Here is a 57,671-nt window from a genome sequence, read left to right as displayed (position 1 = left end):
TGGACAGAAAACGATAAAGTCGCGTTTTTAAAAATTGAAGGGATTGCAAATCATTCTGAAATTATTGAGGAACGCATCATTATTAAATCTGAAAATAAAAATCTCTTGGCGACCTTAAAAGGTGTGGATGAAAACTACCTAAACGTTACCAATATTGATACCATGGTTACCAAAGGGAATTGGATTACTCCTGAAAGTAATGAGGTCGTTTCCGGTTGGGGAATTTCCAATAATCTGTCTTTCGGGATTCTTGATTATCTAAAACCTTTGTCGCTTTATGTTCCTAAAGTTGGAAAAGGACAAGCGAGTTCTCCTAAAGGTTATTATAATTCGGTTTATGTAAATAATGTGGGATTGTTTGAAATCAACGAGGAGCTGAACAACAACTACATCTTTTCAGATATTGAACTCGCCAAACGCTTATTGGGTTATAATACTGAACAATTAAGTGCTTTAGAACTCAAATTGACACCTGATGCCGATGAAGAAAATATAAGAACGCAACTTGAAGCGGCCTTCGGAAATAAATTCAATCTAAAAAATAGAGCTGAGCTCAATGATGCTCTTTTTAAAATGTTGAATACCGAAAATCTGGCCATTTACCTCATCTTTACTTTGGTTATTATTATTGCACTTTTCAACGTCATTGGCGCCATTATTATGATGATTTTAGACAAAAAGAAATCATTGAATACCTTATTCAACTTAGGAACAGAAACTAAAACCATTAAATCCATTTTCTTTTTACAAGGGAGTTTAATGACTGTTGTTAGCGGAATTATTGGTGTTTCTATTGGATTATTGGTGGTGTTTTTACAGCAAACTTTTGAACTGGTAATGTTAACACCAGATTTGGCTTATCCAGTCCGAATTAATTTTTTAAATGTTCTTATTGTGTTAGCAACGATTTTTGCTTTAGGGATTTTGGCTTCTAAGATTGCTTCTCAACGGATAACACATGGATTGATACAGAGTTAGATTTTTAACCACCGATTTTTACGGATTAAAAAGACAAAGCAGACACGAATTTCACTAATTGGCACTAATCTGCTTGCATAGCTCTGTTCTTAAAATATTACGCTGAGATTCACGGAGCTCACACAGAGACTCTCAGAAAAAAGCTAAAGAATTACTGACATTGCTTTTTGGAATTTGATTTTTGTGGTTTGGCGCTTTATTCTCTACACAAACTGATAATCCGAAAACTTGTCCAAAACCTCATCAAAAGCAGCAAATACATCTTTAGAGTCGTCACTAGTTACCATTTTCATGCGGTATTCCTTAAAGTGAGGAATGCCTTTAAAGTAGTTGGTATAATGTCTTCGGGTTTCAAAAACGCCTAACGTTTCCCCTTTCCAATCAATGGCCATCTGTAAGTGGCGTCTTGCGGCTTCCACACGTTCGGCTAAAGAAATTGGTGCCAAGTGTTCCCCTGTCTCAAAAAAGTGTTTTACCTGTTTAAAAAACCATGGGTTTCCGATGGTGGCTCGTCCTATCATTGCGCCATCCAACCCGTAAGCATCGCGCATTTCTGCCGCACGTTCTGGTGTATCGATATCGCCATTTCCAAAAACCGGAATATGCATTCTTGGGTTATTTTTCACTTCGGCAATTGGTTTCCAATCCGCATCCCCTTTATACATTTGTGCTCTGGTTCTGCCATGAATTGCAATAGACTTACAGCCCACATCTTGCAAGCGTTCTGCCACCTCAACAATTTTTATGGAATCGTGATCCCAACCTAATCTGGTTTTTACCGTTACTGGCAAATTGGTGCGCTTAACCATCTCGGCAGTGAGCTGTTCCATGAGACAAATATCTTTCAGAATTCCTGCTCCTGCGCCTTTGGATACTACTTTTTTAACAGGACAACCAAAATTAATATCTATAATATCTGGATTTGACTTTTCGACAATGTCAATGGTCTGCAGCATGCTTTCCATATTGGCACCAAAAATCTGAATCCCAACAGGTCGTTCCTTTTCATAAATATCCAGTTTCATAACGCTTTTTGCCGCATTACGAATTAAACCTTCGCTAGAGACAAACTCCGTATAAACGACGTCTGCACCTTGTTCCTTGCATAACGCACGGAAAGGTGGATCGCTAACGTCCTCCATAGGAGCCAAAAGCAATGGAAAGTCTGGTAATTCTATGTCGCCTATTTTAACCAAGTGTTTTAATTTTGATGCAAAGCTAATATATTTTTAAGTAATGTATGTATATTCAATGCTTACTAAAATGAAAGTTAATTTGCAAATTCCTTTTGAACCTACAGTTTTTGGTTACCACCTGAATATTCATCTTATTCTAGAATATTTGGCATTTTTCATTGCCTTTAGGTATTACGTGGTTCTGAGGAGAAAAGGCAATGATATAATTACCTCAAATAACCGATTATCCATTATTCTTGGTGCTGCATTAGGCGCTTTAATTGGTTCACGATTAGTTGGTCTTTTAGAAAATCCCCTTATTGAATTTTCACAACAAGGCGTGCTACAATTGCTCAACACCAAAACTATAATGGGAGGATTATTCGGCGGTTTGCTTGGTGTCGAATCCGCAAAGAAAATTATTGGAGAAAAACAGTCTTCTGGCGATTTGTTTGTGTTTCCTATTATCGTTGGTATTATTATCGGTAGAATTGGTTGTTTCTTATCTGGAATAAACGAATTTACCTATGGAAAAGCAACAACATCAATTTTTGGAATGGACTTGGGCGATGGTTTGATTCGTCATCCGACATCGCTTTACGAACTGATTTTTTTATTTGTTTTATTCTTTTGTTTGAAATGGATTCGTAAGTATTCAGCCTTAAAAAATGGAGACCTTTTCAAACTATTTATGTTGTTTTATTTCGGTTTTCGGTTTTTTATGGAGTTTTTAAAACCAAATGTGTTTTTTGTCTTTGGGTTGAGCACCATTCAACTTTTATGTGTAATTTGTTGGATATACTATTATAAATTCATCTTTCAGAAGTTAAAATATGCCAGTTAGAAACTATACCTATTACGATTTTACCTTGAGTTTATGTCCTGAGTGCTTAAGGCGTGTTGATGCGAAAATCGTATTTGAAAACGATAACGTTTACATGCTAAAACGTTGCAACGAACATGGCAATTCCAAAGTGCTTATTGCGGATGATATTGAATATTACAAAAACATAAGAAACTATAACAAACCTAGTGAAACACCTTACACCTTCAATACAAAAACGCATTATGGCTGTCCTTATGATTGTGGGTTGTGTCCAGATCATGAGCAACACAGCTGCTTAACCGTTATCGAAGTGACCGATCGCTGCAATTTAACCTGCCCTACCTGTTATGCTGGTTCGTCTCCAACCTACGGTAGACATAGAACTTTGGCGGAAGTTAAGGCCATGCTGGACACTATTGTGAAAAATGAAAAAGAGCCAGATGTGGTGCAGATTTCAGGTGGCGAACCCACAATCCATCCTCAGTTTTGGGAGATTATGGACTATGCAAAATCCTTACCTATTAGACATTTAATGTTGAATACTAATGGTATTAAAATCGCAAAGGATTTTGAATTCACAAAGCGTTTAAAAACCTATGCCCCAGATTTTGAAATTTACCTTCAGTTTGATTCTTTTAAAAATAGCGTTCTACGGGAACTTCGTGGCGCTGATTTAAATGATATAAGAAAACAAGCTATAGAAAATTTAAACACATTAAACCTGTCAACCACATTGGTGGTAACGCTTCAAAAAGGTTTGAATGATAATGAAATTGGAGAGATTATAGAATATGCCCTAAAACAAAAATGCGTAAGAGGAGTAACCTTACAACCCACTCAAATTGTAGGACGTTTAGATAATTTTAATCCTGAAACAGATCGCATGACGTTGACCGAAGTACGACGTAAAATCATGGAACAAACCGATATTTTTAATCCAGACGATTTATTGCCTGTACCTTGCAATCCTGATGCATTAGTTATGGGTTATGCTTTAAAATTAGGAGCGGAGGTTTTTCCATTAACGCGATATATAAATCCAAACGATTTACTCGACAATAGCAAAAACACCATTATATACGAACAGGATAATCAAATTCAAGAAAAAATGATTGAATTGTTCAGCACAGGAAATTCAGTTGAAGTTGCCGAAGAAAATTTGAAATCTATTATGTGCTGTCTGCCTAATATTGATGCGCCAAGTTTGGGTTATGATAATTTGTTTAGGGTCATCATTATGCAGTTCATTGATGCCTATAATTTTGATGTTAGAGCTATTAAAAAATCTTGTGTGCATATCGTAGATAAGGATAATAAAATTATACCTTTTGAAACGATGAACTTGTTTTATCGTGATGACAAAAAAGCGCGATTGGTAGAACTTAGAAACGAAATCGTATGATCACTTTATTTAATCAAGGAAGTGGTTGGGAATTTGGTATTTTTATAATAGTCTTTCTAATGATTATTATGCCTATATTACTATTTATATATGGGTTTGTTGTTTATTCTAAAAATGAAATTAAAGGTAAAAAGATTTTGATTGCCGCAACAGTTTACGCCTTAATCAGTGCGGGTATTTGTGGCGGTACAATGCTTTAAAATGAAATTTATGATACTTTTAGAAGGAAATATGAATTTAGATGGCTTAATTATTTTAATCATTGCCATAATGTTTGGCCCAGCTATTTTAATGACGATTATTGGATTCGCGGTTCTAAAGAAACGTAAAAAAGCAGCAAAAATTTTGTTTATTCTGGCGGCTGTTTATGTGATAATTAGCTTAGGAATTTGTGGTAGCATGATGATTTAATCTTAACGCCCAAATTCCATAAACCCCTAAAAACAATTCTGCAAATACTCCAAATTGATAACCAAAAGTTGGTGTGCCATCAATAATCCAACTCAACCCTCTTCCTAAACCCAAACCTAACATAAAAATGATATTGGAAATTAAAGCCATCTTTAAAAAATTGGCTTTAAAAATTCCTAAAATCCATAAGATGGAAAAACCTAAATACAAACCCATTATAGCTTTGAAGAAATTATGCTCGTCAACGGTATTTAAATCAATATCAAATTCAGAACTTGGATTGAAACCATAAACTAAAGAAACAGGAATTACTATCAATACAGAAATAATCAAGTGTATTTTAGTAATAATTGCTGTTTGGGATATTTTCATAATGAACGCTTTTAATCCTTTTTGGATTTAGCACAATGAAAAAGCTCTATTGCGTTCAACCAGAGCATCGATAACCTTATAAAATCTACTTTAGGAGTATCTCAGAATCGAAAAGGACTATTGTTTAGCCCAAATTGAAGTTGAATTCGTGGTGCTAGTTGTTACAGTTCCCGTTGTAGGATCTGTTTGAGACGTTGTTTCATCTTGTGTAAATGTCAGTGTTTGTCCATCTGCAGAAACTGAGAATGTGACAGTTTGCTCACCGCTTAGTGACGTTTCTTCCGCGCCTTCAAATTCAAATTCAAAAAACGAACCATCAATTGTCATTTCATTTCCATTAACAGAATAGGATCCACTTCCGCTAACATTTTCTAGCGTATAAGGTTCAGATGAAAAGGTTTCTCCATTGACCACAATATTGGTATCGTATGAATAACTACCATTAGTCGTAAAATTACTCGGCGTTAAGTTTAAGACATAATTTTCTTCTGTACTTTCAATATCGATATCAGTGATAAAAGATTCTCCACTGAAGCTTGTTGTACTGCCAAGGGTCACATCAAAATCAGTTAAATCCCAAGTACCAACCAATGCATTATTATTGCTTGAATCCGTTAGGTCTATGCCGTTATCCAAAGGTTCGTTTTCACAAGTAAAAGCAGTTAACAATGTAAAGAGGCAGAAAAGCGATACGATTTTTTTCATTTTAAAAGGGAAATTGAGTTTTATTGAACGGCAAATTTACGTTAATTTTTTGAGTCGACTTTTTTAGATTAAAACTTAACCTTTGTTTCAATGTTTTTTTCGCCTCGCTTTACCGTGATATCGGCTTCATCGCCATTATCAAAAACAGATAAGGCGCGCATATAGCTCATCATATCTGTAATAGTACTATCTCCTAATTTTAGGACAATATCACCTTTTTGCAAACCTGTATTAAACGCTGGAGTGTCTTCACGTGTTCCATCGATTCGCATCCCTTTTCCGTCGTATAGATAATCTGGTACTACGCCTAAGCCCACTTTAAATCGTGGCGTTTCTTCACTTTCGTTCTTTGTTTTTCTGAACGCTAATTCGCCATTATCATCTAAATCCCTAATAATATTGTATATGTAGTCTGAAATGAGATTCATGCCTTCATAATTCAACTTTTCAGAATCATCACTTGGTTTGTGGTAATCTTCATGCTGACCAGTAAAAAAATGCAACACCGGAATATCAATCAAATAAAAAGACGTGTGATCGCTTGGTCCTACACCACTTTCGTTTTCAACTATTTTGAATTTTTCATTATTTGCTTTTATAGTTTGTTTAAACATCGGCGACGTTCCTGTGCCATAAACAGCCAATGTGCTATCGGTTTTCATTCTGCCAACCATATCCATGTTTATCATATAGTTTATGGATTCGGCTTCAATCGTTGGATTTTTTGAAAAATAGTTAGATCCTAAAAGTCCCATCTCCTCTCCAGAAAATGCCATGAACAAATAGTTGTTGTTGTCTTTTATTTCAGAGTTATTGTTTTGCATTACTAATCGGCTTGCTAAATTTAAAAGCACTGCAACACCACTTGCATTGTCATCTGCTCCGTTGTGAATGGCTTTTTCCTTTTCTCTAAAAAGTGAACCTTCACCTCCAAACCCTAAATGGTCGTAATGTGCGCCAATAACGATGGTATTTTTAGCCTTATTGTCAATAAAACCTATGACGTTATGACCTGTAATCGTACTGTCTGCATTCGTTGTAAATTCCACTTCGCTATGCGGATCTGTCTTGGGTTTAAACGAAAAGGATTGTAAAAACCCTTCTGTTCCTTTGGGCTGAAGTCCAATGGCTTCAAAGCGTTTTACCAAATATTCTGAAGCCAAAACTTCACCTTGTGTTCCCGTTTGACGGCCTTCAAGCTTATCATCAGCTAAAAAGGCAACATCCTCTTTAATTTTGTTTTCGGCAACTTTAGGTTCATTTTTACACGATAATAATCCTACTAAAACCAATAAAAAGACTAATTTCTTCATTTCAAAATGTGCATTTAATTAATTCGGTAAATTGTAATTCGCCATTAAAACTCAATTTAATTTAGACTGTAGAATATGGCTCATTTCATCACTAAATCTTATTTTTGGGCAAAATTAGGCATTAATTGCCACTTATTATAATACATCCTTATGAACAGAATCATTGTTATTTTAATTCTATTAGTTACGTTTTCGTCTTGTAAAAATGAAAACATTTCCAAAATTTCTTCTGAAACTAAAATAGATGCGAAGGAAACAAAAAACCCATTAATCTATCCAGAGGAAACCCATTTTAAATCGATACGGCAAGTGACATTTGGAGGCGATAATGCGGAAGCATACTGGAGTTTTAATGATAAGCAATTGGTGTTTCAATCCAATAATGCGAAATGGAATGTCGGTTGTGACCAAATGTTTCTAATGGATGCCAATGACACCTTTACAGATAGCATTGCTCCTCCAATGATTAGTACAGGAAAAGGCAGAACCACATGTGCTTATTTTCTTCCTGATAACAAACATATAATTTACGCTTCTACACATCTTGGCGGCGATGATTGCCCTGACACTCCACTTAGAAAAAACGGCAAATACATTTGGCCCATCTATGATAGCTATGATATTTTTGTCGCTGATTTAGAGGGGAATATTGTGAACCAACTTACCAATGAAGTCGGTTATGATGCGGAACCAACCGTATCTCCAAAAGGCGATAAAATTGTGTTTACGTCAACTAGAAGTGGCGATTTGGAATTGTACACCATGAATATTGATGGCTCTGACGTCAAACAAATTACTCACGAATTGGGTTATGATGGAGGCGCTTTCTTTTCGCCAGATGGCACTAAATTAATTTTCCGTTCATCACGACCTAAAACCAAACAAGACATAAAAGACTACAAGGAGTTATTGGCTGAAGGTTTGGTGGAACCAACAGATATGGAACTTTACATTTGTAATGCTGATGGTTCCGAATTAAGACAATTAACAGATTTAGGAAATGCCAATTGGAGTCCGTTTTTTCATCCTTCTGGCGAAAAGATTTTATTCTCTTCTAATTTTGAAGCGGAACGTGGTTTTCCTTTTAATTTGTATTTAATTGATATTGATGGGAAGAATTTAACGCGTGTAACGCATGGTGAAACTTTTGATGCGTTTCCTGTATTTTCAAATGACGGGAAATATTTGGCGTTTTCTTCTAACCGAAATAATGGTGGTGGACGCGATACAAATTTGTTTATTGCAGAGTGGCAAGACTAGTTTAAATCTTTAAGTCGCTCACGTTCTTCTGCACTTGTAGTACGCTCGTTAGTGTTGAGTTTGGTATTACCAAAATTGTAGCGGAAACCTAGTTTGATATAACGGTTATCTGAATCTATAGAACTAGAGCTTGATTGGTTTAAATAATTCGTATTGGTATCATAGTCTTGAAGGTTAAAAATATCCTCAACTGATAATGAAACAATTCCTTTTTTCTTAAAAATTGATTTTGAAATACTAAATTCTGAAATTAAGCGATCTTCAACAGTTTGAAATTGTTGTAAATTTTTACCAGCCCAAGTCAATGTGAGATTTATATTTAAACTTTGATCTTTTAAAAAGGATATACTATTCATCAATACGCTATAATTAGACCATTGCTCTTGTTCTACAAATCCTTCTCCAAAATTTGATTCTTCAGAAATATTGTAAAATGAAGTTACAAAATAGAGATTCCAAGTGTTCGTTGGGTAATAATCAAATATAAAGTCGAAACCGTATTCTACTTTTTTATCTAGATTGGTTGGTGTAAAAGCAATCACATTAGTCTCATTATTTTGCCTAGGCAACTCCACAATATCGCCATCATAGTTCATATAATAGGCTTCAACCACAAAATGCTCTAAAAAACTTGTTCCTAGTTTATAGTGATCTCGGTAAGATGGCACTAAATTTGGATTTCCTAAAACTACTGTGTTTTCATTTAAAAAAAATGTAAATGGATTTAAGTCTGTATAACTTGGCCTATAAATGCTTCGCTTATAGTTTCCATAAATATTTAGGTCTTCTAATATTTGATAGGACAAACTTGCATTTGGAAACCAATTAAAATAAGCTTGAGTATTCGTTTCGTTCAATGTTACTGATTTACCTTCAATATTGGTCTGCTCAACTCTGAGGCCCAAACTCAATCCCCATTTATCCCAAGTATTTATATAATTAGAATATGCCGCAAATACTTTTTCATCATATTTAAAAGCATCTGTATTAGCTGTGTTTACAACTTCTGAACCACCTATTATATCTAATCTGGTAATGTCGCTATCCGTGGTTATGTTCGAATATTTTACGCCAGCATCAAAATTAGAAGTATCACTTATTGGCAGATTATAATCCATTTTCCCAGTTATGATATTGGTGTTTTGATTAGAAACAGTGTTGAATTCCGAACTATTCACAAACATATTATTAATATCAAAATTATTTGTGATCACATTTTGGTCACGGTCATAATCGTAAATTGTATAATGAGCATTAAACGTTAGGTTTGCACTATTCTCAAAATCATGTCTAAAGATTAAATCGGTTCCAATATTATACTTGTTATCTCTGGACAGATTATCGGCAGTAAATCGGGATTGAAACACTAAGTTTTCGTCTGTAATATTGGTATTATTTCTAATCTGATATTTAAAATAAGGCGAGTATAAACCTGTACTAGTAAGGCTTAACGTATTTTTATCATCTAAATAATAATCGAAATTAAGATTGAGGTTGTGGGTCTCAGACCACGTGTTTCTATTCACGTTAGATTTATAAATTTCATCTATTTCATAAATACTTTCTTCTTCTGGATTAGGATTTATATTTTCTAAATAGTTAACCGTGTCATCTTGGTCTCTATTAATCTTACTATTTGTATAACTATAGTTAATGTTTAGATTGACTTTATTGTTTTTAAAATAATGGCTTGTTCCTGCATTATATCTCGGAAAAACCCCTTGTGTATAATTGGTAAACACACTCCCTCTGTAACCTGTTGCCAAGTTTTTACTCATAATAATATTAATGACGGAACCAGAATCAGCATCATAACTTGCTGGTGGATTTGTAATGACTTCAACCGATTTTATGCTATTGGCTGGTGCACTTTCCAACAACGTAATGAGTTCTTCAGAAGTTAATTGTACACGTCTATTATTAATAAAAACCGTAGCTGGCGAACTTTTAATAGTAATACCGCCTTCTGAAACTATAATGCCTGGCGTACTTTTAAGAACACTAAGCGTTGAACCCTCTGTTAAAGCTGTGCCTTCTACATTGAATATCAAACGGTCTGGTTTACGCGTTATGGTTGGTTTTTTGGCAATAACGGTAACTTCATCTAAACTTTCAGGAATTTCGTTAAGTTGAATTTTTTTGAGATCCAAATTTCCTCTTAAAATGATTTTTTGTGTAAATGCTTCAAATCCAACATAGGTGATTTTGATAAAATAGGTAGCTGAAGCCAAATTATTGATCTCAAAATAGCCAGCTTCCTCGGTTGAGGTGCCTTTTATAAAAGCGCTACCATCTTCAGCTAATAGAATAACATTAGCTAATGTAATAGGTTCATTGTTGGCGTCTAAAACCTGTCCTGAAACTGAAAAATCTTGCGCAAAAGCCATAAAACATAGTGTACAAAGACATACACTTAAATAATACCGTAGGCGAACAATCATGAATTTGGTTTGTCTCGCAAGATAATGATTGTTTTTTACTTTTTATTACGGTTTTTCCGTAATTGCTTGTGTTTTTATTGTTGTAATTAGATACGCAAATGCACAAGAAATCGATTATATTTGCAAATTACTTATTGAACTATTTTAAACGAGTTCATTGCTTTAGAAAGAGACATGAAGAACATACGTAACTTTTGCATTATTGCACATATAGACCACGGAAAAAGTACCTTAGCCGATCGCTTACTCGATGTAACCGGTTCTGTAACGGCTCGCGAACAACAAGCGCAACTTTTAGACAGTATGGACTTGGAGCGCGAACGTGGCATTACCATAAAATCGCACGCCATACAGATGGATTATGAATTAGATGGCGAAAAATATGTGCTTAACCTTATCGATACACCTGGTCATGTTGATTTTTCTTATGAGGTTTCCCGTTCTATTGCAGCTTGTGAAGGTGCGTTGTTAATTGTGGATGCTGCACAGAGTATTCAAGCACAAACCATTTCTAACCTTTACTTGGCTTTAGAGAATGATTTGGAAATCATTCCAGTGTTGAACAAAGTGGATCTCCCAAGTGCAAATCCAGAAGAAGTTACCGATGATATTGTTGATCTTTTAGGCTGCGACCCAGAAGAAGTAATTCACGCCAGTGGAAAAACGGGCTTTGGTGTCGAAAATATTTTAAAAGCTATTATCGAACGCATTCCTGCGCCAAAGGGAAATGTTGATGCCCCGTTACAAGCTTTGATTTTCGATTCTGTTTACAATACATTTAGAGGTATTGAAACTTATTTTAGGGTTTTTGATGGAGAAATTAAAAAAGGACAAAAAATAAAATTCGTTGCGACGGATAAAGAATATTATGCAGATGAAGTTGGGACTTTAAAACTAACTCAGGTTGCAAAACAAAGTGTGAAAGCTGGTGATGTTGGGTATTTAATTACTGGAATCAAAACAGCCAAAGAGGTTAAAGTTGGAGATACCATTACCGATTTCGCCAACCCAACCACCAATATTGTTGAAGGGTTTGAAGATGTTAAACCAATGGTTTTTGCAGGAATTTATCCTGTGGATACCGAAGACTACGAAGAGTTGAGAAACTCTATGGAAAAATTACAATTAAACGATGCTTCCTTAGTGTTTCAACCCGAAAGCTCTGCGGCCTTAGGCTTTGGTTTCCGTTGTGGATTTTTAGGTATGTTACATATGGAAATCATCCAAGAACGTTTAGAGCGCGAGTTTGATATGACCGTAATTACAACGGTTCCAAACGTTTCGTATCACGCCTACACCAATAAAAATCCGGACGAACCTTTTATAGTTAACAATCCGAGTGATTTACCAGAACCAACAACGGTTAACCGTGTTGAAGAACCTTACATTAAAGCGACCATTATTACCAAGTCTGATTTTGTTGGCAACGTTATGAGTCTTTGTATAGAAAAACGTGGTATGATTGTAAATCAAACCTATTTGACCACCGAACGTGTAGAGTTGATTTTTGAAATGCCATTAGCAGAAATTGTTTTCGATTTTTACGACCGTTTAAAAACAGTGTCTAAAGGTTATGCGTCTTTCGATTATTCGCCAATAGGTATGAAGGTTTCGAAATTAGTAAGATTAGATGTCCTATTAAATGCACAACCTGTAGATGCGCTCTCTGCGTTGATTCATGCCGATAATGCACATCATATTGGCAAAAAGATGTGTGAAAAGTTGAAGGAATTGATTCCGCGTCAGCAATTTGATATTCCTATTCAAGCTGCCATAGGAGCAAAAATCATTGCACGTGAAACCGTAAAAGCATTACGAAAAGATGTAACTGCTAAATGTTATGGTGGTGATATTTCACGTAAACGCAAATTATTGGAGAAGCAGAAAAAAGGTAAGAAACGTATGAGACAGGTTGGTAATGTAGAAATACCTCAGCAGGCGTTTATGGCGGTTTTGAAGTTAAACGACTAACAAATTCCTGCGAAAGCAGGAATCTCAAACTTCAGAAAACAGTTCCAAAATAAGGCTAAAAAAATAGTATCCTTTATCCTATATACGTCTCTATATTGGAAAAGCTTTAATTCTATATGGCATTAAATATAAAGGTCAGTAGCTCAAAAACAGGGGGTCGCTTATTGAGATTCCTGCCTTCGCAGGAATTTATGCGTCAAGTAGGTAATGTGGAAATACCTCAGCGGGCTTTTATGGCGGTTTTGCAACTTAACGATTAATAACACTTATTCTTTTTTTAGTATCTTTCTTGGTAGGTTATAAAACCATGAATAACCCAACAAAAAAAATACTCATTTGCGAAGATCATCAAATTGTTATTGATGGACTCATTTCCATTTTCAAAAACCAGCCTGATTACACCATTTTAGATTACGTTAAAAACGGTAACGAAGTTTTGCCAGCAGTAAAACTTAAAAATCCCGATGTGCTTTTACTGGACCTAAATCTTCCCAATAAAAACGGTTTAGATATTCTTAATGAAGTAAAGGAATATGATCCTGAAATAAAAGTTATAATCCTTACCATGTACAATAAGGATAGTATTGTAAAAAAAGTAAAACAGAATAATGGTAATGGCTTTTTATTGAAGAATTGTTCTTCTGAAGATTTACTTAGAGCTTTAGACAGTGTCTTTGAAAGTAAAATGTTTTATCTTGGAAAAGGTGTAAAAAACAATGTTGTTGAAAACGATGGTTTTCTCGAAAAAATAAAAATTACACGGCGAGAAAAAGAAATTATCATAGAATTAATGAAGGGCAATAACGTACCTCAAATTGCGACTAACCTTTTTATAAGTACCTACACTGTTGAAACCCACAAAAAAAATATTTTTAAAAAACTAGATGTTCATAACTCCATAGATTTGATAAAGCTTGTGAATGAAAAACAACTACTTTCATAGACGTATTTTAATCCTTTTGATTTTGAATTTCGGATACCATTTGAGTTCAATAGCTCAACAAGTAGACACTCTTAATGTAAATTCAAATTTTCAAAACGTAAATCTCAAAACATTTGCGAAAATAAATGGAGAACAATCAGTCGATGAGCGCTCCTATTTCTATTTCGGTTTTAACAATGAGTTAAACACAATTGAGTTTACAATAAGAAATACTGAGAACAAGCCTAAAAATTTGATTCTAGAGTTGTCTAATGCTCTTATAAATGAGATAATTTTATTTAAACATTTTGATGAAACTTTAATTCAACAATATAAAACAGGTATTGATTTTAACGTTTCTAATAAGTCGCTTGAGCATCGCCTTTTTGCTTTCCCTATTCATTTAAAGCCTTTAGAAATTGCATCCTTTCAATTGCAATTGAAGAAGGAACGAGGCAAACCCTTAGTTACATCTGCCTATTTAAAAAGAGAGTCTAGGTTTATTAAACAAAGCTCTATTCAGTTAATTCTAATTGGGTTGTATTATGGTATTAGTATACTATCCGTATTTTTTAGTTTGTTCGTTTTCTATATTTTAAGAAGGTGGCGTTATCTTATTTACGCTTTTTATATTATTTTTCTTGGACTCTTTATAAGTTCTTATACTGGTTTATTTTCACAATTATTTCTTAGTGAATCAGATGTATTTAGCAAATACAAGCATTATGTTTTATTTAGTGAAATTTCGTTATTGTTGTTTGTTATTTTTTCTCAAAAAATCCTAGAAGCTAAAGTCTATATGCCGCAATTAAAAAAGGCTATAGATATTCTATTAATTGCACTTGTCTCCATTAGAATTTTAATTCATTTCGTTTTTACAAACTTATTTGAGCAATACGTTACAGTATTAATGAACCTTTGGTACGCTATTTTTTTAATAATGACAATACTCATTACCATAGAAATTATCTTGTACTTTAAAACCAATTTTAAACGCTCATCATTTTTTGCTATAGCTTATGTGTTTATGATTTCGGGAGTTTGTATAACTATTCTCTATCATAGCTATGGTTTAGTTAATACAATGCTATATGGTTTGCCAATTGTTTTTTACTCCTCATTTTTAGAAATACTATTTTTAACATTTACTGTAATTTTAATGGTGAAAGATATCTATGAGGAGCGCAATTCTTTATCCGAAAAAATAGTAATCGAAGAAAAGAAAAACCTAACGGCTTTTATTAAAGGGGAAGACAATGAACGAATACGGATAAGTAAAGAATTGCACGATAATATTGGAAGTCAATTAAGTTACTTAAAACGTGTTGTTTCAGACAAATTTAAGGACCATGACCTTACCGATGCTATTAATACAATTTGTGATGATGTTAGAAACTTATCCCACGAAATATCACCTTCAGACTTAAAACTCATTGGATTTGAAAATGCTGTTTCAGATTTGGCTACTAATTTATCAGGTCAGACCTCTTTGACAGTAAATTTTAACAGCTATCATTTTCCCCAAAATCTAGAGGAAAACATAGAAATACAACTTTACAGAGTTGTTCAAGAAACGCTCAACAATATTTTAAAACACGCAAAAGCAAAACATATTGATATACAATTAATCGGTCATGATACTTATGCCACTATAAGTATTGAAGATGACGGAAAAGGATTTAATATTAAAACCAACGAAAAAGGACTTGGTTTAAAAAATATAACCTCCAGAATTCATCAAATTAACGGAAAGTTAGAGATTGATTCAAAAATCGATTATGGGACATCTATTCTCATCACAATTCCAAAATAAACAATCTACCTGAACTCTGGTATTGAAGTCCATACAGTCTTGACTTATTTTTACTTCAGAATATAATACTGCTATTAATCAATTATTCTTGAAGTAAAATTGTCAAGATGTATGTTTTAAATTGATTAACAATTATCTTGAGAGAAGAGGCTTTAAGTTAGATTAAAGCCTCTTTGCATTAATCGACATTTTCAAAAAATACCTGAACTCTGGTATTGCCCAAAAGCACCTTGTTGATGTAGTTTTACACTAATCAATTTAAAACCATACATTATGAAAACAAAACTATTATTTCCGTTAATTCTATTAGTTTCAATCCACTTGTCCGCCCAACAAAATATTTGGACGGGAACAATAGATGACAAATGGTCTGATGAAAACAATTGGACAGGAACTGTTCCAGCACCTTCAGATGATGTGCTAATTCCGTCTGGGTTTGTGGTAACATTAGACACACCAGCAAACATATTATCTATTGAAGTTCAAGGCAACTCAGTATTAAATGTTACATCTTCTCTAATCATTGCTAACCCTTCTGAATTTGAGGATAATGTTGTGGTAAATTGGGTCTCGGGCGATTTACATGGCGGAGGTACACTACTAAATAGCGGCACCATAAATATGTCGTATTTCTCATTTGATTTATCCGGATCTACAGAACTGAATAACCCTGGAACCATAAATATGGTAGGTGGTGCGATTGGAATAAGCTCTGATAGTGTCCTTAATAATTCTGGAACTGGTATTATTGATTTTAAAACTAATGGTAGTCAATTCGGCGCTTCATCAGGTGATTTAATCAATCAAGGAACCATAAAAACATCGTTTCCAAATCCAACAGACCAAGGCTTTATTGCCTGCGATATTATAAATCAAGATGGTATATTTCAAATTGATACTGGTATATTAAATCTAAATAATACAGATGTAAATTTAATGGGTGCAGAATTTAATGTGTCTGCTGGTGCTACATTAAACTTAAATAGTCCCATGGATGTTTTGGGAGTTCTTACAGGCATTGTTTATGGAGATTTAAATTGGAACGGAGATATTTTTGTGACTTCTACGGCTGTTTTTAACTTTTCTGGAAATAATATTATCAATTGGATTAATGGTAATTTAGATGGTGGTGGAACATTAACAAATTTGTCTATAATGGACAAAAAAGGTGGTGCTCTAACAACAATCAAAAATGCCACTACTTTAGATAATGAAGGTGAAATACGATTTACTACAGGAACTGATGTGGTGCTGAGTGCTGGCTCTGTATTAAATAATAATGCTTCTGGACTAATTGACATAAAAACAGATGGAGCAGAAATTAGAAGCACAGGAAGCACTCCCAACCTATTCAATAATTCTGGCTTAATAAAAACCTCTTTTCCCGATACGGATGATCAATCAATTATATGGGCACAGCTTAATGAGCTTGGAGGCACAATTCAAGTAGATATAGGTACATTGAGTTTAAACAATGCAAACACCACATTAGCAAACACTGTTATAAATGTAGCCTCAGGATCTAAGTTGCAATGGCTTATGCCCATAGCAATAACAGGTAGCTTAACGGGAATCAATGATGGTTTAATTGTTTGGGATGATCCATTAATTGTTAATTCTTCTGCCGCCTTCGACTTTTCTGGAAGTGGAGTCGTTGACTGGAAATCTGGCAACTTAGATGGTGGTGGTGTACTAACTAATTTAAATACCATTACAAAATCAACAGGCATTAGTTCTAGCATTCTTGGAGCTACGACATTAAATAATGAAAGTGTTTTGCAGTTGACAGGAGCTAGCGATATTCTTATCGGAACTGGTTCTACTATTAATAACAACTCAACAGGAATCATCACTTTTCAATCTACAGGGTCTGCAATAGGCACAACTGGAACAGCCCCTAATGTTTTAAATAATTTTGGAATAATTAGTCGGAATGTACCAGCAGGATTTCCAACTATTAGTGCTACAACTAACAATTATGGAGTCATAGAAGCTGCATCAGATAGTTTTATCTTTTCTGGGGTATTAAATAACGAAATTTCTGGTATCATTAAAGGAACTGGGGTTATAGAATTACCTTCGGCCGGAAATTTCACTAACAATGGTACTTTTGGGCCTGGAGCATCACCAGGTACATTGACGCTTATTGGTGATTATCCCTCAACAGCAAATTCGGTTTTAGAGATTGAATTGAATGGTTTAATTCAAGGTGTAGAACACGACTTATTAGCCATAGATGGTAGCGCCGATTTAGAAGGAGATTTAAATGTTGTATTAGGGTTTAGTCCTGAAGTGGATGATGAGTTCGTAATATTAACCACCTCTAATACTATAAATAGCTGCAATTTACCAACTACAATTACATCGTCCTTTGGTGGAACTGATTACGAATTTAACGTAGTGTGTAGAAATAATAATGAGCTAGTTCTTATAACTACAGAAACACTAGGTATTGGATCTGTTGAAGTAGATTTATCATCAGCAAAATTATACCCAAACCCAACAAGTGGTTTAGTTTCTTTTTCCCATAAAACTATCACTAAGATTGAAGTGTTTGATATTACAGGAAAGCTTGTTAAACACTCAAAATCCTATTCAATATCAATTCAAGATTTGCAATCTGGCATATATATAGTTAAAGGGATTAATGATGAAAATATTTCAGTCTCAAGAAAACTGATGAAAATCTAAATACAATCAGACCCACTTTCAAAATTTATAATTTGACCTAACATAAAAAAAATGTAGTGTAGACTAACAAGAAAGATTCTACTCAGGTTTAAAAAATTGAGATACTAAAAACAGAAGTTATTAGCTTCTGTTTTTTAAATTTAATCCTCTGAAACCACCTTTTCTACATCAAAAGGTTTACCTAAATAAACCAATTTAAAGCCTTCGGCGATTTTATCTGATTTGGTATGGTGAATCGAAATAATATGAAGTTCTCCTTCATTATCCTTCAGAAATAAAGGAATCATATATCTATCCTTACTCGCCATTTCCATAAGACTTTCATAATGTGCCTTATCGTCTAGTTCAATTTCATGTATGGCTGGATATTTACGAGTCACTTCTGATAAATTAATATAATCATCTGTTGGAGAAAACAAGCCTTCTTCTGGGCTCTTTTCTGGGTTATTCATTTCGTCCGAAGTCACTAATCTATAAGAACCATTTTCACCAAATTCCTTACCGAATTTTTCAATCACATAGGAGTTAATGTCTGAATTGCCAGTCATTGCCATAATGTAACCAACATCATTCAATTCAATATTATCAGAAAGTGTGTCTGAATAGATGTTGGAATTTATGGCGTCAAGTCCTAACTCCTCCGCCTTATCTATGTTATTTTGATTACTGTCTATTAATACAACATGTCTGCCATTATTAACAAGATAATGTCCTAATAATCGTGGCAATTTTGAAGCGCCTACAATTAAAATACCATTAGATTTTGTTAAAAATACACCAACTAATCTCGCGAATAAACGTGCAGTAGTTGCATTTAACAAAACCGTTCCTAAAACGATCATAAATACCAAAGGTGTAATATATTCTGCACCTTCCACTCCATCTCGCATTAGTTTACTTCCAAAAAGGGAAGCAATACCTGCAGCTACAATACCACGTGGACCTACCCAACTTATAAAGAGTTTTTCGTTTAAATTCAGTTTAGAGCCATGAGTGCTTACAAAAACGGCCAATGGCCTAATTATAAAGACAACGATAGCAAAAAGTATGGCGGTTTTCCAAGTGTAAAGCAACAGTAAATCATCAATATTGATATTTGCCGCCAGAAGAATAAATAATATGGATATCAATAATACACTGAGCGATTCCTTAAAGTATAATAGTTCTTTTAGGTTTTCGAGTTTACTGTTTCCCAATACCATTCCCATAACCACAACGGCCAATAAACCAGACTCATGTGCAAATAACTCAGACTCTACAAACACCAATAATACCGTTGACAGCGAGACCACATTCAATAAATAATGAGGTATAAACCCTTTGTTAATTGCAAAAGCCAAAGCATGCGCAAAAGTGAATCCGAAAGTCGTACCAAATAGCACAATTTTACCAAACTCAATAAGCGCAGTTTTTGTAAAGCCACTATCGCCTCCGACACTAATAAATTCAAATACCAAAACGGCAACTAGAGCTCCAATGGGATCAATAAGAATACCTTCCCATTTTAGAACCGTAGAAACATCCTTTTTAAGAGGTATATTCCTTAAAATTGGCGTAATTACCGTCGGTCCAGTTACGATTATTAAACCTGCAAATAAGAAAGATAAATCCCACCTAAGGTCAAAAATATAATAAGCTACAATACCAGATCCTAAAAAAGTAATGGCAGAACCTACGGTTATTAGTTTGGTAATGACTGGTCCTACATTTTTAATTTCCGATTTCCTTAGCGTTAAACCACCTTCAAACAGAATGATACTTATGGCCAAAGACACAAAATAATAAAGACTTTCTCCAGGGAAAAGACCTCTGCCTGGAATTGGTTTTCCATGCTCATCTAAAACAGGTTTTCCTATGGCATCCAATTCTGGCTCAATCCACATTGGCTCTATCCATTTACTACCATCTGCACTTAAAAATTCAGCCGCAATAGGACCAACTAACAACCCTATTAATATTAATGGTAAAATCGCTGGAATTTTAAATTTCCAAGCGACCCATTGTGCTAATATTCCAAGGATAATGATTCCTGCTAATTCTAACATAGAGTTACTTTTTGCGTGAAAATACTAAATTATACTTTTATAAAAGGCTTCAATTGAATTTATAGCACTACAAAGTATCGTTGTAAAAAGTTGAAATAATTATTTTAAGTGTTTTGAGGTTTAACTAACATGGAAATATTGCTGAATTAAAAAGCAAAATTTCATAAAACCTATATTATTGTTATTCATTTTTAGAGTCTTCTTTTTCTTCAGATTGATAATAAACACGTTTTAAGCTCTTTTTCAATATTGTAAAACGATAGACGCCTATTATAAAAAATATAACACTAAAAATTAGTGCCGTTAGTGCTAGATATTCAAAATTGGCAAACTCTTTTAATTGAAACAGGGCAATGGCGCCCAATAATAAATACAGAGACGAACGAATGTAAGACAAAAGCGTACGTTCATTAGCCAAACGTGTGCGCTCTATGGCCAAATAGTCTCTTAAAATAACTTCTTGATCAGGTTTAAAATCGCGACCAAAACGCAAGAGTTTTATCTTCTTTATTTTTAACGGTGACTTTACGATTCGTTTCATTGCTCATGCTTTTTATCTACCTAAAAGTAATTATTTTTTAGAACATGAAGGCATTTATGGGTTTCAGATTTTAACAAATACAAAACCTTCAAACGAATTTTATAGATAAGATAATGCCGTTCTTTTTTGTTAAAAATCCTCTAATTTATTGGGACTAACAACAATTAGTTTAAAGCTTTTAGTAATTTGCAAGACTTTTTAAAAATTTCGAAAATGCAGTTATATCCTATTCAATCTGGAAACTTTAAACTCGATGGTGGTGCCATGTTTGGCGTGGTACCGAAATCGCTATGGCAACGCACCAATCCTGCGGATAATAACAATATGATTGACATTGCGGCACGTTGTTTGTTAATCGAAGATGGCGATCGTCTCATTTTGATTGATACCGGAATGGGAAATAAACAAAGCGATAAATTTTATGGCTATTACTTTCTTTACGGAGATGATAGTATTGATAAATCTTTAGAATCGCACGGATTTCATCGAGATGATATTACAGATGTATTTATGACACATCTTCATTTTGACCATTGTGGAGGTAGTATTCAATGGAACAAAAACCGAACCGGTTACGAACCCGCCTTTAAAAACGCTCATTTTTGGAGCAATAAAGACCATTGGAAATGGGCAACAGAACCCAACCGAAGAGAAGCTGCGTCCTTCTTAAAAGAAAATATATTACCAATGGAAGAAAGTGGGCAATTGAAGTTTACGGACGTCCCTGAGCAACATATTTTAAAAAATTCAGCTTTAGGATTCGACATTTTCTTTGCCAATGGCCATACCGACAAACAGATGATTCCGATGATACAATACAAAGGTAAAACCATTTGTTTTATGGCCGATTTGCTACCAACCGTGGGCCATTTACCATTACCATTTGTGATGGGTTATGACACCAGACCATTATTAACACTCGATGAAAAAGAGTCGTTTCTGAATATGGCAGCTGATCAAAATTTTTATCTCTTTTTAGAGCATGATGCACACAACGAAATTATAACCGTTAAGCATACCGAAAAAGGAGTAAGGCTTAATGAAACCTTTACAACAAAAAACCTATTTAAATAAAGAATAAAAACAACAAGAAGAAATGAAATTAAATCAAAGATTAATAGCCTATCTCGTAGTTGCAGGTACATTATTTTTGGGATGTGGTAGCACTGGAGAAATTCTTTCTACTCCAATTGAAAATATAGATACATCACCTCTAAAAGTGACCGATTTAACAGATGCGGAAACCAAAAATTGGGGACATTTAGACCTTGTTAAAGACACTATTCCTGGAATGAGTGTGGATAAGGCTTATACTGAAATCATTAAAAACAAAAAAGGAGAAAAAGTCATCGTTGCCGTTATAGATTCTGGTATTGACATTGACCACGAAGATTTAGATGGCGTGATTTGGACCAATAAAGACGAAAAGCCCAACAACGGTATAGATGATGATAAAAATGGCTATGTAGATGATATGCATGGTTGGAATTTCTTAGGAGATGGTTATGACGAGCAACTGGAATACGTGCGTATTTTAGCTTCTGGAGATAAAACGAATCCAAATTATGAAGCTGCCAAAGCAAAATATGAAGAAGAATATCAATTGTGGATAAGTCGCAAAACGCAATACGATCAAATTGCTCAGGTGATCAATAAAGCAGATGAAACCTTAAGCCAACATCTTGGAAAAAAAGAGTATACCACTAAAGAGGTAAATGCTATAAAAACAGAAGATCAAAATCTGGCTCAAGCGGTTCAAATTGCTCAAAATGTAAATGCCAACGGTTCAAGTTTAGCAGAGGCTTCGGAAGAAATCAATGATATATTAGTACAAATTAATGAGCGTTTAAACTATAACTTAAACAAAGACTTTTCTGGTCGCAAAACTGGAGATGACATCAACGATTTATCTAATAAAGGTTATGGCAACGGCAACGTAAAACCCTTAAAAAAATCGGAATCCCATGGAACGCATGTTGCTGGTATTATTGCTGCAGAACGTAATAATGGAAAAGGAGCGAATGGTGTAGCAAACCACGTTGAAATAATGGCGATTAGAGCCGTACCAAATGGAGATGAGTACGATAAGGATATAGCGTTGGCCATTCGTTATGCCGTAGATAATGGTGCAAAAGTCATTAATGGGAGTTTCGGGAAATCATTTTCTCCTCATGCAGATTGGGTAAGAGATGCTATTAAGTATGCTTCTGATAATGATGTGGTATTTGTACATGCTGCTGGTAATGACGGTAAAAACATAGATTCAGAACCAAGTTTCCCAGATGATAATGTAAATTTTGCTGAAATTTCAAATACATACATCACAGTGGGTTCTTTAACTTCCAAATATGGATCTAAGATTGTTTCTGATTTTTCTAACTTCGGAAAAAATAATGTGGATGTTTTTGCTCCAGGTTCCGATATCTATTCTACTGTGCCAGAAAACGAGTATGAGTCAAATAGTGGTACGTCAATGGCGTCTCCTGCAGTTGCAGGTGTTGCCGCACTAATTCGCTCTTATTATCCTAAATTAACAGCGGCTCAGGTTAAACAAGTGATCATAGAATCTGGATTACCAATCGCAACCAAAGTCGTTGTGGGTGGAGATGCTTCTAATGTAATGGCTTTTTCAGATTTGTCTAAAACAGGACGAATAGTGAATGCTTATAATGCTTTAATAATGGCTTCGAAACTATAATAAATGGCTTTCATTCTTTAGGTTATTAAGAGATTAAGTTGTTTAGTGGTTTCTATATGACTGCCGATAACTTCATTTCTTTAAATACTAAAATAGCAGAGACAATTCTAATAACGATTTTAAGCAATTAAGAAAAAATTAAATGAAACATTTCACTATAAGCCTTTTATCTCTTTTAATTCTAGCCTCTTGTGGATCTACAAAACAGTCAACCAATACAAGCAAAGCATCTAATGTCTCTGATAATGGATACTGGCAACAGCACGTCGATTATGCCATGGAAATTGATATGGATGTCAATACCTATAAATATAAGGGTAAGCAAAAGTTGGTGTATACCAACAATTCTCCAGATGTATTAAACCGTGTGTACTATCATTTATATTTCAATGCTTTTCAACCTGGAAGCGAAATGGATGTGCGCTCGCTTACTATAAAAGATCCTAGTCCAAAAATTAGTGATCGCATTAGTAAATTACAACCAAACGAGATTGGTTATATTAAAGTGAATTCACTAAAACAAAACGGAACGATTATTTCTCATAAAACGGTCGGAACAGTTTTAGAAGTACAATTAAACAAACCTATTCAGCCAGGAGAAAAGGTCACATTCGATATGGATTTTGATGCGCAAGTGCCTATTCAAATTCGTCGTTCGGGTAGAAATAATAAAGAAGGTGTTGCCTTATCCATGTCACAATGGTACCCTAAATTAGCGGAATACGATGAAGAAGGTTGGCATGCAGATCCTTATATTTCAAGGGAGTTTCATGGAGTTTGGGGCGATTTTGATGTAAAATTAACGATTGATGAAGATTATGTTGTTGGTGGCACAGGCTATCTTCAAGGGGAACCTAAAGTAAAATCTGGAAAGAAAACCCTTCATTTTAAAGCACCAAGAGTGCATGATTTTACTTGGGCTGTGGATCCTGATTTTATTCACGATACCTTTCAAATGCCAAATGGTCCACTACTCCACTTTTACTATAAAAAAGATCTAGAACAACACTATTTGGACAATTGGAAAAAGTTACCATTAGAAGCCGCTATGTTAATGGATTTCTTTAATGAAAACATTGGACAATATCCTTATGATCAATATTCTGTAATCCAAGGTGGCGATGGTGGTATGGAATACGCTATGTGTACGCTTATTACCGGAAAGCGCAGCTATGGAAGTTTATTGGGTGTTACAGCACATGAGTTGGCACATACATGGTTTCAGTTTTTGTTAGCTTCAAATGAAACAAAACATGAATGGATGGATGAAGGCTTTACAAGTTATATTTCGGCGTTGGCCATGAACTCGCTTCGCAATGACAAAAAACCCAATCCGCTTGAAGGGTCATACAGAGGGTATTTAGCTTTGGCTAATTCTGGGGTTGAACAACCTTTAACCACGCACTCGGATCGCTATGAATTCAACCAAGTTTATAGTGCTGCAGCTTACAATAAAGGTGCTGTATTTTTAGCCCAATTAGGTTATGTGATTGGTAAGGACAATTTAAAGAAAACCATTAAAAAGTATTTTGATGATTTTTCTTTTAAACACCCTAAACCGTTCGATATAATTAGAACTGCTGAACGCATTACTGATTTTGAACTCGATTGGTATTTTATTGATTTTGCACAAACCACAAACACTATTGATTATGGTGTAAAATTGATCGAAGGAAAATCCGTTACTTTAGAGCGTATAGGTTTAATGCCAATGCCTATTGACCTTTCCGTAACCTACATAGATGGTACAACAGAAGATTTTTATATTCCTTTACAAATGATGCGTGGCGAAAAACCAACTTCTGCCACTATCATTAGTGATTGGGCTTGGGCAATGCCAACGTATTCTTTTGAGGCTAAAAAGGAGATTGAATCGGTTGAGATTGATGCTTCCAAAATGATGGCAGATGTAAATCGCGCTAATAATGAACTAACAAACTAAATTAGTAACATAACTTATTTTTAAACAAAAAGCGCAACTAAAATTGCGCTTTTTGTTTCCTATGAATCATTATAAGTATCGTTTTATTTCTTAATGACCTTGTAAATATTAAATCGTTGATGGGACCAAACTTTAACAACGTATGTTCCTGACTCCAATTGAGTCATATCTAGGCTGTTGTTATTTCCGTTTGATTTGATATCCATTATCTTCTGACCTAGCACAGAGTACACCTCTATAGACTCAACAATGGTAGTTGAATTAATATTTAATTCTGAAGTAACAGGGTTAGGAAATATATCAATACCTTCAAATTCATTGTCTTTTACATTTAAGCTTTCCCAAACAATGGTTTCTATATTAGACGCTTCAGATTCTCCTTCACTAAATACCGAAGTAATATGATAATCGTAAGTACCTGAATCCGTTAGCATATCAACGTAGGTTGTTTCGGTGGTTGACGTTAAGAATACATTATTTCGATAAATATTATATTCTAAAAACCCAAATGCTGCAGCGTTAATTACAATTTGCTCATTGGCATTGGGATTTATTTCTCCCGTACTTGATATATTACCAACGGTATAATTGATATAGTCTGTAGCTTCTATTTTATCAGCAAACCAACAGCCATTAGTTCCCATGGTGCCTTCCATATAATTTCCTGTTAAAGTACCCGTGTATTGAAAGCCACGAACATAAGTCCATGTAATCTGATTTTCTAATATTTCCCAAGTACCGGAACCACCAGATGCTGAATAAAACGTATAATCTTCATTAAACGTAGTTTCTACTTGATTATAGCTATTGGTACAATCGTGATCATAGTTTAATAACCAGTTTCCAACAAAATTTGTGGTCGTTCCCCAATCTAGAGTCACTTCCCCTTGCGATGCATCGGTAAGTTCCGCGACCAAATAGCTTGGAGACGTTATATCTAAGGTTGTAAAGGCTAATGGTCCTATCCAATTGCTATCGTCTTCGTCAGGATTTGCACCACAATTACCACGAATATAGACATCGTAAGTTGTCGCTAAATCGAGGGTTTCTAAAGCATAAGGATTTGTATTCGAAATTATAGTTGTGCCATTGCCTGGCATAAAACCGGTTGGTCCATATTCTATTTCCCATGCCATTTCACTACCACCTGCGATCCAACTTAAATCAGCTGAACTTAGAGTCACATTGTTTACTACAAAGTCCGATAAGTCAGGGCAAGAAATAGTTTCACAAACTACAGTAGCATCCCAACCGCTGCCAGTAACACTTCCGTCTGAAGTAAACCTAAACGTCAATGCTCCTGATGGATTATCGGCTGTAAAAGAACTTGGAATTGTTGAGCCATTATATTGACCGATGAAAGGTGCGTTAATGTCCAAGCCGTCATACACTCTTAAATAATCACAGCAGCTTTCTAATTGAAATGAATTAAAGATTACCGTTACACTATTATTACCATCAGATGGTGCAATAACCGTTGTAATATCCTCTCCATTTTGATAGTTCCCATTTGCACCACCTGAATCATAGAAATGATCTCCGTTACAAAAATCAGGTAAAGTGGTAAACGAAATTGGTCCTATCCAATTACTGGCGTCTTCTCCAGGATTTACACTACAGTTACCGCGAATATATACATCGAAAGTTGTTGAGGAATTTAATTCTGTTAACGCAAATTCTGGATTTAATGCATCAATAAAAGTCCCTGTTCCTTGGCTAAAACCTGTTAATCCGTATTCTATTTCCCATGATAATTCATTTCCTCCTGCTGTCCAACTTAAATCTGCTGAATTCTGAGTAATACCATCTACTACAATGTTAGTTACATCTGGACAGGTAATGGATTCACAAGTTACCGTTGCGTCCCAACCACTGCCTGTAACGCTTCCGTCTGAGGTAAATCTAAAGGTTAACGCTCCTGAAGGATTGTTTGATGTAAATGAATTAGGAATTGTTGTCCCGCCATATTGGCCTATTAAAGGTGCATTGTTATCCAAGCCATCATAAACCCACAAACGATCGCAACAGCTTTCTGTTTGAAATGAATTAAAGATAACCGTTACACTATTATTACCATCAGAAGGTGCAATAACTGTAGTGATATCTTCTCCATTTTGATAATTACCATTTACTCCACCTGAATCATAAAAATGATCACCACTGCAAAAATCTACTAAAGTGGTAAATGACACAGGACCTACCCAATGACTGTCATCTTCACCAGAGTTTGCACCGCAATTAGCCCTAATATATACATCATAATCAAACGAAGAGTTTAAACCCGATAAGGTGTAAGGGTTTGAATTTGTTGTTGTTGTATTTCCTGCACCAATGGTAAAACCAGAAATACCATACTCCAATTCCCAAGAGGTTTCACTTCCTCCAACTATCCAACTAAGATCTATACTATCTGCAGAAGGATTTGTCGCAACAAAATCTATTGGTTCTGGGCATGAAACCCATTCTACTGTTTCAATGTTAGAAGGTATTGATTCGCCTTCATCATAAACAGCCGTAACATAATAGTCATAAACTCCATAATCCGGTAAAGTGTCATTGTAGGCTGTTTCTGTAGTTGTTGTAAGAAGTTGAGCGTCCCTATATAAATTATATTCTATAAAAGATAATCCAGACACATTTACTTGGACCACTTGGTTCTCGTTAGAATTTGGTTGTCCAAAAACATCTAATGCTCCAGATGTATATGCTATTAAACCATCGGTATTGTTTTTTGTACCATACCAACAACCTCCTGCGTCGTTAGTTCCCACCACATAATCACCATTTCTAGTACCACTATACGAAAAACCACCAGGAAAAGTAAAAGTCAATTGATCACCTTCCAATACCCAAGTTCCCGAGTCGTTAAAATCTGGAAGTATAAAAGAACCATCGCCATTAAAAATAATTTCTGTTTGAAAATAGTTGTCTGCACAGTTAAAATCATAAAATAACATCCAGCTTCCTACAAAAGCGCTGGGTTCGCTCCAATTTAAGGTTACTTCACCAAGAGTCTCATCTGTCAATTCTGCTGTTAAATAGCCTGGAGCTTCTAAGCCTAAGGTCGAAAATGTTAAAGGTCCTACCCAGCTGCTATCATCTTCGCCAGGATTAGCACCACAATTACCTCTAAAATAGATATCGTAAGTTGTTTCAAAAGTTAAACCGTTTAAAGTCGTTGGATTAGTATTGGTATTAATAATCGTCCCCGTGCCTTGAGCAAAGCCTGTTAATCCATATTCTAGCTCCCAAATTGATTCATTTCCACTAGCTGTCCAGCTTACATCTGCCGAATTAAGTGTGATGTTATTTGCTATTAAATCGGTTGGATTAGGACAAGAAATAGATTGACATGTTACCGTTGCGTCCCATCCGCTGCGAGTAGCACTTCCATCGGAAGTAAACAAAAACGTTAAAGTTCCCGAAGGGTCTGATGAGGTAAAAGGGCCTGGATTTGCAGTTCCAGTAAATTGTCCTAAAATTGGTGCATTATTATCTGGTCCATCATATACATATAAGTAATCCCATCCGCTTTCTAATTCAAACGAATTGAAAACAACAGTTATACTATTATTTCCAGTAGAAGGAGCTATAACAGTCGTAATAAATTCTCCGTTTGAGTAATTTCCATCTAAACCACCTGAATCATAAAAATGATCTCCATTACAAAAATTAGCTGCCGTAGTAAAGCTTACTGGCCCTGTCCAATCACTATAATTTCCGCCGCCACATTCGGATCTTATATATAAATCATAAGATGTTAGCGAGTTTACACCATTGATCGTATATGGATTATTGGAGGTTGAAACACCGACACCTGTTGGTACATTTCCAATTTCAACCACTTCAATTTCCCATGAAGTGGCATTTCCATTTTCTATCCAACTGACTTCTGCAGAATCTGATAAAATATTAGTTAAAACAATATCACTAGGAGCAACACAAAATGTGATAAATTCATTTACGTTGGAATATGAACTTATTCCACAATCATTTACACTTCTCACGCGCCAATAATAAACGGTGTTATAATTTAAACCCAGTACATCATAAGAATTATTAAAAGTAGTTTCAGATAAGACCATGGAATTAAAACTAGCATCCAATGCTATTTCTATTTCGTAATTCGCAGCATTGACATCGTCTTGCCATGTAAAAGTTCCGTTAACATCTACCGCAGAAGCATTGTCCTCTGGAAATTGGAGTGTAGGGGCTGATAAATTATCATCATAAACTTCTAATGTAATGGTAATGTTCTTTTCTGCCGTATCCGAAGTTCCGTTTATGATTATATCATAGGAACCATTAGCTATAAGAGCTGTATTGGTTATTGTAACCTGTATAGTTGTATTATCGTCCATAGCGGAAGATTGACTAAAAGTTGCATTAGCTCCCGTTGGAAGGTTTAATGCTGAAAAAACAGTCGTTTCATCAAATTCTAAAAAGGTGTTATAGGTGAAATTATAAACGGCTTCATTTGGCTTACAGACCGCCAAGTTTGTCTCTGTAAAATTCATTACGAATTCAGATGCTTGTACTTCGAAATTAGAACTGTTAATCGCATAAAAGATATTGTTTGCGCCTCTAACCATAACCCTTGCATCAGTAGTCGTAGGTACGTTAGGAATATTTATAGTCTCTGAGCCATCATTCGCAATCGCAGTTGCTATGGTGTAAGGATACGTAAAACCTCCATCAACAGATAAGAGAATATCTACTTCGGTTGCATTTACAGGAGCGACGTTGGTATTAGCAACATCCCAAGTAATTGTAGCATTTTCGCCTACATTCCAAATGTCGTTTGTAGATTGGGAGGTTACAACGAAAGGGCCAGCAGTATCTGTTACGGTAACAGTCATTTCATCAGAAGCAGTTTGTCCGCCGTTTTGGTTATTATCTCTAACCGTAAGCACGAAATCCATCGTTCTACTTATTGAAGGTAGCATTTCCCATGTTGGCGTTAAATTACCATTTACCACATCAGCTATTTGTGGCATGTAACGGTCAGGACTTGAAACAGGTAGTTTTGATCGGAACATAGGTCCAAATTGCCTAGTTGGTTGTGGCGTGTCTGAACTAAACGGATTTTCAGGATCGTTTTCTTCCCAGCAAAATGATAACTGATCTCCATTAGAATCACTTCCTGTGCCCTCTAATATAAAGGCGGTTGACCTCGGAATCGTAAAATCGTTACCTGCGCTTACTATTGGAGCTATATTGGTTAATCCAATAATTTCTGCACAAAAACTATCGTTAATGGTCCATTGTGCCACATCTCTAATATCTACATAATTAAAATAATCATCTGGAGCATCCTGAACACTTGGTGAACAAATTCCAGCATATCCCATAATTGAACTACCGCTTCCTGGTTCTACCTCCTGAAGTCCATTTGAGCTTCTACAATTTGAGGTACTTTGAACATGCCAACCACCAAATTGGTGTCCAAACTCATGACTGGCAATTAAGTTGAAATGGTCTGAACTAGGATCACTATGTACAGTATATGCGCTTCCCTTAGCGCCTGGTGTGCACACGCAGGCAATACAACCAGCATTTCCGTAAATAGAACCTTCATAAGCAAATAAATGGCCTACATCATAATTAGAATCGCCAATAGTGGCATCTATTGTATTTTGAATTACAGAATTATCGACATTATAAGGGTCTGTTGGACTATCCAAGAAAATGATGTCATCATTATTTGAAATCAATTGCATCGTTACTCCAAAATCCCGTTCAAAAATCCCATTGATTCTTGTTAGGGATAGGTTTAATGCTGCTATAACTTTTTCCTTGCGCTCTTCATCCGTTGTTTCAGTACCATCAAGAAAGAATTGTGAATATTCACTTGTGGTTGATATAGCTGCTCTGTATCGTCTTAAGTTACTATCATTTGCATTTCTATTGTCTAATCTGGAAGACGTAATTGCTCTTCTTGCAGATTCTATAGTAGCACATTCAAAATCTGAACTGGTAGTATTTAATTCATCTCTTGAAAAAACCGCATATATTCCATTTGTATTATCTAAAGACCCAATAAGTGTTGTAGGCCTATTTAGATTTAAAATTGAAGCATTTAGTCCTAACGATGGCGAATAGCTAATACGCGCGGTTGCACCATTATCTAGTCCTTTTCCGATATAAGATTTTATTTCGGGGAATTTTGCTTCTAATTCTGGATGAAGGTTAGAAGCTTCAAAGAGTTGATATCTTTCTAAAACTCCATTTTCATTAGGCAAAGAAATTACAATCTGAGATTGTTTTTGTAATAAGCGATCAGGAGCTTTTGCAAAATCTTTTAGCAACGATGCTGTATTTAAAGTAAATTCCGCATATTCCGAAGGTATCTCAGAATTTGAAATATTAGTCTGCTTTATTTCGGATTGAAACCAATATAAATTTTGTGCGTTTACATTTATAAATAATACTATAAATACTAAAAAAGTGAAGTAATTTTTAGCCATATGGAGTTAAAATGTTAGGAAAATTGCGGTTTAGTTGTCAACCAAATATAGATTCTTTTGAAAAAAAATTCTTTCAAAAGCCTATTTTTAGATGAAATGACTTTATTTAGAGATTATGTACATAAATCACTATCAAATAGATGAGGTTTTCTATTTTTACCAATCGAAATTCCACTCATGAACTTCAAATATTCAAAAAAAGATAAACTAAAAAGCAAGAAGCTAATTGAACAGCTCTTTACAGAAGGAAAAGTAGTAACAGCTTATCCGCTCAGATTAGTATATTTTAAAACCGAATTCGAAGATGGTTCACAACTCAAAACAGGCGTTTCCGTAAGCAAGCGGTTGCACAAAACTGCGGTTTCTAGAAATCGGATAAAACGTTTGCTTCGTGAAGCATATAGACTAAATAAACCACAATATTTTAACAATAGTTCTTCTTCTTTTGCGTTTATGATTTTGTACCTTAGTAAAGATGGTACAACTTTTGATAAACTAGATACTAGTATGAAATTGTTGTTTCGGAAATTTATCGACAAAACCGCTGACTAATGAAAAACCTGCTACATAAAAAATTACTAATTCCAGCCTTGGCCATACTCATCTTTTTTAGCACCACAGCTTTTAAAAATGACTTTTTTGAAATCGCCAAGCAAATAGAAATCTTCACAACATTGTTCAAGGAAATCAACATGAACTATGTTGATGATACCAATCCAGGTGACCTCATGGATACGGCTATTAAAAGTATGTTAGACGATTTAGATCCTTACACGCAATTTTATAACGAACAGGATGTAGAAGCTTCTAGAATCAATAACGCTGGTGATTATACTGGTATTGGAGCAAGGGTTTTAACTTTAAAAAACAAATTGGTTATCGTAGAACCTTACCAAAATTATGCCGCTGATAAAGCCGGACTTAAAGCTGGTGACGAAATCATAAAAGTAGATAATGTTACCGTTGCTGACTTTAAAGATGATGCCGCCAACTTATTACAAGGAGCCGCTGGTACAGAGGTTTCCATAACCTATAAGCGTCAAGGCAAAATCAAAACGGTAAAGATTATTAGAGAATCCTTAGAAATAAAAGCGGTACCACACTACTCTATGGTCGATGATAAAACGGGTTATGTAGTGCTTAGAAAATTTAATGACAAAGCCTCTTCTCAAACTATCAGAGCCATTAAAGCCTTAAAAAATGAAGGCGCCACTCAATTAATTTTAGATCTCAGGGGAAATCCTGGAGGTTTACTTCATGAAGCGGTCAATGTAACCAATATCTTTGTACCCAAAGATCAATTGGTTGTAACAACCAAATCTAAAGTAAAGAAATACAACAAAACTTATTATACCCAACGTGAAGCTATTGATACCGAAATTCCACTAGTTGTTTTAATAGATGGTAGCAGTGCTTCAGCGAGTGAAATTGTTTCTGGTGCTTTGCAAGATATGGATCGTGCTGTTGTCGTCGGAACAAGAAGCTTCGGAAAAGGTTTGGTGCAACGACCAAAACCTTTAACTTATGGGACCCAAATGAAGATTACCATTTCAAGATATTATACGCCGTCTGGCCGTTGTATTCAGGCATTGGATTATTGGAATCGTGATGAAAATGGAAAAGCTACAAGAACCCGACAAGAAAATTATAATGCCTTTAAAACCAGAAGTGGACGCGATGTATATGATGGTGGAGGTGTACAGCCAGATATTGAAGTCGAATTTGCCAAGCAAACTCCAATTACTAAAGCCATATCGAATGAAAATTTAGTATTTAACTTTTCAACAGATTATTATTACAATCATAAAGTTGAAGATTTACAAAGTTTTGAATTGTCGGATGCTGAATTTAAAAAATTTAAAAATTATGTAAAAACCAGTGGTTTTAGTTTTGAAACCAAAACCGAAAAAGCCTTAACAAATGCCATTAAGGTTGCAAAAGAAGAAGAACTAGATGCTGTTATTTCGTCAGAATACAAAGATTTAACCGAGGCTTTACAGTCTTATAAGTCCAATGCTATTGACGAAAATAAAACGCAATTAAAATCATTGCTAACTGATGAAATTATTAAGCGTTATTTCTACAGTGAAGGTTTATATACCTATTATACGGCTCATAATGCTGAAATAAAAAAGGCCTTGAATATTATTAATAATCCTACTCAGTACGCGAGTATTTTGAGATAGAACTTATTTTTTTCTATATTTAGCCTCATAAATGTTTTCAGTAAGTAGTAAAATTATATTAAAAACATAACCGACATAATTATATTAATTTTCTCAATTTTTTTAAATTAATAGCATTATTAAAGTTTACATGTGACAGATGGCAACAATATAAAATAACACATGAAACCCCTAATTGTCTTTTTATGCCTTTGTTTTCAGCTCTCTTTCTCTCAAAAAGAACTGAAACACGAAGTCTATTTTGAAACCGATCAGCACGATATTCCCGAAACTGAGCATAGTCGATTATTGCTCTTTTTATCTAAAATTGAAGATATAGATATTGGAAAAATTTCCATATACGGCTTCACAGATGATAGAGGAAGCGATAACTATAATTTGGTTTTATCCCAGAACCGAGCTGATGCCATAAAAGAGGTTTTTTCGAATAATGAGTTTGACGAATCCGTAATTACCAATGTGGACGGGAAGGGTAAAATTTTAGTCAATATTGTTCATGAAGAAAATCTTAGTAAAATTCGCGGACTAAACCGTAAAGTTGAAATTATAGTCACGCCTGTTTTTCCACCAAAACCCAAAGAAGAAAAAAAGGAAACACTAGAAGCTGCTGATATATTAAAAGGCGATCTAAAGGAAGGTGACAAAATTTTACTCGAAAATCTACTGTTTAGAACAGGCTATAGTTATTTAACAAAAGATTCTAAGAAGGTACTGGATAAAATAGCAGAAGTTCTGGCAGAACGTACTAATATTTATTTTACAATTGAAGGCCATGTGTGCTGCACGCAAGGAAATAGAGATGCTGTGGACCGTAAAACAAAAAAGCGAAACCTTTCCGTGGCGAGAGCAAAATATGTCTATGATTATCTCGAGAAAAAAGGGGTTAAACATTACCGAATGAAATTTGTCGGTATGCGAAGAAAAGAACCACTTGGTGGTAAACCAGAATTAGATAGACGTGTGGAAATCTTAGTGACTCGAATTTATGATAAAGAAAAATAATCTGAATACTATCTAATTAACGCAACATTGAAATATGCGGAATGCCATCTTCTAAGTACGCCTCTCCTACTTCAATAAATCCAAGATTATTGTAAAACTTTTTTAAATAACACTGTGCAGAAATTTTAATTTCAGTTTCGTTATAATGTGTTTTAATGGCCTCTATTGAAGCGTTCATAATAGTATTACCATATTTGAATTTTCGTTCATGAGACCTAACCACTACTCTACCAATACTTGCTTTTTCAAAATAGTCGCCAGGTTTAAATAGTCTGGTGTAAGCCACTAATTTTTGTCCGCTATATCCTAAGACATGAAGTGCTTTTTGGTCTTTTCCATCAACATCTTGGTATACACAATCTTGTTCTACCACAAATACCTCACTTCTTAGCTGAAGTAAATCGTAGAGTTGTTGTAATGTTAATTCTTGAAAAGTTTTTACTTTTATATCTACCATTATAAATAATTCAAAAATAGTCTTCTTGTATTAATCTTGTACAATCACGTCTTTAGCATCAATTTTGCTAAATTCTGGTTGAATATTTACATGATTGATATCGTAATTATGAAATATAAAGTCTTCAATTTCTGTCAGAATAACATCAAATTCTGATAATGAAATATCTTTTTCAAAATCAATGTGCGCTTCAAAATGAATTTCTTCTTCATTCAATTGCCAAACATGAACATGATGTACATTTTTAATGGATTCAAAGCTATTCAATTTATTTACAATTTGATCCACTGGAATAGTGTCTGGGGTAAATAACATAAGCACTTTTGTAGATGATCTTAATAAATCGAATCCCATCCAAATTAAATAAATAGCGATAACAAAGGTCAATACACTGTCTATCGACCAAATTTGATAAAATTTCATAAGTAACCCACCAATCAAAACGGCTACACTTGCCATCATATCAGTCAATAGATGCAGGTAAGCGCTTTTCATGTTCATATTATCTTCTGCATTATTTTTCAATAATAACACACTAAAACCATTGCCTAAAATAGCAACAGCAGACAACCAAATCACTAAATTAGATTCAATTTGTTGTGGATCCTGAAAACGTTCTACAGCTTCAATAATGAGAAGAACCGCAACAACAATTAAAGTGGCTGCATTGATAAAAGCCGCCAAAATTTCAGCGCGTTTATAACCAAAAGTCCGTTTTAAAGACGCTTTTCGTTTTACTAATTTATTAGCAACATAACTTATGACTAAAGAGACTACATCACTAAAATTATGAAGTGCATCACTCAACAAAGCTAAGCTACCAGACAATAAACCACCAATAATCTGTGCCACGGTTATAGCAACATTCAGAAATATTGAAATTAAGAGATTACGGCCATTTAGATCGTTACTATGGGAATGATTATGATCGTGTGAATGTCCCATTTTATATCAATTTAAAATTGATACCTAACATGCTAATGGAATCTTATCTACACGATTTTGATGACGACCGCCTTCAAATTTAGTTGTTAGAAAAGTATCTACCATTTTAATGGCTTGTGGTATAGAAGTAAATCGTGCTGGAATACAGATAATATTAGCATTATTATGCAGACGTGTCAGCTCTGTAATCTCATTTGTCCAACACACACCAGCTCTTACATGTTGATATTTATTAGCTGTCATTGCTACACCATTAGCACTACCACAAATTAGAATTCCGAAATCCACTTTTTTAGCTTCCACATCTTTAGCTACAGGATGCACAAAATCTGGATAATCCACGCTATCTAAAGTATCGGTTCCGTAATTGTTAATCGTGTAACCTTTGTCTTCCAAATGTTTTACGATGGCAAACTTATAATCTGGTCCTGCGTGGTCGTTTCCTATTGAGATATTCATTTTTTAATTATTTAACTTTTATAAACACAAAGTTACAAATAATAAAAGTCGGTTAATAGAATCACTCATTACTTGTTAATAAGTGTTCACAACTCTTTAAAACTAAAATTAGGTTTATCCAGTTATTTTTCCAAACCAAAATACAGACGAGATAACCTAATTAGTTAGCTATTTTTTTCAAGTGAGTTATTAAGTATCATTTATAGAGAAGTGAACAGTTTTTTTCTAAAAACATATCAGTCATTTATATTAACATCGGTTATCAACAGCTGTTAATAGCTTTTTGATTTAGCTTTAAAATGAAGTACTTAAATGTAAAATTAATGTTAACTAAACTATAGTAAAATGTAAACTACGAGTAATCAAAAGAAAAAACAATAAAGTTATAGGCACTATTAACAGACTATAATAACCATCATTTTATTTTTTAAATTTTAAAAGAAAAATGATAATATGTATATATGTGTTGATAAGTCTAAAATTCTAATCAAAAATATATTAGTTTATCTTTGTAATAAACTACTTTATTATGAAAAATTTAATTTTCTTCTTTTTAATCCTTCCTTTTATTTCATTCTCTCAAACACAGATAGGAGCAGATATAGATGGAGAGGCAGAACGTGATTTTAGTGGAGAAAGCGTAAGTTTATCCAGTGATGGAAGTATTGTGGCTATTGGTGCAGGAGGTAATGATGGAAATGGAAGCTTATCAGGACATGTGCGGGTTTACGAGAACCAATCAGGTAGTTGGGTACAAGTAGGCTCAGATATAGATGGTGAGGAAGCAAACAATATAAGTGGATGGAGAATAAGCTTATCGAGTGATGGCAGTAATGTTGCTATTGGAGCAACATGGAATGATGGAAATGGAAGTAATTCAGGTCATGTGCGGGTTTACGAAAACCAATCAGGTAGTTGGATACAAGTAGGCTCAGATATAGATGGTGAGGAAGCAGGTGATGGCAGTGGAGGAAGTTTAAGTTTATCGAGTGATGGTAGTATTTTGGCTATTGGAGCAGTAGGTAACAATGGAAATGGAATTAGTTCAGGTCATGTGCGGGTTTATGAGAAGCAATCAGGTAGTTGGGTACAATTAGGCTCAGATATAGAAGGAGGGCAAGCAGGTGATGGTTGTGGAAATAGCGTAAGTTTATCGAGCGATGGAAATATCGTGGCTATTGGAAGTTTATCAGGTCATGTACGGGTTTATGAAAACCAATCTGGTAATTGGGTTATAGTAGGCTTAAATATCGATGGAGAAGAAGCAAGTGATAGCATGGGAACAAACGTAAGTTTATCGAGTGATGGCAGTGTTGTGGCTATTGGTGCTGGAAGTAATGATGGAAATGGAATTAGTTCAGGTCATGTGCGGGTTTACGAGAACCAATCAGATAGTTGGGTACAAGTAGGCTCAGATATAGATGGTGAGGAAGCAGAGGATTTTAGTGGAGAAAGCGTAAGTCTTTCCAGTGATGGAAGTATTGTGGCTATTGGAGCACGAGGTAATGATGGAAATGGAAGCTTATCAGGACATGTGCGGGTTTACAAGAACCAATCAGGTAGTTGGGTACAAATAGGCTCAGATATAGATGGTGAGGAAGCAGGTGATAGCAGTGGAGGAAGCGTAAGCTTATCCAGTGATGGCAGTATTGTGGCTATTGGAGCAAGATCTAGTGATGATAATGGAATTGCCTCTGGTCATGTAAGGGTTTACGATTTATCAGATGTATTGTCAACAGAAGAGCGATCACTTAAAAAAAACTTTAATTTATATCCAAACCCAACAAAAAAAAAATTGACAATTCAATTAGAAAATAATTTGGAATTAAAAAACGTAAACATCTTTAATAACTTAGGACAGTTAGTTTTAACCTCTAAAGAAACGACTATAGATTCTTCAATATTTTCAAAAGGTTTATACGTTGTAGAAATAGAAACCAATAAAGGAAAAGCTTCTAAAAAGCTAATCGTAAAATAGTTTTAGCAACTAATTTAATATGCAAAAGTACTGTAAATTTTACAGTGCTTTTGCATTAATTTAACGGTAACTAAACACTATTTCATTTTAATAACGTAACTTTGCACCAAACTTAATAACCTCTCTTCGCCTTAATTAAGTTTAAAAATGTCATTGCGAGCGCAGCGTGGCAATCTCACTTTAAGAGATTCTTCGTTTCATTCCGAATGACAATTACATTCAATAAGATTACAAATTAAATGACAAAAAAGAAAAAAAGGAAATCATCAAACAATAAGATTTCCAACCTCACAAATACAATTCTTGGTATTTTAAAAAAAGATAGAAACCAAACTTACAACTATAAACAAATTGCAGCAAAACTAGGCGTCAACGATGCCAGTAGTCGCAATCAGATTATAAAAAAACTACAACAGCTTAAAGCAAAACAAGAGATTGAAGAAGTAGATCGTGGTAAATTTAAAGCCATCGTAAATACCGAATATCATACAGGTATTTTAGATTTAGCTTCAAAAGGAAATGGTTATATAATTTCAGACGATTTTGAAGAAGATATCTTCATTGCTTCAAACAACATTAATAAAGCTTTAAATGGTGACGAAGTAGAATTCTACGCCTATAAAAGAAAGCATAGAGGGAAACAAGAAGGAGAAATTACCAATATTATTAAACGTGCAAAAACGGAATATGTTGGAACCATTCAAATTCATGAGAAAAAGAACTTTGCCTTTGTGGTAGTGGATAGCAACAAAATGTACACCGATATTTTTGTACCTATCAATAAAACCATGAAAGCCGAAGATGGTTATAAAGTGTTGGTAGCTTTGGAAGATTGGCCAGAAAAAGCTGATTCGCCCAATGGTAAAGTAATTGAGGTTTTAGGAAAACCAGGAGAACACAGTACGGAAATCCATGCAATTTTAGCAGAATATGGTTTACCAAGCGAATTTCCTCAAGAAGTTGAAGCTTTCGCCAATAAAATAGATACGTCAATTAAGGCTGAAGAAATAGCCAAGCGACGAGACATGCGTAAAGATTTAACCTTTACCATAGATCCAAAAGATGCCAAGGATTTTGATGATGCCTTATCCTTTAAAATTTTAGATAACGGCTTATATGAAATAGGAATTCATATCGCAGATGTTTCCCACTATTTACAACCAGGAACAGTTTTGGACGATGAAGCTTACGAACGCGCCACCTCTATTTATTTAGTAGACAGAGTTGTACCAATGTTACCAGAGGTGTTGTCAAATGGCGCCTGTTCATTACGTCCACATGAAGAAAAATATACCTTTTCTGCCGTGTTTCAGATGAATGATAAATGCGAAATTAAAAAGGAATGGTTCGGAAGAACAGCAACCTATTCTGATGCCCGTTTTGCTTATGAAGAAGCACAGGCAATTATAGAGCGCAATGTCAAACTCAGCGCAGTGGAAGCGCAAAAGAACCCAGAAAAAATTGATACTACAATTCCATCTGAAGTTTCTTTAACCGAACAACAATACAAAACCTCAAATGATATTGCTTTTGCCGTATTAAAAATGAATGATCTTGCCAAAAAAATGCGTTCTAGGCGAATGCGAGAAGGTGCGATTTCTTTTGATAAAGTGGAAGTGAAATTCGATCTGGACGAAGAAGCAAATCCAGTTGGTGTATTCTTTAAGACCAGTAAGGATGCTAATAAATTGATAGAGGAATTCATGTTGTTGGCCAACAGAAAGGTTTCAGAATTTGTCGGAAAACAAAAGAAAACCTTCGTTTATCGTGTACATGATGAACCAGACGAAGCCAAATTAGCACAATTGCAAACCGTTGTGGCCCGTTTTGGACATAAATTAAATTTTAAAGATAAAGGTGGTATCGCTTCGTCTTTAAATAATTTACTAAAAGATGTGGTTGGAAAAAAAGAACAAAATTTAGTGGATACGCTGACGATTAGAACCATGTCTAAAGCCGAATATACCACACACAATATTGGGCATTATGGTTTAGCATTCGACTATTACAGTCACTTTACCTCGCCAATCCGTCGTTATCCAGATGTGATGGCGCATCGCTTATTACAACGTTATTTGGATGGTGAAAAATCCGCTAACGAAGAGATTTACGAAGAGAAATGCAAGCATTCAAGTAACATGGAATATTTAGCGACTAAAGCCGAACGTGATTCGATTAAATACATGCAGATTCGTTTTATGCAAGATCATCAAGACGAAGAGTTTATGGGTGTTATTTCTGGAGTTACAGATTGGGGAATTTATATAGAAATTATTTCCAATAAATGTGAAGGCATGGTCAGTGTGCGGGATATGAAAGATGATCATTACCAGTTTGACCAAGACCAGTATGCTATGATTGGTAAAAAATCAGGAACTATGTATCAACTTGGGGATGAAGTTATTGTAAAAGTTAAAAATGCAGATTTAACGAAGAAGCATTTGGATTTTTATATGGTCGGAAAACCGGATTAGTTTACGGTCGCAGCCTGCCCGTACCGAAAAGGCACGTTCGGGCGGGTCTCAGTTTTCAGTAAAAAAAAGTGATAAGAATTTCACTAATAATCACTAATCGTTTTTGATCAAATTTGTATTTGTGCTAATTCGTGAAATTCGTGTAAAAAATGTATTTAGAATGAAAGAATTCATTTTACAAATGGATTTTTTTTTAGTTTTACATTGACATTAGTTCATTTCAAAAATCAATAAATCATTTTCACATTTATATCCATGAAAATCTGTGTAATCTTTGTGAAAAAAGGAATATCAATATGATCCTAACAACAACCAATTCCATAGAAAACCATAACATCATAAATTACTTAGGTATAGTTACAGGTGTCGCAATCAATAAAGAAACTGTTGCTATGGGTTTTAGTACTTCAAAATATTATACCAAATTGCAAAATAGTATAGAAGCTGTAAAGGAAGAAGCATTTCAAACCTTACAAAATAATGCAGCAAATTTAAAAGCAAATGCGATAGTTGGCATTAAAGTTGAAATCGAACTTACAACCAGTAATTATGCCATGGTTTCCGTAACAGGAACAGCAGTAAAAGTATCCGTATAATAATGAAGACAAGCACAAAAGCAGGTTTATACGTTTTCTTAATATTTGGCGTTACTTATCTAGTCGTAAGATTCGGAATTCAAATGGTATTTAAGGATATCAATATCTACGTATTAACGGCAATTTCGGCCATTATTACTGTAATTTTATCACCACAAAGACGCATTGTTAAGAAACAATCAGGCGACGAAATTCAACTCAAATGGTTGTTCAGTAAAAAAGTAATTACTTTAAAATAAAGAATTATAAACATGAAATATTTAATATTATTAATAGCATTGACTTTGGGTTATAATGGTAATGCCCAAGAATCCATTGAAAAAAAGCTTGGCGAATTTGAAACGGTAAAAGTGTTTGATTTGATTCACGTTAAAATGGTATCTTCTGATGAAAATAAAGTCATCATTTCCGGCGAAAACACTAAAAATGTTGAAGTTGTAAATAACAACGGCACCCTCAAAATAAGAATGACTTTAAAAGAAATTTTTGATGGAAATCATACTACAGTAACACTGTATTACGTCAATGTAGATGTCATTGATGCCAACGAAGGAGCCAATATTACCGTAAATGACGTGATTAAACAATACGAAATAGATTTAAGTGTGCAAGAAGGAGGAGAAATTACGGCAGATTTAGAAACGACTTATGCAAATTTTAAAGCTGTAACTGGAGGGTCTATCCATGTTACTGGAAGCTCAAAAAATCAGGATATTTCTATTTATACAGGTGGTGTTTTTAATGGTAGAGACTTTATTACCGAAAAAGCAGAAGTTAGTATTAATGCTGCTGGAGAAGCAAAAGTAAATGCTACCGAAACAGTGATTGCCAAAGTTAAAGCTGGTGGAACGGTATATATTTACGGTAATCCAGAGCAAATTGATGAGAGCACCATACTAGGTGGAAAAATAAAACGTATGTAAACTCGGCTTAGTTTCTTACATTTGTGTAAACAGTAGTTTATACATGTTAGATGATATCTTAACAGCGATTCCGTTCGGAATTATTTTAGCTTTTACCATTGGTCCTGTTTTTTTTGTGTTATTGGAAACAGGTGCGACCAAAGGTTTTACTAGTGCTGTTATATTCGATTTGGGTGTTATTTTCGCCGACATTGTTTTTATCTTTGTCATCTTTTTAAGTACAGACACGCTTTTAGATAAAATAAAGGACGATCCGAAACTACTGGTTTTTGGTGGTGTTTTACTCATTGTGTATGGGCTTATTAGCTTTATAAAAACCTCAAAATCATTCCGTTCTATTGTTAGGGAACATCATAGCATAGAATTGCCAAAAAAAGACTACGGAAAACTTTTTGTAAAAGGATTTCTACTCAATTTTATCAACATTGGTGTACTCTTAGGCTGGTTGGGTTTTATAGTTATAGGAACATCCATTACAAACTCAGAAAATGGTGTACTCATCTTTATTTCAACGATGCTCATTTCCTACTTCCTAACTGATTTAGTAAAAATTGCCGCCGCAAAACGCTTACGAAGCAAATTGACACCAAGACGTATTTTTAAGACCAAGAAAATAGTGGCTTTAGTAATTTTGATTTTTGGTATTTTTCTATTGGTTCAAGGTCTTTTTCCTACGGTTTATGAAAAAAGTATTGAACAAATTGAACGGGTTAATCCTATTGATTAAATCACAAGAAATAAAAATCCCTGAGCATAAGTTGAAAGTTTGTCAAGGTGTCGAACGTTGCGAATTTTAAAGAGAATTGCTCTAGCTGGATTAAGGCTTTAATTAATTTTTTATCAATAATAAACTTCTAAATTTTCTGATAGGCTATTGAGGCGTAAAATTCATGTCTGATTCAAACGGTGTAAATCTTAATCTAAATTTTCTTAAAATTTAAAAATAAAAAACCCTCAACATAAGTTGAAGGTTTCTTGAGATGTCCAACGCACCAAAAAGTTGGAAGAACCGCTGTAGATGGTGAGAGAGTTTAATTAATTTTTTATAAAAATTAAGAATAAAAAAACCTCTAAGTTTCCTTAGAGGTTTTAGAGGTGTCGAGCGGATTCGAACCGCTGTAGATGGTGTTGCAGACCACTGCCTAGCCACTCGGCCACGACACCTTAAATGAGAGTGCAAATATATAAATTATATACTTTTTAAGCTACATAGGATTACTTTTTTCGTTTTTTGGTCATTTTAATGGTAACCATCTCAACGTCACCACCAATGGGAGGATTAATTTTACTCACGGCAACTGTGGCTTTAGTAATTAAAGAAGCTTCACCCAAAACACGGTCTAAAATACGTTTGGCAACCGTTTCCAAAAGTTTAGACGGAACAGCCATTTCTTCCCTAACCACTCTATTTAGTAGCACATAATCTACTGTATCGCTCAAGGCATCAGATTCTGAAGACGTTTTTAAATTGGCCTTAACTTCCAAATCTACTCTATAATCACTACCAATCGCTGTTTCTTCTTTTAAGCAACCATGATTGGCAAAGACTCTTATGTTTTCAACTTTTATTGTTCCCATGATGCAAAAGTAATCTAAAAGTCTTGATTCTTAATTTCTAATTAAAGGTGGTTTGTTATCTGTTTTATTTAACCAGTAAATAAATCAAAAATATTACTAAGTGCACCAGTTTTAGCCTTATAAAACTCAGTATAACTGCATTTTTTACAGGTAACAGAGCTAAATTTCTTATTCTGAACGTCAAATATTTTAGATAATGTACCACCTGTAGCTCTCATTTCGCCAACTTCATATGTGGTATTATTGCATTTTGGACATTTATAATGCATATTAAATATAATTTTTATTCATAGTATTAGTATAATCAGGTATAGAAAAGTTACACTATTGATGTACAATTTATGTAATTTTGCGTAGTCCTAATGCCCAATACCTAATACCTGAAAAATGTCAGAAGAAACAAAGTCACTCAATTTTATTGAGCACATCATAGAAGAAGATTTAGAAAACGGTTTACCAAAAGAAAAACTACGTTTTCGTTTTCCACCAGAACCAAATGGCTATTTGCACATCGGACATACCAAAGCCATTGGTATTAGTTTTGGGCTAGGAGAGAAGTACGATGCACCAGTGAATCTAAGATTCGATGATACCAATCCTGCTAAAGAAGAACAAGAATATGTCGATGCCATTAAAAAAGATATTGCTTGGTTAGGTTATCAATGGGAAAATGAATTGTACTCGTCCGATTATTTTCAGAAGCTGTACGATTGGGCTATTATGATGATAAAAGATGGTAAAGCTTATGTAGATTCCCAATCTTCGGAAGCTATGGCAGAGCAAAAAGGGACACCAACACAAGTAGGTACAAATAGTCCATATAGAAATCGAAGTGTTGAAGAAAATCTAGATTTATTCCAACGTATGAAAGCTGGAGAATTTCCCGCTGGTACACATGTCCTTCGTGCTAAAATAGACATGGAAGATCCAAACATGCTAATGCGAGATCCTATTATGTATCGTATTATGTTTGCACATCACCACAGAACTGGCGACGATTGGTGTATTTATCCAATGTACGATTGGACCCATGGGGAAAGTGATTATCTGGAACAAATTTCACATTCCTTATGTTCTCTGGAATTTAAGCCACACAGAAAACTTTACGATTGGTTTAGAGATAATGTTTACGAATACAGTAGTGACAGACTACCATTACCACCAAAACAAAGGGAATTTGCACGTTTAAACCTCAGTTATACCATAATGAGCAAGCGTAAGTTATTGCGCTTGGTGGAAGAAGGTATCGTTTCAGGTTGGGATGATCCACGTATGCCAACCATCTCTGGTTTGCGTCGTCGTGGTTACACACCAAATTCAATCAGAAAATTTATTGAAAAAGTTGGTGTAGCTAAACGTGAAAATGTGATTGATGTATCACTTTTAGAATTCTGCATTCGTGAGGATTTGAATAAAACAGCCAATCGTGTGATGGCCGTTTTAGATCCAGTGAAAGTTGTCATTACCAATTATCCTGAAGACAAAGTTGAATGGTTAGAAGCTGAAAATAACCAGGAAGACGAATCTGCGGGCTATAGAAAAGTGCCATTTGCAAGGGAAATTTATATTGAAAAAGAAGATTTTAAGGAAGAAGCTAGTGCTAAGTTTTTTAGGTTACAACTGGAAGGCGAAGTCCGTTTAAAAAACGCCTACATCATCAAAGCCAATAGTGTTGAAAAAGATGCTAATGGAAACATTACTGAAATCCATTGCACCTATGATGAAGACACCTCTAAAAAAGTAAAAGGAACGTTGCACTGGGTGTCGATAGAACATGCCATTACCGCCGAAATTAGGGAATATGACCGTTTATTTATGCACGAGTCGCCAGATACGGACAAGGACAAGGATTTTATGGAATATCTAAATCCCAAATCCTTAACCATCAAAACGGGTTATGTAGAACCAAGTTTGGCAGATGCCAAAGTAGGAGAGCGGTTCCAATTTCAACGCTTAGGCTATTTTAATGTTGATGATGATTCCACACCAGAACAATTGGTGTTCAACAAAACCGTGGGATTAAGAGATAGTTGGGCAAAACAAAAGCCTAAACCAAAAAATAATCAGAACAAGTCCAAGCCTCAACAACAAAAGCGATCTGCTATTAGTGTGATTCAACAATTAGGTAAGAAATACACCAACTATTCTGAAGAAAAACAAATAAAAACCAAAGCAGAAATACAAAAGCTTGCAAAAAATGTCAGTTACGACGATTTAGAGCCCTTATTTGGCACTGCAGTAAAAAAAGCAGGCACACGTATCGCTGTTTTAATTGCGTTAAAAGTGTTGCTTAAAAATGGCTTGCAACGCAATGATGCTATCGATGAATTTATAGTTAAAGCGAAGGAAGATAAAAATGAGATTTTAGTGACTGAAGCTTCTGAAGTTTAACATTTAATTTGAGATTGTAAGAGTTAAAATATATAACTTTAATACTACGCCATTAATTATGAATAAATCTCAAAAAATACTCACAGAAATTTCAACAGTTACAAGGGATACTGAAGATAATTATCCTGAACTTCAAAATTACTTGGATGAAACCAAAAGTACTTTGCCTTCGGGTTCCATTAATAGTGCAAGTTTAGATGAAGAGGATTTAAAGAATTATTTGAACCAGCTCAAAGAAAAGCGAGATAAATACAAAGAAGACGGTCAGTGATCTTTTTATTTTGTATTCAATAAAAACCTCAGAATCCACAGTTCTGAGGTTTTTTTGTACATTTAATTCTTATTAACCAACTAAAAATCTAAACAATATGGAATTACCAATTAATCCAATCGCAATTCCGATAGCAGCAGTTGCAGCTTTATTTATCGGAGCATTATGGTACAATCCAAAATTCGGATTCGGAATCACCTGGATGCGAGCCGCAGGAATGACCGAAGAACGTATGAAAAGCGGCAACATTGCTGTTATATTTGGCTTAGCATTACTTTTTGCTGTGATGTTAAGTATTTTATTAATGCAATTTACAAACCATCAATGGGGCGCTTTTGGCATGGTAGGAGGAAATCCAGAACTTGTGAAAAACACCTCTTTTGATGCTTTTATGGCAGAGTATGGCAATGCATTTAGAACTTATAAACACGGTGCACTGCATGGTGCTATATTTGGCGTACTTGGAGCGCTTCCAATTCTTGGGACTATTGCACTTTTTGAACGTAAAAGCACCAAATATATTTTTGTAAATGCTGGTTATTGGATTGTGACCTTGACCGTTATGGGAAGTATTCTTTGTGGTCTATAATTAAAATATAAAACAAAAACCTCGAAAATTATGAACTGCACCCAAAAAGTTAGACACTATTCAAATGTGTTTTTATGGGAAGAAAAGCTAAGTATAGTTATGAATTTAAAACTTCGTTGCGTAAAGCAAGTTTTAAATCATCATCAAACAGTGGAAGCTGTTTCAGAATTAAATGGTTGTCATCACACAACACTTCATGATTGGATTCGTTTTTATGAGAAATATGGCAAAAAAGCGTTGTTACCAAGAAAAAACAAAGTCTACAGTTTACCTTTCAAGATCAAAGTTTTAGAAGCTATTGAAGAAGATTCGCTATCTTTTAGTCAAGCTTGTTTGAAGTTTAATATTCCTACTAAATCTGTAATTATGAATTGGCAGAAGACCTACAAAAAGTCAGGTATCAAAGGCTTAAACAATAAATCTAGGGGGAAACCAAAATCTATGCAGTTTAAGAGAGCAAAAAAGAAATCCAGCAAACCGTTAACTAGAGAGGAAGAACTTCTAATTGGAAAATGAATCCTTACGGGCAGAACTGGACTTGCTAAAAAAGTTACAAGCCTTAATTCAAGAAGAGCAAAGCAAAAAACGCAAGCCATAACAGAATTAAGGCATAAGTATGATTTGGAACTATTACTAAAACATACCAATATGGCAAGAAGCAGTTATTATTATCATCGAAAAAGAAATAATCTAGAAGATAAATATAAAGAGATAAAGCAACTAATCAGCAAGGTTTATCATCGTCATAAAGGCAGGTACGGTTATAGAAGAATAACTCTAGAGATCAATAAGAGAGGTTTTGTGATCAATCACAAGACCATACTCAAGCTAATGGGAGAACTAGGTTTAAAAAGCCGTATAAGAGCTAAAAGATATAAATCTTATAAGGGGCAAATTGGTGAAACGGCACCCAATATATTACAACGTAATTTCAAAACCATTTGCCCAATCAAAAATGGGCAACTGATATTACTGAATTTAAAGTCTTTAAAGATAAGCTATACCTGTCGCCAATAATTGATCTGTACAATGGAGAAATAATAAGTTATGAACTCTCTGAAAAACCTAATTTTAAACAGGTAGTGTCAATGCTCAAAAAGGCTTTTAAAGAGACTCCTGGCCAGACCGAATTAATATTACATTCAGATCAAGGTTGGCAATATCAAATGAAGCAATACCAAAGATTATTACAAGAAAAAGGGATCACCCAAAGTATGTCTCGTAAAGGAAATTGCTTAGACAATGCAGTAATAGAAAATTTCTTTGGAATTATAAAATCTGAATTGTTTTACTTGAATAAATACAAATCCATATCCCAGTTAAAAACTGATATAAAGGAGTATATAGATTATTATAACAGGGACAGGATTAAACTAAATTTAAAAGGAATGAGCCCGATAGAGTATCGAACTCATCATTATCAAAATAAATTATAAATTTGTCTAAGCTTTTGGGTTCACTCTATTAACTTATCGAGGTTTTTGTGAGTAAATTTTTTAACTAATCTTCTATCGCTTCGACCTTCATATCATCTTCAGGAATATTGAGCTGAGTTTCAAAATTCGGTAGAACTTTTTCAGTTAAATCCGTATTTTTAAGTTGTTTGGCTTCAATAAACCACCAATGTTTATCAACCTCATTGTAGATACCTAAAAGATAGCTTTTAGAGGAAATACGTTGTCCAGACATTACCATCTGATTAAAACCTTCAATAACGCAGCGAAACTGACCTTGTTCATTTACAATTTCGGACACACCGTTGACATCTGCTTTTTCAAACACAAAGCCTTGAGCTTTCATGCCATCAAAAGTTGTTTGTAAAACGTTTAAGGCAGCATCTTTTCCACCCATCATTTCCAAAACGGAAGGAAGCGTATGTTTAAGAACCGTTTCAAAATCCATATCTAATGTGGCTTTTGAGGTTATTTTAGCATCTTTTAGGGCCTCTGCTTTGGTTTGGGAAAATAGATTGGTGCTTATTGCTAAAATGACCAAAAACACTATTTTTTTTACTCTATTCATCGTCCTTTTTTTTATTTTTTTGAGCTTTCATAGCTTCACCAATCTGGTTACTAGCTGTAAAACTAGCGACCATATCGTTGAGCATCTGACTACCTGCTTGTGGCGAATTCGGTAATAAAATCAAATTACTATTGGTTTCTTGTCCAATAGCTTGTAAGGTATCGTAATGTTGGGTAACAACGATTAATGCAGAAGCTTCCTGGGAGTTAATACCAACTCTATTTAAAACATCCACGGATTCTTCCAATCCTCGAGCAATCTCGCGTCGTTGATCTGCAATACCTTGTCCTTGTAAACGCTTACTTTCGGCTTCCGCTTTTGCTTTTTCAACAATTAAAATACGTTGCGCATCACCTTCATACTGAGCCGCTGTTTTTTCTCTATCTGCCGCATTTATCCGGTTCATAGCTATTTTTACTTGAGGATCTGGGTCAATATCAGTAACTAAAGTTCTAATAATATCAAAGCCATAATCCATCATGGCATCATTTAATTCTGCTTTTACGGCTAATGCAATATCATCTTTTTTTACAAAAACATCGTCTAATTTCATTTTTGGCACTTCGGCACGTACCACATCAAATACATAACTTGTAATTTGTTCATGCGGATAATCTAATTTATAGAAGGCATCATATACACGTTCTGTAACGACTTTATACTGCACAGAAACTTTCAGTTTTACAAATACATCATCCAAAGTTTTGGTTTCTATGATAACATCCAATTGTTGAATTTTTAAACTCAATCGACCAGCAACCTTATCTACTAGAGGGATTTTCATTTGTAAGCCAGAATGTCTAATGCTTTGAAATTTACCGAAACGCTCTATAATCGCTGCGGTTTGTTGTTTCACTAAAAAAAAGGATGAAGCTAATATGACTAATCCAAAAATTAGAATAGGAACTAAGATAAAATTACCCATAACGTGTTGTTTAAGTTTGAAAAAATAAGAAACACTAAAAGTAAGTTATTTTAAATTATTATTGAGACTATTTGAAATGAACTACGATTATGAGAGAGGTAATGTCATTGCGAGGACGAAGGACGCGGCAATCTTATTGTTAACGAATGAATTTCATCATCCAACAATTCCACTTCCGCTTTAACCGATGAAATATCATCAGATTTTATAGTGTCACCATTTTTAGTATAACCAACATAATTACGCCAACCCTCAGAGCGCAATTCACGTCGTTTACGTATTAACTCATAAAGTGAATTGTCTTTTAAACGTTCAATTTCCAAATTAGGATTTTCAATGGTAATTTCAGGATATATATCATTTAGAATCTTTTTAGCCATATAGAAATGTCCTATTTTGTTGGGATGAACACCATCTGGCACAAACGTGGAATCTGATTTTATACGCTTCATAGTTGTCAAAATAGAATCCAGATGATGGTGTAAATTCACGACATGTAATGCTTCTGTTTCTAGATTCAACAACCAATTTGAATAAACGGTTAATACGTCATTATATTTATAATAAGGATGCCAATATTCATAAGGTTCACCTGCTTTCGACACACGATTTTCAATTGGATTAGGGTCAAAAACCGTCGGAGTCATCAAAATAAGTTGAGCACCATGCGTTTCAACCTTGGTTTTCAATTCTAAAATCCCCTTTTTGTAGGCTTCAAACCTTAAACTATCCAGTGGATGGTAGTTGCCATCATTCATACCATAACACGCCAAAACTACTTCTGGTTTTATGATGTGTAAAGCACTGTCTAATCGTTTTCTAACATTTGGTCTAGGAAAATCACGACCAGATTCCGAAGTTCCAGAAATAGTTTCACCAGATAAACCAATACTGATAATATCTAATTGATTATCAGGATAGTGTGTTCTTAAATAATATTCCATAAAGTCCACATAACCACCATGTTGTGTGATACTATTGCCTAAAATCAATACACGTTTATTGTGTAAAGGCAATTCTTTTTCAATTGAATTTGTATCTGCTTTTTTTTCATTTTTACATGAAGTGCAAAAGCAAAGAAGAATCACTAGAATAAAAAAATATGACTTCATGTTTTTCATATTTTCAGACCTTTCAGGTTTTCAAAACCTGAAAGGTCTAGAATTATTTCTCTTTAATCAATCTCTCAATACGCTGAACCGTTTCAGCCTTCCCAATCATAAACATTATATCAAAAACATCAGGTCCTTGTAAAGCACCAACCAGAGCCAAACGTAATGGCATCATTACTTTACCAAATCCGATATTGTTATCAGTAATCCAACCTTTAATTTTAGCTTGTAAATTTTGAACCGTAAATTCCTTTGTTATTGTAACAATGCGAATTACTTCTTGAAGAAGTGCGGGAGTTTCATCCTTCAAAGCTTTTTTAGACGCTTTTTCGTCATAAGACGTTGGCGCTGTAAAAAAGAAGTGACTCAATTCCCAAAAATCCTGAACAAATGTGGCGCGTTCCTTTATTAAACCAACCACTAAAGCGATATAATTGATATCAAAGTCCGCCAATTCTGGTCGAATCGCTTTAAATTGTGCAGCCAAATCCAAATCTAGCTGTTGTTGCATATAATGATGATTGAACCACTTGGTTTTATCTGGATCAAATCGCGCACCTGCTTTATTTACGCGTGCTAAATCAAAATCCGAAACCAATTGTTCTAAGCTGAAAATTTCTTGTTCCGTACCAGGATTCCAACCTAAAAACGCCAAGAAATTGACAACAGCTTCAGGAAAATAACCTTCTTCCTTATAACCTATAGATACATTACCATCTGGAGCTGTATATTCTAAAGGAAAAACAGGAAAGCCCATTTTGTCGCCATCACGTTTGCTAAGTTTTCCTTTTCCTGTTGGTTTTAAAATCAACGGTAAATGTGCAAATTCAGGTGCTTCCCAACCAAAGGCATCATATAATAATTGATGTAAGGCTAAAGATGGTAACCATTCTTCACCACGAATCACATGCGTGATTTCCATTAGATGGTCATCTACAATATTCGCCAAATGATAGGTTGGCATACCATCGCTTTTAAAGAGAACTTTATCGTCCAATACATTGGTATCAATGGTCATATTGCCACGGATAGTATCCGTAAGATGCAAGGTTTTATCTTGAGGTGATTTAAAACGAATCACATAGTCCTCACCAGCATCAATTTTAGCTTTCGTTTCCGCTTCAGGCAAAACCAAAGAATTAATCAAACGGCCTTTTTCACGGTTATGCCAGTTGTAGATGAAGGTTTTGCCTTCGGCTTCGTGGCCTTTTCTGTGTCCATCTAATTGCTCAGCCGTATCAAAAGCATGATAAGCGTTGCCATTGGCAATTAATTCGTCCGCATATTGTTTATATAAATCTTTGCGTTCGCTTTGTCGGTAAGGACCGAATTTTCCGTTCTTATTGCCTGCACTGACAGTCAAATGCGGGCCTTCATCGAAGGAAATGCCACACCAATTTAATGCTTCAACAATATAAGCTTCTGCACCTTCAACATAACGGTTTTGGTCTGTATCTTCAATACGAAGCACGAAATCGCCACCCTGTTTTTTGGCAAATAAATAGTTGAATAAAGCGGTTCTCACACCACCAATATGTAATGGTCCTGTTGGACTTGGTGCAAATCGCACACGTACTTTTTTAGACATAACTGGAAAATAGTAATAGTTTGTCATCCTGAATTTATTTCAGAATCTTGTACAAAGATAAAATTATAGCTTCGAAGTTGGAAGTGCGAAGCATGAAGTTTTTTTAGTGAAACACTATTTTTACAAGTTGCCAAACAATCCATTCTAAATAGTTAGTTGAACTAATCCCGCTATTTGGGAGGGATTCACTGGTTTGAAAAGAAATGCACGAATTTTGACAAAAAATTAGTCTCTTAAAAATCTTATTCAACAATCATCTTCCTTGGTACTCGTTTATTCATAATCTTAAACCATAAAGGCGGAATCATAGCCAAAACCATAGACGTTGGATAGCCAAAAGGCATTTGTGGGCTTTCGCTATGGCAATCTAAAACTTGATATTTTTTTGAGGATTTGTAATGATGATCACTATGTCGAGTCAATTCATATAACACAATTCTCCCAATAACGTGATTAGAATTCCAAGAGTGCATTTCCTTAACACGTTCATAACGTCCTGATTTTGTTTTCAACCTTAATAACCCATAATGTTCAATATAATTAACGGTTTCGAGAAGAACAAATCCAACAATTCCAGCGCAAACAGCAAATAGTAAAGCAGAGGTACCGAATAGTAATGCAATGGCAATTACATAGCCTATTTGAAAGATAGAATACCAAAATAGGTCATTGTAAATACTGAGAAATCGGGATTCTCTATTTTTCAACAACTTAAGCTGAATTTTCCAAGCATTAACATATTGCCGAAATGTTGAGGTGAACCAAAAGGAGTATACATTTTGGTTATAGCGTGCCGTTGCAGGATCTTCCGGAGTGGCTGCATGTAAATGATGACCAAAATTATGTTCAATATAAAAGTGCATATAAAAAGCGGGTAGAAGTAGTGCTTTACCCAAAAAGCGTTCGTTTGTAGCTTGTCTGTGCCCGAGTTCGTGAGCGACATTAATGCCATTAACACCCAAAACAATACCAACGGAAAAAATGATACCGACAAATTCGTAAGTTAGCAGTGCTACGTTTGAAACTGTAAAAAGACTATAAATAACCAAACTAAAAACAATTGGAAGATTCAAATACAGCAACCAGTCAAACAACTTAATTTTTAATTTACTTTCAACTTCATCAGGTTTCAAATTATTGGTATCTATTGGAAAAATAAGTTCTAAAATGGGAATACAAACAAACGCATAAAATGGTGTTGCCCAAACCCAATAGCCTCTGAGTGTTAATCCTAAAAAACAAACTAAAGGAATTGTGAATGCTGCTAAGTATTTTAAATCTTTCATGCATTAAATTGTTGTACTAAATGTCATTCTGAGCGCAGTCAAAACGTCATAGACTTTAGTTCTTTTAATCGTTAAAACTCAAAATGCTAAATATTTCAACCCAATTTAACACCTTAGACCTCTAAATTAACAGAATCTTACCAATTTTAACGAAATTGCATATAAAATAAAATCGTAGATTAGACGGTTAGTAAGTGTTGACTGTTGAGTGATGTATTAGCTATTAGTCTTGAGATACAAACAATGAAACCCTAGAGGAAGCAATGTTAGAAAAATTATAATTAACGTACAATCTCATAAAACGAATATCAAAAGATTGTAAAGTACAAAAGTTCCGACAAAGTCGGACTCAACGATTTTCAGAAATAATGAACCATAAATAGAGTTAATTTATGAAATCTAGAATTGGAACACTAGATTATATAAGGAAATAGAATTATTAATGTATCAGCGAATGATGCTTGCAAATGTGCAACATTCACGAAAACAAAATTAAAACAATAGGAATAAATGAGTAATTTCCTAACAAATCGTTTTGATTTTCCTGCCTGCCGGCAGGCAGGTTGGTTCGTTTAGCATCAAGGCAATTGCTAAGCACATTATGAGAACATATATAAACAATAAGAATAAACGAATAAAATTAACAGAGAAAAAAGAAAAGAAAAATATTAAATGAGCAATTTCAATACCATAAAACAAAAATTAGAACAGTTCATTAAAAGGTATTACACCAATGAACTGCTAAAAGGCGCCATCTTATTTTTCGCCATTGGTTTGCTATACCTCATTATCACATTATTCGTAGAATACGTGTTATGGCTCAATCCAACAGCAAGAACTATACTATTCTGGACATTTGTTGCCGTAGAACTAGCACTTTTTGTAAAATTCATAGCCATTCCATTAGCGCATTTATTCAAACTGCGAAAAGGCATCAATTTTGAAACCGCTTCCAAATTAATTGGTAGTCATTTTCCAGAGGTTAACGATAAATTGCTGAATGTGCTTCAACTCAATAAAAATCTAGAACAATCCGATTTATTAATCGCAAGTATAGAGCAAAAATCCCAAGAATTGCAGCCTATTCCGTTTAAATCGGCTATTAATTTTAAGTCGAATACCAAATACCTAAAATATGCGGCAATTCCCGTCGCTATATTGTTATTGTCCTTTTTAACAGGAAAAATAAATTGGTTTAGCGATAGTTACGAACGTGTTGTAAATTATAAAACCGCTTACGAACCACCAGCACCTTTTCAGTTTTTTGTATTGAACGAACCCTTGCAAGCCATAGAGAATAAAGACTTTAAATTAAAAGTATCAACTGTTGGAAACGTTATTCCCGAAAACGCCCAGATTAAATTCAACGGTCAGTCTTACTTTTTACAGCAAGTTGCAGCCGGCGAATTTCAATTCACCTTTAGTTTACCTAAAGAAGCTTTAGAATTCAATCTCTCTGCCAACGATGTTACCTCAAAACCTTATCAATTAAATGTGGTCAATACACCAAACCTGATTAATTTTGAAATGGTTTTAGACTATCCTGCACACACTAAAAAGCAGGATGAGGTTTTGAAGAGTACAGGTTCTGCTGTCATTCCTGAAGGTACCAATGTAACATGGAAAGCCAAAACAAAATCAACCACAGGAGTTCAAATTTATGCTGAAGACACCTTAAGTTTTAAACCAAGCGAGAAGGGCAATTTTGAAGCGACAAAACGACTCTATAAAAACTATAATTACAGCATCACAACCAGTAACAACGACCTGAAGGATTACGAAAATTTAGCATACAATATCAATGTGGTCAAAGATATTTATCCAGAGATGAATATCAAGGTTCAAAAAGACTCAATAGATCAGCAAAGCCTTTATTTCTATGGACAAGCGAGCGATGACTACGGATTAACAAAGCTGCAGTTAGTATATTATCCGGCTGAGGATGAGTCCAAAAAAGTGGTTGAGCCTATCAGTATATCAAAATCAAATTTTAGTGAGTTTGTCAGTGCATTTCCCAATCAGTTTAATTTGGAAGAAGGGGTCAGTTACCAACTCTATTTTGAAGTGTTTGACAACGATGCCATTCACAATTACAAACGCACCAAAAGTTCTGTTTTTAGTTACCGAAAATTAACCGAAGATGAAGAAGAACAGAAGCAACTCAATGAGCAAAACGAAACCATAAAAGACATCAGTAAAACTTTTGATAAGCTTCAAGAGCAAGATAAACAACTTGAAGAATTATCAAAAACACAAAAGGAAAAAGAAAGCTTAAATTTTAATGACAAGAAGAAATTTGAAGAGTTCTTAAAACGTCAGAAAAATCAGGAGCAGTTGATGAAAAATTTCAACAAAAAACTTCAGGATAATTTAGAAGAATTTCAAAAGGACGAAAAGAAAAATGATCAATTTAAGGAGGACTTAAAAGAACGTTTAAAAGAAAATGAAGAACAACTCAAGAAAGATGAAGAACTTTTAAAAGAACTAGAAGAGTTAAAGGATAAAATCAATAAAGAGGAATTCACTCAAAAACTAGAAGAATTAGCTAAACAAAATAAGAATAAGAAACGTAGCATGAAACAACTTTTGGAATTGACCAAGCGGTTTTATGTGATGAAGAAAGCAGAAAAAGTCTCTAGCGAATTGGAAAAATTAGCTGAAGAACAGGAAAAGTTAGCCGAAAAAGACAAAGCGAACACCAAAGAAGCGCAGGAAAAGTTGAATAATAATTTTGATCAACTTCAAAAAGACATCGAAGAGTTGAAACGAGAGGACAGGCAACTTCAAAAACCAATGAAAATTGAAAGGGATGAGTTTTTGGAGGATGAAATAAAGTTCGATCAAAAAGAAGCGAAAGAAGCATTAGAAAAGAAGGAAGAGAGCGAATCTAAAGCGAAGCCACAGGAAGCTCAGGAG

General features: G+C 34.6%; 47 protein-coding genes and 1 tRNA gene (2 of these 48 cut by a window edge). 29 read left to right on the top strand and 19 right to left on the bottom strand.

Going from position 1 to position 57,671, the window contains the following annotated elements; all coding sequences use genetic code 11:
* Positions 1-978, top strand: partial view of an ABC transporter permease gene (locus HM990_RS18935; RefSeq protein WP_178991438.1) — the 3' portion only. The gene continues 225 nt to the left of window position 1, outside the view; only the last 978 of its 1,203 coding nucleotides appear in the window; its start codon lies beyond the left edge, outside the window; its stop codon occupies positions 976-978.
* A 203-nt stretch (positions 979-1,181) separates the two neighbouring features.
* Here the strand turns inward: HM990_RS18935 and dusB are convergent, their stop codons facing one another.
* Positions 1,182-2,174 (bottom strand): tRNA dihydrouridine synthase DusB, encoded by a 993-nt coding sequence (gene dusB / locus HM990_RS18930; RefSeq protein WP_178991436.1) that lies wholly within the window; start codon positions 2,172-2,174, stop codon positions 1,182-1,184.
* 67 nt (positions 2,175-2,241) lie between these two features.
* Here dusB and HM990_RS18925 point away from each other — a divergent pair, with 67 nt between their 5' ends.
* Genes HM990_RS18925 through HM990_RS18910 form a run of 4 tightly spaced genes read left to right on the top strand, consistent with a single transcriptional unit; the run spans position 2,242 to position 4,792 of the window.
* Complete coding sequence (locus HM990_RS18925) at positions 2,242-2,997, top strand: prolipoprotein diacylglyceryl transferase family protein (RefSeq protein ID WP_229719319.1); 756 nt, start codon at positions 2,242-2,244, stop codon at positions 2,995-2,997.
* Positions 2,987-4,381, top strand: coding sequence for a radical SAM protein (locus HM990_RS18920; RefSeq protein WP_178991434.1), 1,395 nt, complete (start codon positions 2,987-2,989; stop codon positions 4,379-4,381). The genes HM990_RS18925 and HM990_RS18920 overlap by 11 nt, the downstream gene beginning before the upstream one ends.
* Positions 4,378-4,581: a hypothetical protein gene (locus HM990_RS18915; protein ID WP_178991432.1), complete on the top strand. Its 204-nt coding sequence runs from the start codon at positions 4,378-4,380 to the stop codon at positions 4,579-4,581. The genes HM990_RS18920 and HM990_RS18915 overlap by 4 nt, the downstream gene beginning before the upstream one ends.
* Positions 4,582-4,591: 10 nt before the next feature.
* Positions 4,592-4,792: a hypothetical protein gene (locus HM990_RS18910; RefSeq protein WP_178991430.1), complete on the top strand. Its 201-nt coding sequence runs from the start codon at positions 4,592-4,594 to the stop codon at positions 4,790-4,792.
* On the opposite strand, the gene HM990_RS18905 is transcribed toward HM990_RS18910, so the two are convergent.
* From HM990_RS18905 to HM990_RS18895, 3 genes are all read right to left on the bottom strand, one after another.
* Entirely contained in the window at positions 4,763-5,164 is a 402-nt protein-coding gene (locus HM990_RS18905; protein ID WP_178991428.1) for a DUF4345 domain-containing protein, read from the bottom strand. The genes HM990_RS18910 and HM990_RS18905 overlap by 30 nt on opposite strands.
* Positions 5,165-5,281: 117 nt before the next feature.
* A complete protein-coding gene (locus tag HM990_RS18900) occupies positions 5,282-5,869 on the bottom strand; it encodes a hypothetical protein (RefSeq protein WP_178991426.1) in 588 nt (195 codons plus the stop codon).
* A gap of 68 nt (positions 5,870-5,937) precedes the next feature.
* Positions 5,938-7,182 (bottom strand): M28 family peptidase, encoded by a 1,245-nt coding sequence (locus HM990_RS18895; protein WP_178991424.1) that lies wholly within the window; start codon positions 7,180-7,182, stop codon positions 5,938-5,940.
* A gap of 150 nt (positions 7,183-7,332) precedes the next feature.
* Between HM990_RS18895 and HM990_RS18890 the strand changes: the two genes are divergently transcribed.
* Positions 7,333-8,442: a TolB family protein gene (locus tag HM990_RS18890; RefSeq protein ID WP_178991422.1), complete on the top strand. Its 1,110-nt coding sequence runs from the start codon at positions 7,333-7,335 to the stop codon at positions 8,440-8,442.
* On the opposite strand, the gene HM990_RS18885 is transcribed toward HM990_RS18890, so the two are convergent.
* Complete coding sequence (locus tag HM990_RS18885) at positions 8,439-10,883, bottom strand: outer membrane beta-barrel family protein (protein ID WP_178991420.1); 2,445 nt, start codon at positions 10,881-10,883, stop codon at positions 8,439-8,441. The genes HM990_RS18890 and HM990_RS18885 overlap by 4 nt on opposite strands.
* Positions 10,884-11,057: 174 nt before the next feature.
* Between HM990_RS18885 and lepA the strand changes: the two genes are divergently transcribed.
* From lepA to HM990_RS18865, 4 genes are all read left to right on the top strand, one after another.
* Positions 11,058-12,854: a translation elongation factor 4 gene (gene lepA / locus HM990_RS18880; RefSeq protein WP_178991418.1), complete on the top strand. Its 1,797-nt coding sequence runs from the start codon at positions 11,058-11,060 to the stop codon at positions 12,852-12,854.
* Positions 12,855-13,161: 307 nt separating this feature from the next.
* Positions 13,162-13,797 (top strand): response regulator, encoded by a 636-nt coding sequence (locus HM990_RS18875; protein WP_178991416.1) that lies wholly within the window; start codon positions 13,162-13,164, stop codon positions 13,795-13,797.
* Positions 13,775-15,589 carry a sensor histidine kinase gene (locus tag HM990_RS18870; RefSeq protein WP_178991414.1) on the top strand — a complete coding sequence of 605 codons (1,815 nt, stop codon included), beginning with the start codon at positions 13,775-13,777 and terminating at the stop codon, positions 15,587-15,589. The genes HM990_RS18875 and HM990_RS18870 overlap by 23 nt, the downstream gene beginning before the upstream one ends.
* 273 nt (positions 15,590-15,862) lie before the next feature.
* Positions 15,863-18,280, top strand: a complete 2,418-nt coding sequence (locus tag HM990_RS18865) for a T9SS type A sorting domain-containing protein (protein WP_178991412.1) — start codon at positions 15,863-15,865, stop codon at positions 18,278-18,280.
* Between the two features lie 140 nt (positions 18,281-18,420).
* Here the strand turns inward: HM990_RS18865 and HM990_RS18860 are convergent, their stop codons facing one another.
* Entirely contained in the window at positions 18,421-20,325 is a 1,905-nt protein-coding gene (locus HM990_RS18860; protein ID WP_178991410.1) for a cation:proton antiporter, read from the bottom strand.
* A gap of 181 nt (positions 20,326-20,506) precedes the next feature.
* Entirely contained in the window at positions 20,507-20,866 is a 360-nt protein-coding gene (locus HM990_RS18855) for a DUF202 domain-containing protein (protein WP_229719318.1), read from the bottom strand.
* A 213-nt stretch (positions 20,867-21,079) separates the two neighbouring features.
* On the opposite strand from HM990_RS18855, the gene HM990_RS18850 reads away from it, so the two are divergent.
* The 3 genes from HM990_RS18850 to HM990_RS18840 all read left to right on the top strand — a co-directional run bounded on the left by HM990_RS18850 (position 21,080) and on the right by HM990_RS18840 (position 25,506).
* On the top strand, positions 21,080-21,940 hold the full coding sequence (locus HM990_RS18850; protein WP_178991408.1) for an MBL fold metallo-hydrolase: 861 nt from the start codon (positions 21,080-21,082) through the stop codon (positions 21,938-21,940).
* Between the two features lie 22 nt (positions 21,941-21,962).
* A complete protein-coding gene (locus tag HM990_RS18845) occupies positions 21,963-23,564 on the top strand; it encodes a S8 family peptidase (protein WP_178991406.1) in 1,602 nt (533 codons plus the stop codon).
* A 142-nt stretch (positions 23,565-23,706) separates the two neighbouring features.
* Positions 23,707-25,506, top strand: a complete 1,800-nt coding sequence (locus HM990_RS18840; RefSeq protein WP_178991404.1) for a M1 family metallopeptidase — start codon at positions 23,707-23,709, stop codon at positions 25,504-25,506.
* Between the two features lie 83 nt (positions 25,507-25,589).
* Here the strand turns inward: HM990_RS18840 and HM990_RS18835 are convergent, their stop codons facing one another.
* Positions 25,590-31,973 carry a CUB domain-containing protein gene (locus HM990_RS18835; RefSeq protein ID WP_178991402.1) on the bottom strand — a complete coding sequence of 2,128 codons (6,384 nt, stop codon included), beginning with the start codon at positions 31,971-31,973 and terminating at the stop codon, positions 25,590-25,592.
* A gap of 177 nt (positions 31,974-32,150) precedes the next feature.
* Here HM990_RS18835 and rnpA point away from each other — a divergent pair, with 177 nt between their 5' ends.
* The 3 genes from rnpA to HM990_RS18820 all read left to right on the top strand — a co-directional run bounded on the left by rnpA (position 32,151) and on the right by HM990_RS18820 (position 35,161).
* Complete coding sequence (rnpA, locus tag HM990_RS18830) at positions 32,151-32,525, top strand: ribonuclease P protein component (protein ID WP_178991400.1); 375 nt, start codon at positions 32,151-32,153, stop codon at positions 32,523-32,525.
* Complete coding sequence (locus tag HM990_RS18825) at positions 32,525-34,159, top strand: S41 family peptidase (protein ID WP_178991398.1); 1,635 nt, start codon at positions 32,525-32,527, stop codon at positions 34,157-34,159. The genes rnpA and HM990_RS18825 overlap by 1 nt, the downstream gene beginning before the upstream one ends.
* Before the next feature lie 162 nt (positions 34,160-34,321).
* The gene (locus tag HM990_RS18820; RefSeq protein WP_178991396.1) at positions 34,322-35,161 is read left to right on the top strand and encodes an OmpA family protein; all 840 of its coding nucleotides are present in this window, start codon (positions 34,322-34,324) and stop codon (positions 35,159-35,161) included.
* A 16-nt stretch (positions 35,162-35,177) separates the two neighbouring features.
* Here HM990_RS18820 and HM990_RS18815 read toward each other — a convergent pair whose 3' ends face one another.
* Genes HM990_RS18815 through rpiB form a run of 3 tightly spaced genes read right to left on the bottom strand, consistent with a single transcriptional unit; the run spans position 35,178 to position 37,022 of the window.
* Positions 35,178-35,618: a GNAT family N-acetyltransferase gene (locus HM990_RS18815; RefSeq protein WP_178991394.1), complete on the bottom strand. Its 441-nt coding sequence runs from the start codon at positions 35,616-35,618 to the stop codon at positions 35,178-35,180.
* A 30-nt stretch (positions 35,619-35,648) separates the two neighbouring features.
* On the bottom strand, positions 35,649-36,563 hold the full coding sequence (locus tag HM990_RS18810) for a cation diffusion facilitator family transporter (RefSeq protein WP_178991392.1): 915 nt from the start codon (positions 36,561-36,563) through the stop codon (positions 35,649-35,651).
* A 24-nt stretch (positions 36,564-36,587) separates the two neighbouring features.
* Positions 36,588-37,022 (bottom strand): ribose 5-phosphate isomerase B, encoded by a 435-nt coding sequence (gene rpiB, locus HM990_RS18805; protein ID WP_178991390.1) that lies wholly within the window; start codon positions 37,020-37,022, stop codon positions 36,588-36,590.
* A gap of 529 nt (positions 37,023-37,551) precedes the next feature.
* On the opposite strand from rpiB, the gene HM990_RS18800 reads away from it, so the two are divergent.
* From HM990_RS18800 to HM990_RS18775, 6 genes are all read left to right on the top strand, one after another.
* Positions 37,552-39,000: a T9SS type A sorting domain-containing protein gene (locus tag HM990_RS18800; protein WP_178991388.1), complete on the top strand. Its 1,449-nt coding sequence runs from the start codon at positions 37,552-37,554 to the stop codon at positions 38,998-39,000.
* Positions 39,001-39,239: 239 nt separating this feature from the next.
* The gene (locus tag HM990_RS18795) at positions 39,240-41,474 is read left to right on the top strand and encodes a ribonuclease R family protein (RefSeq protein ID WP_178991386.1); all 2,235 of its coding nucleotides are present in this window, start codon (positions 39,240-39,242) and stop codon (positions 41,472-41,474) included.
* Positions 41,475-41,770: 296 nt separating this feature from the next.
* On the top strand, positions 41,771-42,070 hold the full coding sequence (locus tag HM990_RS18790) for a heavy metal-binding domain-containing protein (RefSeq protein WP_178991384.1): 300 nt from the start codon (positions 41,771-41,773) through the stop codon (positions 42,068-42,070).
* 2 nt (positions 42,071-42,072) lie between these two features.
* Positions 42,073-42,309, top strand: coding sequence for a hypothetical protein (locus tag HM990_RS18785; protein WP_178991381.1), 237 nt, complete (start codon positions 42,073-42,075; stop codon positions 42,307-42,309).
* 12 nt (positions 42,310-42,321) lie between these two features.
* On the top strand, positions 42,322-42,993 hold the full coding sequence (locus HM990_RS18780) for a head GIN domain-containing protein (protein WP_178991379.1): 672 nt from the start codon (positions 42,322-42,324) through the stop codon (positions 42,991-42,993).
* A gap of 43 nt (positions 42,994-43,036) precedes the next feature.
* Positions 43,037-43,720 carry a LysE family translocator gene (locus HM990_RS18775; RefSeq protein WP_178991377.1) on the top strand — a complete coding sequence of 228 codons (684 nt, stop codon included), beginning with the start codon at positions 43,037-43,039 and terminating at the stop codon, positions 43,718-43,720.
* A gap of 366 nt (positions 43,721-44,086) precedes the next feature.
* Here the strand turns inward: HM990_RS18775 and HM990_RS18770 are convergent.
* The 3 genes from HM990_RS18770 to HM990_RS18760 all read right to left on the bottom strand — a co-directional run bounded on the left by HM990_RS18770 (position 44,087) and on the right by HM990_RS18760 (position 44,840).
* A tRNA-Cys gene (locus tag HM990_RS18770) sits at positions 44,087-44,157 on the bottom strand.
* Between the two features lie 51 nt (positions 44,158-44,208).
* Positions 44,209-44,571, bottom strand: a complete 363-nt coding sequence (gene folB / locus HM990_RS18765; RefSeq protein WP_178991375.1) for a dihydroneopterin aldolase — start codon at positions 44,569-44,571, stop codon at positions 44,209-44,211.
* A 68-nt stretch (positions 44,572-44,639) separates the two neighbouring features.
* A complete protein-coding gene (locus HM990_RS18760; RefSeq protein ID WP_178991373.1) occupies positions 44,640-44,840 on the bottom strand; it encodes a zinc ribbon domain-containing protein in 201 nt (66 codons plus the stop codon).
* Between the two features lie 118 nt (positions 44,841-44,958).
* On the opposite strand from HM990_RS18760, the gene HM990_RS18755 reads away from it, so the two are divergent.
* The 6 genes from HM990_RS18755 (at position 44,959) to HM990_RS18730 (ending at position 49,258) form a co-directional block, all read left to right on the top strand.
* On the top strand, positions 44,959-46,962 hold the full coding sequence (locus HM990_RS18755; RefSeq protein WP_178991371.1) for a glutamine--tRNA ligase/YqeY domain fusion protein: 2,004 nt from the start codon (positions 44,959-44,961) through the stop codon (positions 46,960-46,962).
* Between the two features lie 58 nt (positions 46,963-47,020).
* Positions 47,021-47,233, top strand: a complete 213-nt coding sequence (locus HM990_RS18750; RefSeq protein ID WP_178991369.1) for a hypothetical protein — start codon at positions 47,021-47,023, stop codon at positions 47,231-47,233.
* A 97-nt stretch (positions 47,234-47,330) separates the two neighbouring features.
* Entirely contained in the window at positions 47,331-47,822 is a 492-nt protein-coding gene (locus HM990_RS18745) for a DUF1761 domain-containing protein (RefSeq protein ID WP_178991367.1), read from the top strand.
* A 99-nt stretch (positions 47,823-47,921) separates the two neighbouring features.
* Positions 47,922-48,338 (top strand): helix-turn-helix domain-containing protein, encoded by a 417-nt coding sequence (locus HM990_RS18740; protein WP_178991365.1) that lies wholly within the window; start codon positions 47,922-47,924, stop codon positions 48,336-48,338.
* Positions 48,339-48,470: 132 nt separating this feature from the next.
* A complete protein-coding gene (locus HM990_RS18735) occupies positions 48,471-48,839 on the top strand; it encodes an IS3 family transposase (RefSeq protein WP_178991363.1) in 369 nt (122 codons plus the stop codon).
* Positions 48,764-49,258: an IS3 family transposase gene (locus HM990_RS18730; RefSeq protein WP_178991362.1), complete on the top strand. Its 495-nt coding sequence runs from the start codon at positions 48,764-48,766 to the stop codon at positions 49,256-49,258. The genes HM990_RS18735 and HM990_RS18730 overlap by 76 nt, the downstream gene beginning before the upstream one ends.
* Positions 49,259-49,322: 64 nt before the next feature.
* Here HM990_RS18730 and HM990_RS18725 read toward each other — a convergent pair whose 3' ends face one another.
* From HM990_RS18725 to HM990_RS18705, 5 genes are all read right to left on the bottom strand, one after another.
* Positions 49,323-49,844: a hypothetical protein gene (locus HM990_RS18725; protein ID WP_178991360.1), complete on the bottom strand. Its 522-nt coding sequence runs from the start codon at positions 49,842-49,844 to the stop codon at positions 49,323-49,325.
* Positions 49,837-50,769: an SPFH domain-containing protein gene (locus HM990_RS18720; protein ID WP_178991358.1), complete on the bottom strand. Its 933-nt coding sequence runs from the start codon at positions 50,767-50,769 to the stop codon at positions 49,837-49,839. Before HM990_RS18720 ends, HM990_RS18725 begins: the two co-directional genes overlap by 8 nt.
* A 104-nt stretch (positions 50,770-50,873) precedes the next feature.
* Entirely contained in the window at positions 50,874-51,881 is a 1,008-nt protein-coding gene (locus HM990_RS18715; protein ID WP_178991356.1) for an SGNH/GDSL hydrolase family protein, read from the bottom strand.
* Positions 51,882-51,933: 52 nt separating this feature from the next.
* On the bottom strand, positions 51,934-53,469 hold the full coding sequence (gene gltX, locus HM990_RS18710) for a glutamate--tRNA ligase (protein WP_178992106.1): 1,536 nt from the start codon (positions 53,467-53,469) through the stop codon (positions 51,934-51,936).
* Between the two features lie 242 nt (positions 53,470-53,711).
* Positions 53,712-54,755 (bottom strand): alkane 1-monooxygenase, encoded by a 1,044-nt coding sequence (locus HM990_RS18705; RefSeq protein WP_178991354.1) that lies wholly within the window; start codon positions 54,753-54,755, stop codon positions 53,712-53,714.
* Between the two features lie 672 nt (positions 54,756-55,427).
* Between HM990_RS18705 and HM990_RS18700 the strand changes: the two genes are divergently transcribed.
* Positions 55,428-57,671 carry the 5' portion of a DUF4175 family protein gene (locus HM990_RS18700; protein WP_178991352.1) on the top strand. Its footprint extends 1,326 nt past the window's final position, so the window shows 2,244 of its 3,570 coding nt (coding positions 1-2,244); its start codon is at positions 55,428-55,430; its stop codon lies beyond the right edge, outside the window.

It is taken from the genome of Winogradskyella schleiferi (assembly GCF_013394655.1).
In the GTDB taxonomy this organism is placed as follows: Bacteria; Bacteroidota; Bacteroidia; order Flavobacteriales; family Flavobacteriaceae; genus Winogradskyella; species Winogradskyella schleiferi.
Note: the sequence above shows the minus strand (reverse complement) of the source record. Positions and strands in the feature narration are given on the sequence as shown.

Bases quoted from the DNA above. Each gene is read 5' to 3' on its own strand.
- HM990_RS18925 (WP_229719319.1), top strand. From the start codon at position 2,242: ATGAAAGTTAATTTGCAAATTCCTTTTGAACCTACAGTTTTTGGTTAC.
- HM990_RS18920 (WP_178991434.1), top strand. From the start codon at position 2,987: ATGCCAGTTAGAAACTATACCTATTACGATTTTACCTTGAGTTTATGT.
- HM990_RS18915 (WP_178991432.1), top strand. From the start codon at position 4,378: ATGATCACTTTATTTAATCAAGGAAGTGGTTGGGAATTTGGTATTTTT.
- HM990_RS18910 (WP_178991430.1), top strand. From the start codon at position 4,592: ATGATACTTTTAGAAGGAAATATGAATTTAGATGGCTTAATTATTTTA.
- HM990_RS18905 (WP_178991428.1), bottom strand. From the start codon at position 5,164: ATGAAAATATCCCAAACAGCAATTATTACTAAAATACACTTGATTATT.
- HM990_RS18900 (WP_178991426.1), bottom strand. From the start codon at position 5,869: ATGAAAAAAATCGTATCGCTTTTCTGCCTCTTTACATTGTTAACTGCT.
- HM990_RS18895 (WP_178991424.1), bottom strand. From the start codon at position 7,182: ATGAAGAAATTAGTCTTTTTATTGGTTTTAGTAGGATTATTATCGTGT.
- HM990_RS18890 (WP_178991422.1), top strand. From the start codon at position 7,333: ATGAACAGAATCATTGTTATTTTAATTCTATTAGTTACGTTTTCGTCT.
- HM990_RS18885 (WP_178991420.1), bottom strand. From the start codon at position 10,883: ATGATTGTTCGCCTACGGTATTATTTAAGTGTATGTCTTTGTACACTA.
- lepA (WP_178991418.1), top strand. From the start codon at position 11,058: ATGAAGAACATACGTAACTTTTGCATTATTGCACATATAGACCACGGA.
- HM990_RS18875 (WP_178991416.1), top strand. From the start codon at position 13,162: ATGAATAACCCAACAAAAAAAATACTCATTTGCGAAGATCATCAAATT.
- HM990_RS18870 (WP_178991414.1), top strand. From the start codon at position 13,775: ATGAAAAACAACTACTTTCATAGACGTATTTTAATCCTTTTGATTTTG.
- HM990_RS18865 (WP_178991412.1), top strand. From the start codon at position 15,863: ATGAAAACAAAACTATTATTTCCGTTAATTCTATTAGTTTCAATCCAC.
- HM990_RS18860 (WP_178991410.1), bottom strand. From the start codon at position 20,325: ATGTTAGAATTAGCAGGAATCATTATCCTTGGAATATTAGCACAATGG.
- HM990_RS18855 (WP_229719318.1), bottom strand. From the start codon at position 20,866: ATGAAACGAATCGTAAAGTCACCGTTAAAAATAAAGAAGATAAAACTC.
- HM990_RS18850 (WP_178991408.1), top strand. From the start codon at position 21,080: ATGCAGTTATATCCTATTCAATCTGGAAACTTTAAACTCGATGGTGGT.
- HM990_RS18845 (WP_178991406.1), top strand. From the start codon at position 21,963: ATGAAATTAAATCAAAGATTAATAGCCTATCTCGTAGTTGCAGGTACA.
- HM990_RS18840 (WP_178991404.1), top strand. From the start codon at position 23,707: ATGAAACATTTCACTATAAGCCTTTTATCTCTTTTAATTCTAGCCTCT.
- HM990_RS18835 (WP_178991402.1), bottom strand. From the start codon at position 31,973: ATGGCTAAAAATTACTTCACTTTTTTAGTATTTATAGTATTATTTATA.
- rnpA (WP_178991400.1), top strand. From the start codon at position 32,151: ATGAACTTCAAATATTCAAAAAAAGATAAACTAAAAAGCAAGAAGCTA.
- HM990_RS18825 (WP_178991398.1), top strand. From the start codon at position 32,525: ATGAAAAACCTGCTACATAAAAAATTACTAATTCCAGCCTTGGCCATA.
- HM990_RS18820 (WP_178991396.1), top strand. From the start codon at position 34,322: ATGAAACCCCTAATTGTCTTTTTATGCCTTTGTTTTCAGCTCTCTTTC.
- HM990_RS18815 (WP_178991394.1), bottom strand. From the start codon at position 35,618: ATGGTAGATATAAAAGTAAAAACTTTTCAAGAATTAACATTACAACAA.
- HM990_RS18810 (WP_178991392.1), bottom strand. From the start codon at position 36,563: ATGGGACATTCACACGATCATAATCATTCCCATAGTAACGATCTAAAT.
- rpiB (WP_178991390.1), bottom strand. From the start codon at position 37,022: ATGAATATCTCAATAGGAAACGACCACGCAGGACCAGATTATAAGTTT.
- HM990_RS18800 (WP_178991388.1), top strand. From the start codon at position 37,552: ATGAAAAATTTAATTTTCTTCTTTTTAATCCTTCCTTTTATTTCATTC.
- HM990_RS18795 (WP_178991386.1), top strand. From the start codon at position 39,240: ATGACAAAAAAGAAAAAAAGGAAATCATCAAACAATAAGATTTCCAAC.
- HM990_RS18790 (WP_178991384.1), top strand. From the start codon at position 41,771: ATGATCCTAACAACAACCAATTCCATAGAAAACCATAACATCATAAAT.
- HM990_RS18785 (WP_178991381.1), top strand. From the start codon at position 42,073: ATGAAGACAAGCACAAAAGCAGGTTTATACGTTTTCTTAATATTTGGC.
- HM990_RS18780 (WP_178991379.1), top strand. From the start codon at position 42,322: ATGAAATATTTAATATTATTAATAGCATTGACTTTGGGTTATAATGGT.
- HM990_RS18775 (WP_178991377.1), top strand. From the start codon at position 43,037: ATGTTAGATGATATCTTAACAGCGATTCCGTTCGGAATTATTTTAGCT.
- folB (WP_178991375.1), bottom strand. From the start codon at position 44,571: ATGGGAACAATAAAAGTTGAAAACATAAGAGTCTTTGCCAATCATGGT.
- HM990_RS18760 (WP_178991373.1), bottom strand. From the start codon at position 44,840: ATGCATTATAAATGTCCAAAATGCAATAATACCACATATGAAGTTGGC.
- HM990_RS18755 (WP_178991371.1), top strand. From the start codon at position 44,959: ATGTCAGAAGAAACAAAGTCACTCAATTTTATTGAGCACATCATAGAA.
- HM990_RS18750 (WP_178991369.1), top strand. From the start codon at position 47,021: ATGAATAAATCTCAAAAAATACTCACAGAAATTTCAACAGTTACAAGG.
- HM990_RS18745 (WP_178991367.1), top strand. From the start codon at position 47,331: ATGGAATTACCAATTAATCCAATCGCAATTCCGATAGCAGCAGTTGCA.
- HM990_RS18740 (WP_178991365.1), top strand. From the start codon at position 47,922: ATGAATTTAAAACTTCGTTGCGTAAAGCAAGTTTTAAATCATCATCAA.
- HM990_RS18735 (WP_178991363.1), top strand. From the start codon at position 48,471: ATGGCAAGAAGCAGTTATTATTATCATCGAAAAAGAAATAATCTAGAA.
- HM990_RS18725 (WP_178991360.1), bottom strand. From the start codon at position 49,844: ATGAATAGAGTAAAAAAAATAGTGTTTTTGGTCATTTTAGCAATAAGC.
- HM990_RS18720 (WP_178991358.1), bottom strand. From the start codon at position 50,769: ATGGGTAATTTTATCTTAGTTCCTATTCTAATTTTTGGATTAGTCATA.
- HM990_RS18715 (WP_178991356.1), bottom strand. From the start codon at position 51,881: ATGAAGTCATATTTTTTTATTCTAGTGATTCTTCTTTGCTTTTGCACT.
- gltX (WP_178992106.1), bottom strand. From the start codon at position 53,469: ATGTCTAAAAAAGTACGTGTGCGATTTGCACCAAGTCCAACAGGACCA.
- HM990_RS18705 (WP_178991354.1), bottom strand. From the start codon at position 54,755: ATGAAAGATTTAAAATACTTAGCAGCATTCACAATTCCTTTAGTTTGT.